This is a genomic window from Cupriavidus sp. FW306-01-F10A, assembly GCF_058782785.1.
In genome coordinates, this window is record NZ_JBYSYA010000006.1 from 283,506 (window position 1) to 339,121 (window position 55,616).

At 67.4% G+C, this 55,616-nt stretch carries 44 protein-coding genes and 1 pseudogene (1 of these 45 only partly in view); 27 read left to right on the plus strand and 18 right to left on the minus strand.

What is annotated here, in order from left to right; translation table 11 throughout:
* The 8 genes from AC3WLF_RS11865 to mobB form a co-directional block, all read left to right on the plus strand.
* A protein-coding gene (locus tag AC3WLF_RS11865; RefSeq protein WP_492358248.1) for a NarK family nitrate/nitrite MFS transporter crosses the window boundary here: on the plus strand, positions 1-401 show its 3' portion. The gene continues 985 nt to the left of window position 1, outside the view; only the last 401 of its 1,386 coding nucleotides appear in the window; its start codon lies off the left edge, out of view; it ends in the stop codon at positions 399-401.
* Positions 402-598: 197 nt separating this feature from the next.
* The gene (locus tag AC3WLF_RS11870) at positions 599-4,339 is read left to right on the plus strand and encodes a nitrate reductase subunit alpha (protein ID WP_492318398.1); all 3,741 of its coding nucleotides are present in this window, start codon (positions 599-601) and stop codon (positions 4,337-4,339) included.
* Complete coding sequence (gene narH / locus AC3WLF_RS11875) at positions 4,336-5,886, plus strand: nitrate reductase subunit beta (RefSeq protein WP_010810870.1); 1,551 nt, start codon at positions 4,336-4,338, stop codon at positions 5,884-5,886. Before AC3WLF_RS11870 ends, narH begins: the two co-directional genes overlap by 4 nt.
* Positions 5,887-5,915: 29 nt before the next feature.
* Positions 5,916-6,581 (plus strand): nitrate reductase molybdenum cofactor assembly chaperone, encoded by a 666-nt coding sequence (gene narJ, locus AC3WLF_RS11880; RefSeq protein WP_492358249.1) that lies wholly within the window; start codon positions 5,916-5,918, stop codon positions 6,579-6,581.
* 121 nt (positions 6,582-6,702) lie between these two features.
* Positions 6,703-7,386, plus strand: coding sequence for a respiratory nitrate reductase subunit gamma (narI, locus tag AC3WLF_RS11885; RefSeq protein WP_492318396.1), 684 nt, complete (start codon positions 6,703-6,705; stop codon positions 7,384-7,386).
* Between the two features lie 28 nt (positions 7,387-7,414).
* Positions 7,415-8,167: a peptidylprolyl isomerase gene (locus AC3WLF_RS11890; RefSeq protein WP_492318395.1), complete on the plus strand. Its 753-nt coding sequence runs from the start codon at positions 7,415-7,417 to the stop codon at positions 8,165-8,167.
* A 15-nt stretch (positions 8,168-8,182) separates the two neighbouring features.
* Positions 8,183-8,890, plus strand: a complete 708-nt coding sequence (locus AC3WLF_RS11895) for a carbonic anhydrase (RefSeq protein ID WP_492358250.1) — start codon at positions 8,183-8,185, stop codon at positions 8,888-8,890.
* Between the two features lie 4 nt (positions 8,891-8,894).
* Positions 8,895-9,452: a molybdopterin-guanine dinucleotide biosynthesis protein B gene (gene mobB / locus AC3WLF_RS11900; protein WP_492318393.1), complete on the plus strand. Its 558-nt coding sequence runs from the start codon at positions 8,895-8,897 to the stop codon at positions 9,450-9,452.
* On the opposite strand, the gene AC3WLF_RS11905 is transcribed toward mobB, so the two are convergent.
* Both AC3WLF_RS11905 and AC3WLF_RS11910 read right to left on the minus strand, forming a co-directional pair.
* Positions 9,418-9,990 (minus strand): DUF2889 domain-containing protein, encoded by a 573-nt coding sequence (locus AC3WLF_RS11905; protein WP_492358251.1) that lies wholly within the window; start codon positions 9,988-9,990, stop codon positions 9,418-9,420. The two genes, mobB and AC3WLF_RS11905, sit on opposite strands and share 35 nt — an antisense overlap.
* A 117-nt stretch (positions 9,991-10,107) precedes the next feature.
* Positions 10,108-11,034, minus strand: a complete 927-nt coding sequence (locus AC3WLF_RS11910; RefSeq protein ID WP_492358252.1) for a LysR family transcriptional regulator — start codon at positions 11,032-11,034, stop codon at positions 10,108-10,110.
* 102 nt (positions 11,035-11,136) lie between these two features.
* Between AC3WLF_RS11910 and AC3WLF_RS11915 the strand changes: the two genes are divergently transcribed.
* The 12 genes from AC3WLF_RS11915 (at position 11,137) to cobA (ending at position 23,063) form a co-directional block, all read left to right on the plus strand.
* Entirely contained in the window at positions 11,137-12,099 is a 963-nt protein-coding gene (locus AC3WLF_RS11915) for a tripartite tricarboxylate transporter substrate binding protein (protein WP_492352212.1), read from the plus strand.
* Between the two features lie 20 nt (positions 12,100-12,119).
* Complete coding sequence (leuC, locus tag AC3WLF_RS11920; protein ID WP_492356718.1) at positions 12,120-13,538, plus strand: 3-isopropylmalate dehydratase large subunit; 1,419 nt, start codon at positions 12,120-12,122, stop codon at positions 13,536-13,538.
* On the plus strand, positions 13,531-14,175 hold the full coding sequence (gene leuD, locus AC3WLF_RS11925) for a 3-isopropylmalate dehydratase small subunit (protein WP_492318388.1): 645 nt from the start codon (positions 13,531-13,533) through the stop codon (positions 14,173-14,175). The genes leuC and leuD overlap by 8 nt, the downstream gene beginning before the upstream one ends.
* Positions 14,176-14,396: 221 nt before the next feature.
* Positions 14,397-16,061, plus strand: coding sequence for a cytochrome D1 domain-containing protein (locus tag AC3WLF_RS11930; RefSeq protein ID WP_492358253.1), 1,665 nt, complete (start codon positions 14,397-14,399; stop codon positions 16,059-16,061).
* Between the two features lie 12 nt (positions 16,062-16,073).
* Positions 16,074-16,436, plus strand: a complete 363-nt coding sequence (locus tag AC3WLF_RS11935; RefSeq protein ID WP_492318386.1) for a c-type cytochrome — start codon at positions 16,074-16,076, stop codon at positions 16,434-16,436.
* Complete coding sequence (locus tag AC3WLF_RS11940) at positions 16,376-17,611, plus strand: cytochrome D1 domain-containing protein (protein ID WP_492358254.1); 1,236 nt, start codon at positions 16,376-16,378, stop codon at positions 17,609-17,611. Before AC3WLF_RS11935 ends, AC3WLF_RS11940 begins: the two co-directional genes overlap by 61 nt.
* Positions 17,612-17,620: 9 nt before the next feature.
* A complete protein-coding gene (gene ahbB / locus AC3WLF_RS11945) occupies positions 17,621-18,619 on the plus strand; it encodes a siroheme decarboxylase subunit beta (protein WP_492352216.1) in 999 nt (332 codons plus the stop codon).
* Entirely contained in the window at positions 18,616-19,080 is a 465-nt protein-coding gene (locus AC3WLF_RS11950; RefSeq protein ID WP_492318383.1) for an Lrp/AsnC family transcriptional regulator, read from the plus strand. Before ahbB (AC3WLF_RS11945) ends, AC3WLF_RS11950 begins: the two co-directional genes overlap by 4 nt.
* A complete protein-coding gene (gene ahbB, locus AC3WLF_RS11955) occupies positions 19,080-19,580 on the plus strand; it encodes a siroheme decarboxylase subunit beta (protein ID WP_492318382.1) in 501 nt (166 codons plus the stop codon). Before AC3WLF_RS11950 ends, ahbB (AC3WLF_RS11955) begins: the two co-directional genes overlap by 1 nt.
* Positions 19,581-19,592: 12 nt before the next feature.
* Positions 19,593-20,756 (plus strand): heme d1 biosynthesis radical SAM protein NirJ, encoded by a 1,164-nt coding sequence (gene nirJ / locus AC3WLF_RS11960; protein ID WP_492358255.1) that lies wholly within the window; start codon positions 19,593-19,595, stop codon positions 20,754-20,756.
* Complete coding sequence (locus tag AC3WLF_RS11965; RefSeq protein ID WP_492358256.1) at positions 20,753-22,252, plus strand: cytochrome D1 domain-containing protein; 1,500 nt, start codon at positions 20,753-20,755, stop codon at positions 22,250-22,252. Before nirJ ends, AC3WLF_RS11965 begins: the two co-directional genes overlap by 4 nt.
* A 37-nt stretch (positions 22,253-22,289) precedes the next feature.
* Complete coding sequence (gene cobA, locus AC3WLF_RS11970; RefSeq protein ID WP_492356720.1) at positions 22,290-23,063, plus strand: uroporphyrinogen-III C-methyltransferase; 774 nt, start codon at positions 22,290-22,292, stop codon at positions 23,061-23,063.
* Positions 23,064-23,190: 127 nt separating this feature from the next.
* Here the strand turns inward: cobA and pobA are convergent, their stop codons facing one another.
* Positions 23,191-24,360 carry a 4-hydroxybenzoate 3-monooxygenase gene (gene pobA / locus AC3WLF_RS11975; protein WP_492318378.1) on the minus strand — a complete coding sequence of 390 codons (1,170 nt, stop codon included), beginning with the start codon at positions 24,358-24,360 and terminating at the stop codon, positions 23,191-23,193.
* Between the two features lie 126 nt (positions 24,361-24,486).
* Between pobA and AC3WLF_RS11980 the strand changes: the two genes are divergently transcribed.
* Positions 24,487-25,395, plus strand: coding sequence for a helix-turn-helix domain-containing protein (locus tag AC3WLF_RS11980; RefSeq protein ID WP_492356721.1), 909 nt, complete (start codon positions 24,487-24,489; stop codon positions 25,393-25,395).
* 4 nt (positions 25,396-25,399) lie between these two features.
* Here the strand turns inward: AC3WLF_RS11980 and pcaDC are convergent, their stop codons facing one another.
* The 4 genes from pcaDC to pcaH form a co-directional block, all read right to left on the minus strand.
* Positions 25,400-26,575 carry a bifunctional 3-oxoadipate enol-lactonase/4-carboxymuconolactone decarboxylase PcaDC gene (gene pcaDC / locus AC3WLF_RS11985; RefSeq protein ID WP_492318376.1) on the minus strand — a complete coding sequence of 392 codons (1,176 nt, stop codon included), beginning with the start codon at positions 26,573-26,575 and terminating at the stop codon, positions 25,400-25,402.
* Positions 26,576-26,645: 70 nt separating this feature from the next.
* The gene (locus tag AC3WLF_RS11990) at positions 26,646-28,031 is read right to left on the minus strand and encodes a 3-carboxy-cis,cis-muconate cycloisomerase (RefSeq protein ID WP_492358257.1); all 1,386 of its coding nucleotides are present in this window, start codon (positions 28,029-28,031) and stop codon (positions 26,646-26,648) included.
* A 77-nt stretch (positions 28,032-28,108) separates the two neighbouring features.
* A complete protein-coding gene (gene pcaG, locus AC3WLF_RS11995; protein WP_492318374.1) occupies positions 28,109-28,678 on the minus strand; it encodes a protocatechuate 3,4-dioxygenase subunit alpha in 570 nt (189 codons plus the stop codon).
* Positions 28,679-28,682: 4 nt separating this feature from the next.
* On the minus strand, positions 28,683-29,384 hold the full coding sequence (pcaH, locus tag AC3WLF_RS12000; protein ID WP_492318373.1) for a protocatechuate 3,4-dioxygenase subunit beta: 702 nt from the start codon (positions 29,382-29,384) through the stop codon (positions 28,683-28,685).
* 94 nt (positions 29,385-29,478) lie between these two features.
* Between pcaH and AC3WLF_RS12005 the strand changes: the two genes are divergently transcribed.
* A complete protein-coding gene (locus AC3WLF_RS12005; protein WP_492358258.1) occupies positions 29,479-30,432 on the plus strand; it encodes a LysR substrate-binding domain-containing protein in 954 nt (317 codons plus the stop codon).
* Here AC3WLF_RS12005 and AC3WLF_RS12010 read toward each other — a convergent pair.
* On the minus strand, positions 30,426-31,814 hold the full coding sequence (locus tag AC3WLF_RS12010) for an MFS transporter (RefSeq protein ID WP_492358259.1): 1,389 nt from the start codon (positions 31,812-31,814) through the stop codon (positions 30,426-30,428). The two genes, AC3WLF_RS12005 and AC3WLF_RS12010, sit on opposite strands and share 7 nt — an antisense overlap.
* 469 nt (positions 31,815-32,283) lie before the next feature.
* Between AC3WLF_RS12010 and AC3WLF_RS12015 the strand changes: the two genes are divergently transcribed.
* Entirely contained in the window at positions 32,284-32,484 is a 201-nt protein-coding gene (locus AC3WLF_RS12015; RefSeq protein WP_492356726.1) for a DUF2905 domain-containing protein, read from the plus strand.
* Positions 32,485-32,499: 15 nt separating this feature from the next.
* Here AC3WLF_RS12015 and AC3WLF_RS12020 read toward each other — a convergent pair whose 3' ends face one another.
* The 4 genes and pseudogenes from AC3WLF_RS12020 to AC3WLF_RS12035 all read right to left on the minus strand — a co-directional run bounded on the left by AC3WLF_RS12020 (position 32,500) and on the right by AC3WLF_RS12035 (position 37,852).
* Positions 32,500-34,449, minus strand: a complete 1,950-nt coding sequence (locus AC3WLF_RS12020) for a methyl-accepting chemotaxis protein (RefSeq protein WP_492358260.1) — start codon at positions 34,447-34,449, stop codon at positions 32,500-32,502.
* A gap of 200 nt (positions 34,450-34,649) precedes the next feature.
* Positions 34,650-35,249: pseudogene (locus tag AC3WLF_RS12025) on the minus strand (LysR family transcriptional regulator); the annotation flags it as partial.
* Between the two features lie 35 nt (positions 35,250-35,284).
* A complete protein-coding gene (locus AC3WLF_RS12030) occupies positions 35,285-37,171 on the minus strand; it encodes a sensor histidine kinase (RefSeq protein WP_492318369.1) in 1,887 nt (628 codons plus the stop codon).
* A gap of 6 nt (positions 37,172-37,177) precedes the next feature.
* Positions 37,178-37,852: a response regulator gene (locus AC3WLF_RS12035; RefSeq protein WP_492318368.1), complete on the minus strand. Its 675-nt coding sequence runs from the start codon at positions 37,850-37,852 to the stop codon at positions 37,178-37,180.
* 408 nt (positions 37,853-38,260) lie between these two features.
* Between AC3WLF_RS12035 and AC3WLF_RS12040 the strand changes: the two genes are divergently transcribed.
* Positions 38,261-38,881 carry an OB-fold protein gene (locus AC3WLF_RS12040; protein WP_492358261.1) on the plus strand — a complete coding sequence of 207 codons (621 nt, stop codon included), beginning with the start codon at positions 38,261-38,263 and terminating at the stop codon, positions 38,879-38,881.
* Positions 38,882-39,178: 297 nt separating this feature from the next.
* Positions 39,179-40,114, plus strand: a complete 936-nt coding sequence (locus AC3WLF_RS12045; protein WP_492318366.1) for a BON domain-containing protein — start codon at positions 39,179-39,181, stop codon at positions 40,112-40,114.
* A 36-nt stretch (positions 40,115-40,150) separates the two neighbouring features.
* Here the strand turns inward: AC3WLF_RS12045 and AC3WLF_RS12050 are convergent, their stop codons facing one another.
* Positions 40,151-41,077, minus strand: coding sequence for a LysR substrate-binding domain-containing protein (locus tag AC3WLF_RS12050; protein WP_492352225.1), 927 nt, complete (start codon positions 41,075-41,077; stop codon positions 40,151-40,153).
* Between the two features lie 117 nt (positions 41,078-41,194).
* Between AC3WLF_RS12050 and AC3WLF_RS12055 the strand changes: the two genes are divergently transcribed.
* Together AC3WLF_RS12055 and AC3WLF_RS12060 are read left to right on the plus strand one after the other, a co-directional pair.
* Positions 41,195-42,649, plus strand: coding sequence for an amidase (locus tag AC3WLF_RS12055; protein WP_492358262.1), 1,455 nt, complete (start codon positions 41,195-41,197; stop codon positions 42,647-42,649).
* A 79-nt stretch (positions 42,650-42,728) separates the two neighbouring features.
* Positions 42,729-43,718: a Bug family tripartite tricarboxylate transporter substrate binding protein gene (locus tag AC3WLF_RS12060; protein WP_492358263.1), complete on the plus strand. Its 990-nt coding sequence runs from the start codon at positions 42,729-42,731 to the stop codon at positions 43,716-43,718.
* Positions 43,719-43,752: 34 nt separating this feature from the next.
* Here AC3WLF_RS12060 and AC3WLF_RS12065 read toward each other — a convergent pair whose 3' ends face one another.
* From AC3WLF_RS12065 to AC3WLF_RS12085, 5 genes are all read right to left on the minus strand, one after another.
* The gene (locus tag AC3WLF_RS12065) at positions 43,753-44,208 is read right to left on the minus strand and encodes a toxin-activating lysine-acyltransferase (RefSeq protein ID WP_492318362.1); all 456 of its coding nucleotides are present in this window, start codon (positions 44,206-44,208) and stop codon (positions 43,753-43,755) included.
* Positions 44,205-45,623: a TolC family outer membrane protein gene (locus tag AC3WLF_RS12070; protein WP_492358264.1), complete on the minus strand. Its 1,419-nt coding sequence runs from the start codon at positions 45,621-45,623 to the stop codon at positions 44,205-44,207. The genes AC3WLF_RS12065 and AC3WLF_RS12070 overlap by 4 nt, the downstream gene beginning before the upstream one ends.
* 8 nt (positions 45,624-45,631) lie before the next feature.
* Positions 45,632-46,969 (minus strand): HlyD family type I secretion periplasmic adaptor subunit, encoded by a 1,338-nt coding sequence (locus AC3WLF_RS12075; RefSeq protein WP_492358265.1) that lies wholly within the window; start codon positions 46,967-46,969, stop codon positions 45,632-45,634.
* Complete coding sequence (locus AC3WLF_RS12080; protein WP_492358266.1) at positions 46,962-49,157, minus strand: peptidase domain-containing ABC transporter; 2,196 nt, start codon at positions 49,155-49,157, stop codon at positions 46,962-46,964. Before AC3WLF_RS12080 ends, AC3WLF_RS12075 begins: the two co-directional genes overlap by 8 nt.
* Positions 49,158-49,325: 168 nt before the next feature.
* Positions 49,326-55,382 carry a tandem-95 repeat protein gene (locus AC3WLF_RS12085; RefSeq protein ID WP_492358267.1) on the minus strand — a complete coding sequence of 2,019 codons (6,057 nt, stop codon included), beginning with the start codon at positions 55,380-55,382 and terminating at the stop codon, positions 49,326-49,328.
* Positions 55,383-55,616 lie beyond the last annotated feature (234 nt).

Sequence of the window (55,616 nt, forward strand, 5' to 3'; positions counted from 1 at the left end):
TGCTGGCGGCGCTGCCGCATGACGGCGCCGGCGGCAACTTCACATTCTTCCTGGCCGCCTTCATCGCCTTGTTCGCGCTGACCGGCATCGGCAACGGCTCGACCTTCCGCATGATTCCGGTGATCTTCCTGACCGAGCGCCAGCGCGCTGCCGCGGGCAAGGGCGACGCGGCACAGAAGCAGGCATTGCAGGACGCCGGCAAGGAATCCGCCGCGGTGCTGGGCTTCTCCGGTGCGATCGGCGCCTACGGCGGCTTCTTTATCCCCAAGAGCTTCGGCACCTCGCTGGAGCTGACCGGCGCCGCCGACGCCGCGCTGTATTGCTTTATCGCCTTCTACCTCAGCTGCGTGCTGGTGACGTGGTGGCACTACGCGCGCCGCCACGCGCCCATGCCCTGCTGACCCTGTCACCAGTACCGCCGGCCGGGCTAGTTCTTCCGAACTAGTCCCGCGCCCGGCGCCTAGCCCGATCGCCATGCGGCGGCTGTTCCACCAGCGAATTGGCTGCCGCCCGCCTCCCCCATAAGCTGAGAGTGTCCCTGCAAAGCTCCTGAAACCACCGGAGCGCCCGCAGCAAAGCACTCGCGGAGAACAAAGCAATGAGTCATTTCCTGGATCGACTGAAGTTCATGTCGCGCGTCAAGTCCACCTATGCGGACGGCCACGGCGCGGTGGTGAACGAAGACCGCAAGTGGGAAGACGGCTATCGCAGCCGCTGGCAGCACGACAAGATCGTGCGCTCGACCCACGGCGTGAACTGCACCGGCTCCTGCTCGTGGAAGGTCTACGTGAAGAACGGCCTGATCACGTGGGAGACCCAGCAGACCGACTATCCGCGCACGCGCCCGGACCTGCCTAACCATGAGCCGCGCGGCTGCCCGCGCGGCGCCTCGTACAGCTGGTACGTCTACTCCGCGCAACGCGTCAAGTACCCGATGATCCGCGGCCGCCTGATGGAGATGTGGCGCGAGGCCCGCAAGACCATGGATCCGATCGCCGCGTGGGAATCGATCAGCCAGGATCCGAAGAAGGCCGCGCGCTACAAGAGCGTGCGCGGGCAGGGCGGCTTCGTGCGCGCCGACTGGAACACCGCCACCGAGATCATTGCCGCGGCCAATGCCTTTACCGTGAAGAAGTTCGGTCCGGACCGCGTGATCGGCTTCTCGCCGATCCCGGCCATGTCGATGGTGTCGTATGCCGCCGGCGCACGCTACCTGAGCCTGCTCGGCGGCGCCTGCCTGTCGTTCTACGACTGGTACTGCGACCTGCCGCCGGCCAGCCCGCAAGTGTGGGGGGAACAGACCGACGTGCCGGAATCGGCCGACTGGTACAACTCCACCTACCTGATGGTGTGGGGCTCGAACGTGCCGCAGACCCGCACGCCCGACGCGCACTTCTACACCGAGGTCCGCTACAAGGGCACCAAGACCGTCGCGGTGTCATCTGACTTCGGCGAGATGGTCAAGTTCGGCGACATCTGGCTGGCGCCGAAGCAAGGCACCGACGCCGCGCTGGCGATGGCCATGGGCCACGTGGTGCTGAAGGAATTCCACGCCAGCGGCAAGTCCGCCTACTTCCGCGACTACGTGAAGCAGTACACCGACATGCCGATGCTGGTGCTGCTGCGTGACAACCAGGGCACGCTGGTGCCCGACCACTTCCTGCGCGCGTCGCACCTGGCCGACAACCTCGGCGAAGCCAACCATCCCGAGTGGAAGACCCTGCTGGTCGACGACGCCACCGGCGAGATCGTCGCGCCCAACGGCTCGATCGGCTTCCGCTGGGGCGAAGGCGCCCACAACGGCGGCGAGAAGGTCGGCCGCTGGAACCTGGAGATGAAGGACGGCGGCAGCGGCCGCCCGGTCGAGCCGCGCCTGTCGCTGCTCGGCAATGAAGACGAGGTGGTGGAAGTGGGCTTCCCCTACTTCGGCGGCGAACACGATGAACTGCTGCGCCGCCGCGTGCCGGCACGCCGGCTGATGCTGGCCGATGGCAGCACTGCGCTGGTGGCGACCGTGTATGACCTGCAGATGGCCAACTACGGCGTGGATCAGGGACTCGGCGGCCCGAACGTCGCCGCCTCGTACGACGATGACGTGCCCTACACCCCCGCCTGGCAGGAAAAGCACACCTCAGTCCCGGCCCGCCTGGTGACGCAGGTTGCGCGCGAATTCGCCGACAACGCCGACCGCACGCAGGGCAAGAGCATGGTCATCGTCGGTGCCGCGCTCAACCACTGGTACCACAACGACATGATCTACCGCGGCATCATCAACCTGCTGATGATGTGCGGCTGCATCGGCAAGAGCGGCGGCGGCTGGGCCCACTACGTCGGCCAGGAAAAGCTGCGCCCGCAGTTCGGCTGGGCACCGCTCGCCTTCGGCCTGGACTGGTCGCGCCCGCCGCGCCAGATGAACGGCACTTCGTTCTTCTACAACCACACCAGCCAGTGGCGCCACGAGAAGCTGGCCGTCGACGAGATCCTGTCGCCGACCGCCGACCGCAAGCGCTATGACGGCCTGTCGCTGCTGGACCTGAACGCGCGCTCCGAACGCATGGGATGGCTGCCGTCGGCACCGCAGCTCGGCACCAATCCGCTCGACGTGGTCGATGCGGCCGAGCGCGCCGGGCAGGACCCGGTCGCCTACACGGTCGAGCAACTGAAGTCCGGCAAGCTCCAGTTCGCCTGCGACGATCCCGACAACCCGGCCAACTTCCCGCGCAATATGTTCGTGTGGCGCTCCAACATCCTGGGCAGCTCGGGCAAGGGGCATGAGTACTTCCTGAAGTACCTGCTGGGCACGCAGAACGCCGTGTTCGGCGACGAGAACGACGCCATCAAGCCGAGCGAAGTCAACGTGCGCCCGGCCGCCGAAGGCAAGCTGGACCTGCTGACCGTGCTGGATTTCCGCATGAGCACCACCTGCCTGTACGGCGACATCGTGCTGCCCACCGCCACCTGGTACGAGAAGGACGACCTCAACACGTCCGACATGCACCCGTTCATCCACCCGCTGTCCGAAGCCGTGCAGCCGCTGTGGGAAAGCAAGACCGACTGGGAGATCTACAAGGCCATCGCGAAGAAGTTCAGCGAGATCGCCGGGCCCTACCTCGGCACGCGCAAGGACCTGGTGTGCACGCCGCTGCTGCACGACACCCCGGGCGAACTGGGCCAGCCGTTCGAGCCGAAGGACTGGAAGGCCGGCGAGTGCGACCTGATCCCCGGCAAGACCGCGCCGTCGATGACCGTGGTCGAACGCAACTACGCCGACATCTACAAGAAATTCACCTCGATCGGGCCGCTGCTGGACAAGCTCGGCAATGGCGGCAAGGGCATCAACTGGAACACCCAGCATGAAGTGAAGGAGATCGGCCACCTCAGCCACACGGTGAAGGAGCCCGGCGTCAGCCAGGGCCGCCCGCGGCTGGAGAGCGCGATCGATGCCGCCGAGATGATCCTGACCTTCGCGCCCGAGACCAACGGCCATGTCGCCGTCAAGGCGTGGGAAGCGCTGTCGAAGATCACCGGCCGCGACCACACGCACCTGGCCGAAGGCCGCGAGCACGACAAGATCCGCTTCCGCGACGTGCAGGCGCAGCCGCGCAAGATCATCTCCGCGCCGACCTGGTCGGGCCTGGAATCGGAAGAGGTCAGCTACAACGCCGGCTACACCAACGTGCACGAGCTGATCCCCTGGCGCACGCTGACCGGCCGCCAGCAGTTCTGGCAGGACCACCGCTGGATGCTGGACTTCGGCGAAGGCGCGTGCGTGTACAAGCCGGCCATCGACACCAAGACCGTGGCGCCGATGCTGGGCAAGAGGCCCAACGGCAACCCGGAGCTGGTGCTGAACTGGATCACGCCGCACCAGAAGTGGGGCATCCACTCCACCTACTCGGACAACCTGCGCATGCTGACGCTGTCGCGCGGCGGCCCGCACGTGTGGATCTCGGAGACCGAGGCCAAGGCCAACGGCATCCGCGACAACGACTGGGTCGAGGTCTTCAACGTCAACGGCACGCTGACGGCGCGCGTGGTGGTGTCGCAGCGCGTGCCCAAGGGCATGTGCCTGATGTACCACGCCCAGGAAAAGATCGTGAACGTGCCCGGCGCCGAGACCAGCGGCATGCGCGGCGGCATCCATAACTCGGTCACGCGCGCCGTGACCAAGCCCACCCACATGATCGGCGGCTACGCGCAGCTGGCCTACGGCTTCAACTACTACGGCACCGTGGGCAGCAACCGCGACGAGTTCGTGATCCTGCGCAAGATGAAGAAGGTCGACTGGCTGGAAGGGCCGCTCGTGGAAAAGACTGAGAAGGAAGGAGCCTCGCAATGAAGATCCGTGCCCAGGTGGCCATGGTGCTGAACCTCGACAAGTGCATCGGCTGCCATACCTGCTCCGTGACCTGCAAGAACGTCTGGACCAGCCGCGACGGCGTCGAGTACGCCTGGTTCAACAACGTCGAGACCAAGCCCGGCATCGGCTACCCCAAGGAATGGGAGAACCAGGACAAGTGGCAGGGCGGCTGGAAGCGCAACGCCGACGGCACGCTGGAGCCGCGCCAGGGCGGCAAGCTGAAGATCCTGGCGAACCTGTTCGCCAACCCCAACCTGCCGCAGATCGACGAGTACTACGAGCCCTTCACCTACGACTACGAGCACCTGCAGAAGGCGCCGCTGGTGCAGACCCCGCCCACCGCGCGTCCGGTCTCGGTGCTGACGGGCCGCAAGATGGAAAAGATCGAGTGGGGCCCGAACTGGGAAGACGACCTCGGCGGCGAATTCAGCTCGCGCGGCCGTGACAAGCTCTTCGACGACGTGCAGAAGGAGATGTACTCGACCTTCGAGAACACCTTCATGATGTACCTGCCGCGCCTGTGCGAGCATTGCCTGAACCCGGCCTGCGTGGCCTCGTGCCCGTCGGGCTCGATCTACAAGCGCGAGGACGACGGCATCGTGCTGGTCGACCAGGACAAGTGCCGCGGCTGGCGCATGTGCATCTCGGGCTGCCCGTACAAGAAGATCTACTTCAACTGGCAGAGCGGCAAGGCCGAGAAATGCCTGTTCTGCTATCCGCGCATCGAGGCCGGCCAGCCCACGGTCTGCTCCGAGACCTGCGTCGGCCGCATCCGCTACCTCGGCGTGATGCTGTACGACGCCGACCGCATCGAGCAGGCGGCATCGGTGGCCGATGAGCGCGACCTGTACCAGTCGCAGCTCGACGTCTTCCTCGATCCGCACGACCCGGCGGTGCAGGCCGAGGCGCTGCGCCAGGGCATCCCGCAAACCTGGCTCGATGCCGCGCGCAAGTCGCCGGTCTACAAGATGGCGTGCGAGTGGAAGATCGCCTTCCCGTTGCACCCGGAGTACCGCACCCTGCCGATGGTCTGGTATGTCCCGCCGCTGTCGCCGATCCAATCCGCGGCCGAGGCTGGCCACATGGGCATGAACGGCGTGATCCCGGACGTCAAGAGCCTGCGCATCCCGGTCAAGTACCTGGCCAACCTGCTGACCGCGGGCGACGTGATGCCGGTACTGTCCGCACTGGACCGCATGCTGGCGATGCGCGCGTACAAGCGCTCGCAGGTGGTGGACGGCGTGCAGGACCTGGGCGTGCTGGAGCAGGTGGGCCTGACGCCCGCGCAGGTCGAGGACATGTACCAGACCATGGCCATCGCCAACTACGAGGACCGCTTCGTGATCCCGTCCTCGCACAAGGAGATGGTCGAGGACAGCTTCAACGACAAGGCCAGCTGCGGCTTCACCTTCGGCAACGGCTGCTCGGGCGGCGCCTCGGACGGCTCGCTGTTCGGCAAGAAGCCACAGGGCAGCGTCCACTTCGCCGACATGCCCAAGTCGCGCAAGAAGGCAGTGATGAGCTGATGCCTGCCACGAACCGCACGGAGAACAACATGCCCCTCTATCCCATCCTCAGCGCCCTGCTCGGCTATCCCGAGCAGGAACTGTTCGACGCCCTGCCCGAGATCGACGCCGCGCTGGCCGAATGGCCGCAGGCGCGCGAGCTGCTGGCCCCCGTGACCGGCCTGCTGCGCAGCGAGTCGCTGATCGCGCTGCAGGAGAACTACGTCGCCACCTTCGACCGCAACCCGGCGCACTCGCTGCACCTGTTCGAGCACGTGCACGGCGAAAGCCGCGACCGCGGCCAGGCCATGGTCGACCTGATCGACGAGTACCGGCGCGAAGGCTTTGAACCCGCCGCGTCCGAGCTGCCCGACTACGTGCCGCTGTTCCTGGAGTTCCTCGGCGCGCTGGTGGCCGACGGCAAGGAAGCGCGCGCCGAGCAATTGCTGGGCGACGCGATCCACGTGCTGGCCGCGATCGGCGAGCGCCTGGCGCGCAACGAAAGCCCGTACGCCGGCGTGTTCGCGGTGCTGCGCACGCTGACCGACGTGCAGCCGCAACCGCAGCAGGAGCCGCCGGTGCGGGATATGGATGAAGCGCTGGAGACCTTCGGGCCGGGGGCTGATGGCGTGGAGCCGTTGCTGGCGCCGCAAGGCGGGCCGCAGGCGGTGAAGTTCTATCCGCGTGGCACGGCGCCGGTGCCATTGCCTTGCTGAAATGCTTACGCGAGCCGACTGTTTGCTCCCCTCCCCCCTGAGGGGAAGAGGGAACACAGTCGGCAACAGCTAAGACACAGGCAAGCCAAACACACGATCGATCCTAGCGAGCTAACACACCATGGCAACCCTCCACCAATTCCTCTACGGCATCTACCCGTACATCGCTGCCGCCATCTTCCTGTTCGGCAGCCTGGCCCGCTTCGAGCGCGAGCAATACACCTGGAAGACCGACAGCTCGCAGGTGCTGTACCGCGGCAACCTGCGCACCGGTAACATCCTGTTCCACGTCGGCATCCTCGGCCTGTTCTTCGGCCACCTGGTCGGCCTGCTGACGCCGGTGGCGGTGTGGGATGCGCTGGGTGTCTCGCACGGCTTCAAGCAGGCCGTGGCAATGGCCGCCGGCGGCGTGATGGGCACCATGTGCCTGGCCGGCCTGCTGATCCTGCTGCACCGCCGCCTGACCAACGCCCGCGTGTCGGCCGTGACCCGCACCGGCGACAAGGTGCTGCTGCTGTGGCTGCTGGTGACGCTGCTGCTGGGCCTGTCCACCATCTTCGAATCCGCCAGCCACATGGACGGCCACATGATGGTGCAGCTGATGACCTGGGCACAGCACATCGTCACGCTGCGCGGCGATGCCGCCAGCTATATCGCCGATGCGCCGCTGCTGTTCAAGGCGCACCTGTTCATGGGCATCACGCTGTTCGCGATCTTCCCGTTCACGCGGCTGGTGCATGTGTGGAGCGGCTTCGCCTCGGTCGGCTATCTCGGCCGCGCCTGGCAACTGGTGCGCAGCCGCTGAGCGCCGCCACCCGACAAGGAGAAACAGCATGCCTGTCACCGTCAACGGCGTGGAACTCCGCGACGCCGATATCGAACGCGAGCTGGACCACCATCACGATGCCGCCAACCCGGCGCGGCTGGCCACCATCTCGGCCATCCTGCGCCAACTGGTGCGCACCGAAGCCGACCGCATCGGCCTTGCCGCCGAAGGACTGGACGACGACGCCCTGGCGCTGGCCCTGCTGGAACGCGAGGCCGGCATCCCCGAGCCCGACGAAGCCAGCTGCCGCCGCCACTACGACAGCCGCCCCGAGCGCTTTCGCGACGGCGAATGGGTCGAGGCCGACCATATCCTGTTCCAGGTCACGCCGCGCGTGCCGCTGGACGCGCTGCGCGAGATTGCCGCGCAGACGCTGGCACTGGTGCGCGGCGATCCTTCCACCTTTCCCGAGCACGCCCGCGCGCTGTCCAACTGCCCGAGCGGCGCCAACGGCGGCCGCCTTGGCCGCGTGTTCCGCGGCGAGACCGCGCCGGAATTCGAGCGCGCGCTGTTCGCCGGACAGCAGGACGGCGTGCTGCCGCATTTGCTTGAGACCCGTTATGGCCTGCATATCCTGCGCATCCTGGAACGCTGCCCCGGCACGCGCCTGCCCTTCGATGCGGTGCGCGGCGACATTGCCCGCGCCCTGGCCAGCGCCGCGCGCGACCGTGCCTGGAAGCAGTATGCCAGCCTGCTGATCGGGCGCGCGCGCATCGAAGGCATCGAGCTGGAGGGCGCCGACAGCCCGCTGGTGCAGTAGCGCCCGGACGCCGCCATGCATCACATCGAACAACTGCTCAAAGGTTTCGAACGCTTCCAGCAACGCTATTTCGACGACGAGCCCGGGCTGTTCGACACGCTGCGCACGGGCCAGCGGCCGCCCACGCTGCTGATCGGCTGCAGCGATTCACGCGTCGATCCTGGCCTGCTGCTGGGCTGCGATCCGGGCGAGCTCTTTACCGTGCGCAATATCGGCAACCTGGTGCCGCCCTGCACCGGCCGCCATGAAGGCAGCCTGCACGGCGTATCCGCGGCGATCCAGTTTGCCGTGCAGCAGCTGCGCGTGGCGCGCATCATCGTGATGGGCCACGGCGGCTGCGGCGGCATCCGTGCCTTGCTGGCGCAGCCGGCCGACGCCGGCGACCATCCGCCCGACGAAAGCGAAGACCCCGACTACATCGGCGCCTGGGTGCGCATCGCGGCACCAGCGCGCAGGCAGCTGGAGGAAACCCTGGCCGCGGCCAGCGCCGCCGAGCGCCAGCGCGCCTGCGAACAGGCGGCGATCCTGGTGTCGCTGCGCAACCTGCAGACTTTCCCGTTCGTGCGGCGCGCACTGGAGGCCGGCACGCTGACGCTGCACGGCTGGTATTTCGACTTGCAGGCCGGCGCGCTGCTGGCCTATTCGCAGCGTGCCGACAGCTTCCTGCCGCTGGTGTGCCCGCTGCCCGCCCAAACTGAACTCCGCGAACCCTGCGAACCCTGACCCCATGCATCCCTTCATCCTTGGCATTACCGGCACCTCCGGCAGCGGCAAGACCACGCTGATCACGGCACTGCTGCCGTGGTTCCGCGCGCAGGGCCTGACCGTCAACGTGATCAAGCACAGCCATCATCCGCTGGAACTGGAGCCGCCGGGCAAGGACAGCGCGCGCTTTCGCGCCGCCGGCGCGGCCGAGGTGATGGTGGCATCGCCCTATCGCTTCGCCATCGTGCGCGAACTGGCCGACGAGGCCGAGCCGACGCTGGCCGAGCAGGTGGCGCGCCTGCGGCCGGCCGATATCACGCTGGTGGAAGGCTTCCGGCGCGAGGCGATTCCGCGCATCGAGGTCTACCGGCCGGCGCACGGGCGCGCGCCCTACTACCCGGGCGACCCTTCGATCGTCGCGCTGGCCAGCGATGCGCGCATGGACACGGTACTGCCTTGCATGGCCCTTGACGACATTGCACAGGTGGGGGGCTTCATCCTCGCCATGAAGGACGAGGCGGGGGCGGCGAGCGCGGCCGCCGCGTTCAGTCGCTCGCGCGACGGTGCAACGGCCAGATGACATTCACGGCCTCGCCGTCGTTGCGGTAGGCGTGGCAGGTGTCCAGTATCCAGGGCCGGGGTACGGGCTCGTCTCCCGCCAGCTTGGCATGCCACGGCGACTGTTCGCGCTGGACCGACATGATGGCCTGCATCGCGGTGGTGGCCAGCGGCCCCAGCAGCTCGGTCAGGTGGGTACAGCCCTTGGCGCCCCCCAGGCGCGCCCTGGCCTGCTGCCGGAAGCCGCCGCCGATGCGCAGGCCCTCGAGCTGCCGATAGGCGGCGTTGATCTCCGCGCAGTATGGCGTCGGGCCGGTCTCGGTGCGGGCCTCGAAGCGCCGGATCACCAGGTCCGCGTCGATCGTCATGCACAGGCGCATCTGGTGAATGAAGCCCCCGTCGGGCACGCTGACAAAGGGCAGTTCGGTGGCGTCGGCGGAAATATCATCCATATCGGCCTCGATGTCATAGAGGCCATCGTCGCGCAGATAGCCGCGGCATTGGATCTGGCGGGTGTGACGCAGCGTGCGTCCGGGTTGGGGCGTGGGGGCTGTTTCCATGCGTGTTTCCGTCGGGCTTCTGGTATTGCCGGTCATGATGGACGCTAGCGGCGCCGGAATCGCCCCCCAGTATCGGGTGGCGCGGCTCCAGTGCCGCGCAGGATCGCCGCCAGATGGCTACCAGCTGCTGTCCGGGCTGCCCGCGCCGGAGGCACGGTGGCTGGCAAAGTGCTCCAGCAGGAAATCCACCAGCGCCCGCACCTTGTCCGGACGATGGTTGCGCGCCGGGAACACCAGGTGGATATCCGCGGGCGCGAACTGCCATTGCGGCAGCACCCGGCGCAGGGCGCCGCTGCGCAGGGGCTCCGCAACATCCCACTCGGAGCGCACGATCAGGCCCTGGCCATCGAGCGCCCAGGCCAGCGCCGACTCGCCGTCATTGGTGCTCATGGTGCCGCGGACCTTGACGGTCTCCTGCTGCGCGCCATGGCGCAGGTGCCAGGTGCCGAAGGTCTCGTCGGCTTCGCGGATGAAGATGCAGTTGTGCCGCGCCAGCTCGCGCGGGCTTGACGGCTCGCCCCGCGCTTCCAGGTAGGACGGCGCGGCACAGAGCAGGCGGCGGTTGTTGGCCAGCAGGCGCGCCGTCAGCCTCACGTCCGGCATCTCGCCAAAGTGGATCATGGCGTCCAGGCCCTGCTCGACCAGGTTCAGGGGCCGGTCGGTCAGGTAGAGCTGGACTTCGATGTTCGGAAAGCGGCGCGAGAACCCCGACAGCGCCGGCGCGATATGCCGCCGTCCGAAGCCGAGCGTTGCGCCGATCTTCAGCAAGCCGTGCGGGGTGCTGCCGGTACCCGCGATCGATCGCTCCAGTGCCTCCATCTCCGCAAGGATCCGCGCGCCCTCCACCAGATAGCTTTCCCCTTCCGGCGTCAGGCTGATGCGGCGCGTGGTCCGGTGCAGCAACCGGACGCGCAGCCGCGCCTCCAGCCCCGCCAGCCGCTTGCTGACCGCGGGCGGCGTCACGCCAAGCTCCTGCGCCGCGCCGGCCAGGCTGCCGTGCTTGTTGATGCACGCAAAGAACGCGACGTCCGAGAGGTTATCCATTAGTGAATACCAGGAAACAAAGAAGTAACTGAGTTTGAATTATGTGCCTCTGGGTGAATGATACGATGGTTTCCATAACGATTCCTAAACCAGGAGACACCCATGAAAGTTGCCCACCTCACGGCCTTGCTGCTGTGTGCCGCGTCGATCGGCACGGCCGCGGCCCAGTCCTATCCCCAGCGCCCGGTACGCCTGATCGTGCCGTACGCCCCGGGCGGCAGCGCAGACATCGCCGCCCGCCTGGTCTCGGATGCCTGGTCGAAGAGCCTGGGCGGCACCATCGTGGTCGAGAACCGTGCCGGCGCCGGCGGCAATATCGGCGTCGATGCCGTGGCCAAGGCCGCCGCCGACGGCTACACCATCGGCCTGCAGACGGTGTCCCTGGCCATCAACCCGGGCCTGTTCCCGCGCATGCCGTATGACACGCTGAAGGACCTGGCCCCGATCGGCATGGTCGCCAGTTCGCAGCATGTGCTGGTGGTCAACAACAACGTGCCCGCCAGGAACCTGCAGGAACTGATCGCCGCTGCCAGGGCCACGCCGGGCAAGCTGACCTACGGGTCCGCGGGCAACGGCAGCACCTTCCATATGTCGGCCGAGCTGTTCAAGTCGGTGGCCAACGTCTCCATCGTCCACGTGCCGTACCGCGGCGGCGGCCCTGCCCTGGTCGACACCATTGCGGGCCAGGTCGACATGAGCTTCCCGGTGATCTCGGCCGCGCAGCAGCATGTGCAGGGCGGCAAGCTCAAGGCGCTCGCCGTCACCGGCAGCAAGCGCGCGCCGCAGTTGCCCAATGTGCCGACCGCGGCCGAGGCGGGCCTGCCCGGCTATGCCTTCGAGACCTGGTTCATGGTGTTTGCCCCGGCCGGCACGCCCAGGCCCGTGATCGACAAGCTGAACGCGACGCTGAACACCGCGCTGGCCGCCCAGGCAACCCGTGAGCGCATGCTCAAGGAAGGCTTCGAGCCCACCCCGACCACGCCCGAGGCCGCCCGCCAGCGCCTGGAAAAGGAGATGCCCGTGTGGGCCAACCTGATCAGGCAGCGCGGCATCACCGCGGAATAACGACAGACAAGGCAGTTGCCATGACCCCCAAGACGCTATACCAGAAGCTGGTCGACTCCCATACCGTGGCCAGGATCGACGACGACAATGTGCTGTTGTACTGCGACCTGCACCTGATGAACGAGTACACCAGCCCGCAGGCTTTCGCCGGGCTGCGTGAACAGGACCGCGGCGTGCTGGTGCCCGGCCAGAACGTCTCGGTGGTCAGCCATATCATCCCGACGCACCCCAGCGCAATCCGCGTGATCGCGGACCCGGCCTCGGCGCTGCAGGCCACCAACCTGCGTGCCAATTGCGAGCGGCACGCGATCCCGCTGTTCGACACCAACGACACGCTGCAGGGCATCGAGCATGTGATCGCGCCCGAGCACGGCATGATCCGGCCGGGCATGGTGGTGATCTGCGGCGACAGCCATACCACCACCTATGGCGCGCTCGGCGCGCTGGGCTTCGGCATCGGCACCTCCGAGGTCGAGCATGTGCTGGCCACCCAGACGCTGGTCTACCGGATGGCCAGGACCATGCGCATCCGCGTGGACGGCAAGCTGCCCGCCGGCACCACCGCCAAGGACCTGATCCTCAGGATCATCGGCGCGATCGGCGCGCAGGGTGCGCGCGGCTATGTGGTGGAGTACTGCGGATCGGCGATCCGCGACCTGAGCGTCGAGGCACGCTTCACGCTGTGCAACATGACCGTGGAGGCCGCGGCGCGCGGCGCGCTGATCGCGCCGGACGCGGTCGCCACCGACTATGTGCTGCGCCGCGCCGTCGATATCGAAGGCCCGCAGCGCGACGCCGCGCTCGGCTACTGGGCGACTCTCCAAAGCGATGCTGACGCCGTGTTCGACATGGACTTCGTGTTCGACGCAAGCGAGATCGAGCCCTACGTGACCTGGGGCACCAGCCCGGACCAGGTGCTGCCGGTGTCCGGCCAGATCCCGTTCCCGGAAGACCAGCTCGACGAGGCCGAGCAGCGCTCGGTCGAGCGCGCGCTGGCGTACACGCACCTGCAGCCGGGCGCCGCGCTGGCAGGCACGCCGATCCAGCACGTCTTCATCGGCTCCTGCACCAACGGCCGTATCGAGGACCTGCGCGCGGTGGCCAGCGTGGTGCGCGGCCGCAAGGTGGCCGCCGGGGTCCGGGCCATGGTGGTGCCCGGATCGGGCGCGGTCAAGGCCCAGGCCGAGCGCGAGGGCCTGGCCGAAGTCCTCACCGCCGCCGGCTTTGAATGGCGGCAACCGGGCTGCTCGATGTGCCTGGCCATGAACGACGACGTGCTCGCCGACGGCGTACGCTGCGCTTCCACCACCAACCGCAATTTCGAGGGCCGGCAGGGACGCGGTGCCATCACCCACCTGATGAGCCCGGCCATGGCCGCCGCGGCCGCCGTCACCGGCGTCATCACCGACGTCCGCAAGCTGGAGATCACCCATGCCTGAACCCACCTGCATCGCCGGCAAAGGCGCCGCCATCCGCTTCGAGAACCTCGATACCGACCAGATCATCCCCAAGCAGTTCCTGCGCGGGATCGACAAGGCCGGGCTGGCCGAGGGCATCCTCTACGACCACCGCTTCGATGCCAGCGGCGCGCCGCGCCCTGGCTTCGTGCTGAACCGGCCCGAGTACGCCGGCACCAGCATCTTGGTAAGCGGCGCCAACTTCGGCTGCGGCTCCAGCCGCGAGCACGCCGTCTGGGGCCTGCAGCAATTCGGCATCCGCGCCGTGATTGCGCCGAGCTTCGGCGAGATCTTCTATTCGAACGCGATGAACAACCGGCTGCTGCTGGTGATGCTGCCGCGCGAGGTGATCGAGCAGTTGATGAACGACGTGGACGCGGACGCGGGCAACACCATCAGCATCGATGTCGGGGCGATGCGCGTGCGCACCCCCTCCGGCAACTACGCCTTCGAGCTGTCGGCACGGCACCGCCGCATGTTTATCGAAGGGCTGGACATGATCGGCCTGTCGCTGCGGCAGCGCGGCGAGATCGAGCAGTTCATCCAGCAGTACCAGAGCGCGTTCCCGTGGACAACGAACGTGGCCAGGCGCACGCGCGACCGCCTGGGCGCGACCTGAAGCATGCCCTTGCAAGCGCATCGCCTTCACGGTGCGCTTGCACCATAGCAACCACAAGCATCAACCACCCCACACTTCGTTCCCGCACCACCGCCGTCGTTTGATGCCAGTCAATTCCATGTCGTCAGTGTGTCCGCATGATTTCCACATGACGACAGGTGCCCGCCACGCAGGCATGGGCACCGCGAAACCGCTTTCCTCACCGCTGATCCACGGCACCCATGAAAGCAAAAAACTGGCTGTACCCGGCAATCGCGGCATTGCCGCTCTCACTCTGGCTCGGGCTGCCACATGCAGCCACCAAGGCAGAACCGAAAGCGGAACAGAAGGCCGCCATCCCCACCCTAACTGCCGCTGAGTTCGACCACGCCCGGCAGATCTACTTCGAGCGCTGCGCCGGCTGCCACGGCGTGCTGCGCAAGGGCGCGACCGGCAAGGCGCTGACGCCTGACATCACCCGCGCACGCGGCACCGAGTACCTGAAGACCTTCATCAAGTACGGCAGCCCCGCCGGCATGCCCAACTGGGGCACCTCGGGCGACCTCTCCGACAAGGAAGTCGACCTGATGGCGCGCTATATCCAGCTCGACCCGCCGACCCCGCCCGAGTACTCGCTGGCCGATATCGAAAAAAGCCGCAAGGACATCCTGCCGGTGGCCCAGCGCCCGACCAGGAAGATGAACCAGTACAACCTGGACAATCTCTTCTCGGTCACGCTGCGCGACGCCGGCGAAGTGGCGCTGATCGACGGCGACAGCAAGCAGATCATCAATATCGTCAAGACCGGCTACGCGGTGCATATCTCGCGCATGTCGGCGTCCGGGCGCTACCTGTACGTGATCGGCCGCGACGCGCGGCTGGACCTGATCGATCTGTGGCTGCCCAAGCCCGATATCGTCGCCGAAGTGAAGATCGGCATGGAGGCACGCTCGGTCGAGACCTCCAAGTACAAGGGCTATGAAGACAAGTATGCCGTGGCTGGCTCCTACTGGCCGCCGCAGTACGTGATCATGGAAGGCGACACGCTCAAGCCGCTCAAGGTGGTCTCCACGCGCGGCATGACCGTGGACAACGAATACCACCCCGAGCCGCGCGTGGCGGCCATCGTCGCCAGCCATTTCCATCCGGAGTTCGTGATCAATGCCAAGGAGACCGGCAAGATCCTGATGGTCGACTACTCGGACCTGCCCAACCTGAAGACCACCACGATTGATTCAGCCAAGTTCCTGCATGACGGCGGCTTCGACGCCACCGGCCGCTACTTCCTGGTGGCCGCCAATGCGTCCGACAAGATCGCCGTGGTCGACACCAAGGAGAACAAGCTGGCCGCGCTGATCGACGTGGGCAAGACCCCGCATCCGGGGCGCGGCGCCAACTTCACGCATCCGAAGTTCGGCCCGGTCTGGACCACCAGCCACCTTGGCGACGAGACCATCAGCCTGATCGGCACCGATCCGGCCGGACACCCCGCGCAGGCGTGGAAGGTGGTGCAGACCATCAAGGGCCAGGGCGGGGGCTCGCTCTTCATCAAGACCCACCCGAAGTCGTCCAACCTGTGGGTCGACACGCCGCTGAACCCTGACGCCAAGCTCAACCAGTCGGTGGCGGTGTTCGACACGCGCAACCTGGAAGCCGGCTACAAGGTGCTGCCGATCGCCGACTGGGCCGACCTCAAGGGCGCGGGCGCCAGGCGCGTGGTGCAGGCCGAGTACAACAAGGCCGGCGACGAGGTCTGGTTCTCGGTCTGGGGCACCAAGGACGGCGAGTCCGCGCTGGTGGTGGTCGACGACAAGACCCGCACGCTCAAGACCGTGATCAAGGACAAGCGCCTGATCACCCCGACCGGCAAGTTCAACGCCTACAACACGCAGCACGACGTGTACTGAGCCGGCGCCACCATGCGTAATCACATCGCCTGGCGGCGCGCTGCACTGGCGGGGCTGGCAACAGCCCTGCTGGGTGCAGCGCCCGGCGCGGCGGCCCAGCCCAATCCTGCCCGGCAGGCGCAGCTTGCGCACTGGCTGCGCGATGACTGCGGCGCCTGCCACGGCATGACGCTGCGCGGCGGGCTGGGCCCGCCGCTGACGCGCGAGGCACTGTCCGGCAAGCCGCCCGAGGGCCTGGTGGCCACCGTGCTGTACGGCCGCCCCGGCACCGCGATGCCGCCCTGGCAACCTTTCATGACGCAGGATGAAGCCCAATGGCTGATCGATCGACTGCAGGCCGGCAAGCCACCGGCCGCCTCGCCGCAAGGCAACTGATCCGCGGCCTGGCCGCGGCCTTGTGCGCCACCGTTGCCGCCGCGCTGGTGGCCGGTTGTGCCAGCGCCGTGCGCGGCACCGGCGACCTGGGCGTGGTGGTGGAGCGCGCCGCCGGACGGCTGCAGATCGTCGAGACCACCGGCATGACCCGGCTGGCAACCGTGGAAGGACTGGGCGATTTGTCCCACGCCAGCGTGGTGTTCTCGCGCGATGCACGCTACGCCTATGTCTTCGGCCGCGACGGCGGCCTGACGCGCGTGGACCTGCTCGGCGCCCGCATCACCCACCGCGTGCTGCAGGCGGGCAACAGCATCGGCGGCGCGATCTCGCAGGATGGCCGCGTGGTGGCCGCGCAGAACTACGCGCCCGGCGGCATCCGCCTGTTCGACGCCCAGACGCTTGAGCCGCTGGCGGAGCTGCCGGCCATCGGCAATGACGGCCACCGCTCCAAGGTGGTGGGCCTGGTCGACCTGCCCGGCCGCCGCTTTGCCGCCAGCCTGTTCGAATCCGGCGAGGTCTGGATCATCGACGCCAGCGATCCGCGCCAGCCGCAGGTGACACGCCTGCCCGCCGGCCGCGAGCCGTACGACGGACTGGCCACGCCCGACGGCCGCTGGTACCTGGCCGGGCTGTTCGGTGAGGACGGCCTGGCGCTGGTCGACCTGTGGCAGGCGCCACTGCAGTCGCGCCGCGTGCTCTCCGGCTACGGCCGCGGCAGCGCGCCGCTGCCGGTCTACAAGATGCCGCACCTGCGCGGCTGGGCCATGGCCCAGGGCATGGCCTGGCTGCCGGCGATCGGCCGTCATGAGGTGCTGGTGGCCGATCCCGCCAACGGCTGGCAGCAGGCCGCGCGCGTGGCCCTGGCCGGCCAGCCGGTCTTTGTGATGGCACGACCCGACGGGCGCCAGGTCTGGGTCAACTTCGCCTTCCCCCACAACGACACGGTGCAGGTGATCGACACCGCCACGCGCCAGGTGGTGCGCACGCTGCATCCCTGCCGCGGCGTGCTGCACATGGAGTTCACGCCCAAGGGCGAGGCGCTGTGGCTGTCCTGCCGCGACGACGACCGTGTCGAGGTCTACGACACCGCCAGCCTGGCGCGAATTGCCACGCTGCCCGCCGACAACCCCAGCGGCATCTTCTTCACCGTGCGCGCGCAACGGTTCGGCATGTAAAGGGGCACCATGTACGATGAACTGAGCGTCTACGACACCCTGCAGCGCGATTTCCCGCTGCAGCCGCGGCCCTACCAGGCGCTGGCCGGCAAGCTCGGCCTGTGCGAGCACACGCTGCTGAGCCTGCTGGCGCGCGACCTGGGCAGCGGGCGCATCAGCCGCGTCGGCGCCGTGTTCGCGCCCAACGTGATCGGCGTCAGCACGCTGGCGGCGCTGTCCGTGCCGCCGGCCCAGCTGGACCGCGTGGCGGCGCGCGTCAGCGCCTGCGCGGCGGTCAGCCACAACTATGCGCGCAGCGGCCACCCGTACAACCTGTGGTTCGTCGCGGGTGCGCGCGAGCGTCGCATGCTCGATGTCACGCTGGCATCGATCGGGGACATGACCGGCCTGGCGCCGCTGGACCTGCCGATGGCCCGCGAGTATCACATCGACCTCGGCTTCCCGCTCGCGCGCCCGGGCAGCGCACGCGCCCGCCGCGCTGCCAGCGCGGCCGCTCCCGCCGCTCCCGCCGCGCCTGTCGCCCTGGACGATGACGACTGGCGCCTGGTGGCCGCACTGGAAGCCGGCCTGCCGCTGACGCCGCGCCCGTTCCACGCACTGGCAGCGCAAGCGCGGATGGCGATGCCTCAGGTCCTGGAGCGGCTGACGCGCTGGTCCGCGCAGGGCGTGATCCGGCGCCTGGGCGTGGTGCTGCAGCATGGGCGCTTCGGCTTCGGCCACAACGCCATGTGCGTGTGGGATGTGCCCGACGCACACGTGGACGCCATCGGCATGCGGCTGGCCCGGCAGGCGCGCGTGACCCTGTGCTACCGCCGCGCGCGCCGGCTGCCCGACTGGCCCTACAACCTGTTTGCGATGGTCCATGCGCGCAATGCGCAGGACTTGCAGCCCGCGCTGGCGCGCATCCATGCCACCGCCGGGCTGGAACATGCGCCCGGGACCGTGCTGGTCGGCACGCGCTGCTACAAGCAGCGCGGCACACGCTATGCCATGCAGGTGTCGGCATGACCGGTGCAATCGCCGCACTCGACCCGCTCGACCGCCGCATCATCAACGCGCTGCAGCGCGGGCTGCCGCTGGTGCCGCATCCGTATGCCGAAGCCGCGTCGGCCCTCGGCATCACCGAGACCGAACTGCTGGAGCGGCTGCGCGCACTGCTTGCCGCGGGCGTGCTGACGCGCTTCGGCCCGCTCTACCAGATCGAGCGCGCAGGCGGAAGCTTCGTGCTGTGCGCCTGCCATGCGCCCGCCGCACGGATGGACGCCGTGATCGCCGCCATCAACGCGCACCCCGAGGTCGCCCACCACTACGCGCGCACCCATCACCTGAACCTGTGGTTCGTGCTGGCGGTGGCGAGGCGGGGAGATGTCGCGCCGGTACTCGCGCGCATTGCGGCGGCGGCCGGCGTCGAGATCCTGCCGTTCCCCAAGGAACGCGAGTTCTTCGTCAACCTCTACCTGCCCGCCTGATGCCCGAGCCTGTCGATCCCGTCGACCTGGCGCTGATCCGCGCCACGCAAGCAGGACTGCCGCTGGTGCCGGCGCCCTACGCGGCAGTGGCCGGCGCACTCGGCCTGACCGAGCAGGAAGTGATTGCGCGGCTCGCCGCGATGCAGGCGCGCGGCGTGCTGCGCCGTATCGGCGCCGTTCCCAACCACTACCGGCTGGGCTGGCGCGCCAACGGCATGACCGTGTGGGACGTGGACGATGCGTGCATCGACACGCTGGGCCAGCGCATCGGCGCCCTGCCCTTCGTCAGCCATTGCTATTGCCGTCCGCGCCACTTGCCGCATTGGCCCTACAACCTGTTCGCGATGGTCCATGCGCGCTCCCGCGAAGACGCCGCGCCGCAGGTTGCCGTGATCGCGGCACTGCTTGGCGACGCCTGCCGCGCGCACGACGTGCTGTGGTCCACCCGCATCCTCAAGAAAACCGGGCTGCGCCTGCCGCCGCCCGGCCCAGACCAATAGGAAACCCCGCCCATGTTCCGCCTGTCCCGCTTCATGGAAGCCCTGCGCGATGCCGGCCCGGTGCCGCCGCCGCGCAAGCCCGCCGGCCCGGTGGTGATCTGGAACCTGATCCGCCGCTGCAACCTCAACTGCCGGCACTGCTATGCCACCTCCGCCGACACGGACTTCAAGGGCGAGCTGGATACCGCCGAGGCGCTGCGCGTGCTCGATCAGTTGCGCGATGCGCGCGTACCCGCGCTGATCCTGTCCGGGGGCGAACCGCTGCTGCGGCCGGACCTCTACGAGATTGCCGCACGGGCGCGCGCGCTCGGCTTCCACCTGTCGCTGTCGTCCAACGGCACGCTGCTTGATGCAGCGCATGCCGCGCGGCTAGCGGCGGCGGGCTTCGACTACGTCGGCGTCAGCCTGGACGGCCTGCCCGCCACGCACGACCGCTTCCGCCGCAGCGACGGCGCCTTTGTGCAGGCGCTGACGGGCCTGCGCATTGCGCGCGCGGCCGGTCTGCGCGTGGGCGTGCGCATGACGCTGACCGAAGCCAACGCGGCACAACTGCCCGACCTGGTGGCGCTGAGCGAGCGCGAGGGCATCGACAAGTTCTACCTGTCGCACTTCAACTATGCTGGCCGTGCACGCAGCCATCGCGCCGAAGACGCGCACCATGCGCGCACCCGCGCCGCGCTCGACTGGCTGTTCGACCACGTCTGGCAGCGCACGCAGCAGGGCCATGCGGGCGACTTCGTCACCGGCAACAACGATGCGGATGGCGTGTACCTGCTGTACTGGATCGCCAGGCACTTGCCGCACCGCCTGGCGGATATGCGCCAGCGGCTGGAACACTGGGGCGGCAACGCCACCGGGGTCGGCGTGGCCAATATCGACAACCTCGGCAATGTCCATCCCGACACGATGTGGTGGCAGGTGACCGTGGGCAATGTGCGCGAGCGGCCGTTCGGCGAGATCTGGGCCAGCCGCGCCGATCCGCTGATGGCGGGCCTGGCCAGCAAGCCGCGTCCGCTGCAGGGGCGTTGCTCAGGCTGCGCATATCGCGCCATCTGCAACGGCAATACCCGGGTGCGCGCCTTTGCGCTGACAGGCAACGCCTGGGCGGAAGACCCGGGCTGCTACCTGAGCGATGCCGAGATCGCGCATGCGCCGGGCACGGAGGTCGCGGCATGAAGACTGTGCTCCGATGGCTGGTCACCCTGGCCCTTGCCGGCGCCGCGCAGGCCGCCATGGCCGCCGACCCCGCGGCGCTCTACAGCCAGCACTGCGCCGCCTGCCATGGCGCCGACCGCCTCGGCGCCATGGGCCCCGCGCTGCTGCCGGAAAGCCTGGAGCGCTTGCGCGCCGGCGAACTTGACCAGGTGCTGCATGATGGGCGCGCCGCCACGCAGATGCCGGAATTCGCCGCCACGCTGGCCGAGCCTGACTTGCAGGCCCTGGCGCGCTGGCTGCGCACGGCACCCGCAGCCACGCCGCAATGGAGCGCGGAGGCCATCCGCGCCAGCCATATCGTCCACCACGCCCCCGGCAGCCTGCCGGCGCGGCCGGTGTTCAGCGCCGATCCGCACAACCTGTTCGTGGTAGTGGAGGCCGGCAGCCATCATATGACCGTGCTCGACGGGGACCGGCTGGCACCGGTCCATCGCTTTGCCACCCGTTTTGCGCTGCACGGCGGCCCCAAGTTCAGCCGCGACGGCCGCTATGTCTACCTGGCCAGCCGCGATGGCTGGGTCAGCAAGTACGACCTGTGGAACCTGGCCTATGTGGCGGAGATCCGGGTCGGCGTGAACACGCGCAACGTCGCCGTCAGCGATGATGGCCGCTGGGTGCTGGCCGGCAATACGCTGCCGCGCACGCTGGTGCTGCTCAATGCCGACGACCTGTCGCTGGCGCGGGTGATCGAGGTGAAGGGGCGCAATGGCGAGGCCTCGCGCGTCTCCGCCGTCTACGACGCCGCGCCGCGCCACAGCTTTATTGCCGCGCTGAAGGATATCGCCGAGGTCTGGGAGATTCCGTATGCCGATGCGGCCGGTGCGCCGCTGCCGGCGCTGGCCCCGCGCGTGGTGGTGCTGGACGACGTGCTCGACGACTTCTTCTTCGATCAGTCCTATCGCCATATCCTGGGCGCTTCGCGCAAGGGTGGCGGCCAGGTGATCGACCTGCTGCAGGGCCGCAAGGTCGCGGCGCTTGCGCTTGGCGGCATGCCGCACCTGGGCAGCGGCATCACCTGGCAGCGCGATGGCCGTGAAGTGATGGCCTCGCCCGACCTCGGGCAAGGCCGCATCACGGTGATCGACATGCAGGACTGGCACACGGTCTCCACCATACCGACCAACGGTCCGGGCTTCTTCCTGCGCAGCCATGAAAACACCCCCTACGCCTGGGCCGACGCCATGATGAGCCCGAAGCGCGACACGCTGCAGGTGATCGACAAGCAAGGCCTGCGGGTGGTCGGCAGCGTCACGCCGAGCCCGGGGCGCACCGCTGCCCACGTCGAATTCACGCGCGACGGGCGCTACGCGCTGGTCAGCCTGATGGAGCGCGACGGCGCCATCGTGGTCTACGACGCGGCCACCTTGCAGGAGGTCAGGCGCCTGCCGATGGACAAGCCCATCGGCAAGTACAACGTCTTCAACAAGACCACGCGCTCGGCCGGCACCAGCCACTGAGCCGGCGTGGTGATGCCCCCCATTGCAGGAGCCCGAGATGAACCCCCCCCTGAAACCCGGCAAGGTCTGGCTGGTCGGCGTCGGCCCCGGCAGCCCGGACCTGGTCACGGTACGCGCCATGCGCGCGCTGGCCGCGGCCGAGGTCTGGCTGGTCGATGACCTGGTCGCGCCGGAGATGTCCTGCTATGCCAGTCCCGGCACCCATGTTGAGTGGGTCGGCAAGCGCGGCGGGCGCTGCTCGGTCAGCCAGGAACGCATCCAGCAGCTGACGCTGCAGCATGCGCTGGACGGGCGCAGCGTGGCGCGCGTCAAGGGCGGCGATCCGCTGCTGTTCGGGCGCGGCGGCGAAGAGGCCGCCTTCCTGCGCGGCCACGGCGTGGCCGTCGAGATCGTCAATGGCATCAGCAGCGGCATGGCCGCCGCGCAGGCACTGGGGATTGCGCTGACGCACCGCGCGCACTGCCACGGCGTGACCTTCGTAACCGGCCATACCAGCGCGCACGGCTCGCCCGACTGGCAGGCGCTGGTGCGTGGCGGCACCACGCTGGTGATCTATATGGGCATGAGCCGGCTCGCGGCGATCCGCGACGGCTTGCTGGCGGCGGGGATGCGCAGCGACATGCCGGCGGCGGTGGTGATGCATGCCGGCAGCGAGCAGGCACGCAGCTGGGCCGGCTCGCTCGGCACGCTCGCCGAAGCGCTCGCGGAGGGGCTGGCCAGCCCGGCCGTGGTACTGGTGGGTGAGGTGGTTGGAGACACGCTGCAAGCGGTGCAAGCGGTGGTGTCGGACGCCGGCTCGCTGGCCGCGTAGCGTCGGCTTCCGGCAAGTTCTACCGAGTTCTGGGGACCCGATTGTGTGCTCCCTTCTCCCGCTTGCGGGAGAGGGGAGCACACCCACAGCATGCGAATGCTGTCAGCAATCGCGCAGTGCACTCAGCTCAATACGGCAACCCCACATAGTTCTCCGCCAACACCCGCGACGCAGCCTCCGACCCCACCAAATAGTCCAGCTCCGCCTGCTGCATCCGCAACGAGAACGCATCCGCATCCGGAAACCGGTGCAACAGCGAAGTCATCCACCACGAGAAACGCTCAGCCTTCCACACACGCTGCAGGCAACGCGCGGAATAGCCATCGAGGCCGCTGGCATCGGCATGGCGGTAACGGGCTTCAAAGCCTTCGGACAACGCCAGCACATCACTGGCCGCCAGGTTCAACCCCTTGGCCCCGGTAGGCGGCACGATATGCGCCGCGTCGCCCGCCAGGAACAGCCGGCCAAAACGCATCGGCTCGCACACAAAGCTGCGCAGCGGCGCAATGCTTTTCTCGATGCTGGGCCCGGTCACCAGCGCGCTTGCCGTCTGCGGATCGAGCCGGCTGCGCAGCTCCTGCCAGAAGCGCTCGTCTGACCAGTCTTCCACGCGCTCGCTAGCCGCCACCTGCACGTAGTAGCGGCTGCGGTGGCGCGAACGCATGCTGCACAGCGCGAAGCCGCGCTCATGGCTGGCATAGACCAGCTCATCGGCAACGGGGGGCGTCTCCGACAACAGCCCCAGCCAGCCAAACGGATAGACCCGCTCGAACACCTGCCGCGCCGCCGCCGGCACGCTCTCGCGGCAGATGCCGTGAAAACCGTCGCAGCCGGCGATGTAGTCGCAGGCCACCTCGTGCATGGCGCCATCCTTGCGATAGCGCACCGACGGCGTGCTGCCGTCGAAACCGTGCACGCTCACCTCCTGCGCTTCATAGACGGTGGGGGTGTCATCGGCGCGGCGCGCATCCATCAGGTCGCGCGTGACCTCGGTCTGCCCGTACACCGTGACGCTGCGCCCGATCAGCGCATGCAGGTCGATATGATGGCGCTGCCCGCCGTACGACAGGGCGATGCCGTGGTGGACCAGGCCTTCCGCATGCAGCCGCCCGGCCACGCCGGCGCGTTCCAGCGCGTCGACGGTGACGCTCTCCAGGATGCCCGCGCGGATGCGGCCAAGCACGTATTCGGGACTGCGTTGTTCGATGATGATGTTGTCGATGCCGGCGCGTGTCAGCAACTGGCCGAGCAGCAGGCCGGCCGGGCCGGCGCCGATGATGGCAACCTGGGTGCGCATGTCTTGTCTCCTTGTGGGTATCGGTCTTCTGCCGCTAAAGATAGTCGGCGCAGACCCGCCAAGGAATGGACAGATCGAACCAATGACAGGACAATCGGAACATCGATGGTAAACACCTAAGCCACCGTGAAACCTGTCCCGACGTACTCGCTGTATGGCATCAATCCCTCAGAACTGCTGGAAAACCAGCTTCATTTCGAATCCATTGCCGCACGCAGCCGCCTGCACGGATGGGAGATCAAGCCCCATCGGCATGATCGATTCCTGCAAATTCTGTACATTCACTCAGGCGCCGGCGAAGCCCTGCTGGAGGAGCGGCGCGAACGGCTGCGCAGCGGTTCGCTGGTAACGATGCCGCCACGGCACATCCACGGCTTTGTCTTCACGCCGGACACCGACGGCATGGTCGTGACCATGACCGACAGCCACCTGCGCACACTGCTGGCGGGTGTGCCGGATGCGCTACCGCTGTTCGCCGATCCGCGCCACGACCGCGTGCGCCGGGGCCACGCGCTGGCCGATACGCTGGCACTGGTTCGTGGCGAGATGGAAGCTGTGTCCGCCTGGCGCGGGGCGTCGCTGTCGGCATTGCTGACGCTGCTGCTGATCGGCATCGCGCGGCTGGCCAATGCCGCCGCGCCGGCCGCGGCGCGCAGCGACAGCCGGCCCGCGCGGCATTTCCGGCTGTTCCAGCAGCTGCTCGAATCCGACTATCGTGAGCACAAGGACATCACGCACTATGCAGGCGCCATCGGCATCACACCCACGCAGCTCAACCGCGTGTGCCGCCAGGCTTGCGGGCAGTCGGCCCTGCAGATGATCCACGCGCGCGTGCTGGCCGAGGCGCAGCGCGACCTGCTGTTCAGCGACCTGGAGGTCAAGCACATCGCACTGTCGCTCGGGTTCGCTGACGCGGCCTACTTCTCGCGCTTCTTTGCGCGGCTGGTAGGGCAGGCGCCGACTGAGTTCCGGCAGTCGGGGCGTGCGCGGCTGCCGGCATTTGCGATGCCACCGCCCGCGGATGCGGCGGGCTGACCGCTCAGCCTGCCTGGTCGATTTCGGCGAACACCTCCTCGGCCAGGTGAAATGCCGAGTTCGCCGCCGGCACGCCGCAATAGATCGCGGCCTGCAGCAGCACCTCCTTGATCTCGTCGCGCGTCACGCCGTTGTTGGCGGCGGCGCGCAGATGCAGCTTAAGCTCCTCCGCGCGGTTCAGCGCCACCATCATGGCGATCGTCAGCAGGCTGCGCGTATGCCGCGGCAGGCCTTCGCGCGTCCAGATCTCACCCCAGGCATAGCGCGTGATTAGGCTCTGGAACTCCTCGTTGAGCGGTGTCAGCCGCGCGAGCGACCGGTCCACGTGCGCACTGCCCAGCACCTCGCGCCGCACGGCAAGGCCAGCGTCGTAGCGCGCATGATCATCGGTCACCGGCAGCCGGCCGCGCACGAAATCGAGCAGCGCTGCCGTGAAGCGGCCGGGCTGCTCGAAGCTGGAAATATGCGCGGCGGGCAGTTCGACAAAGCGGGCGCCGGGAATCGCGTCGGCCAGCGCGCGGCCTTCCTGCGCGCTGGTTGACGGGTCCTGGCTGCCGGCGATAACCAGCACGGGCACCGTTATCGACGCCACCGACTCGCGGAAATCGGCGTCGCGCACGGCCGCGCAACTGGCCGCATAGCCGCGCGGATCGAGCCCGGCGAGCACATCGCGCAGGCCGTCCAGCGCGCGCTCCGCCGTGGCGGCAAACCCCGGCGTGAACCAGCGCTCGACCGAAGGCGCGACCATCACGGCCATGCCTTCGCGCAGCACGGTGTCGATGCGGGAATTCCAGCCGTCGGCATTGCCGATCTTCGCGGCGGTATTGGCCAGCACGATATGCGAGAACCGCTGCGGCGCATGGATGCCCAGCCACATCCCGGTGAGCCCGCCCATCGACAGGCCACAGAACACCGCCTGCCCGATCCCCAGCGCATCCAGGATGGCGATGACGTCCTGCCCGAGCTGCGCCACGGTAAAGGCATCGCCCGGTGCGGTCGAGCGGCCGTGGCCGCGGGTGTCGTAGCGCACCACGCGAAAGCGCCCTGCCAGCGCGGCGGCCTGCGGCTCCCACATGGTGTGGTCGGTGCCGAGCGAGTTCGAGAACAGGATGGCCGGCGCGGACTCAGGGCCGTCAACGGTGTAGAAGAGCCGGGCACCGGCGTGGTCGAGGTAGGGCAATGCAGTCTCCTTGGGGGCGCGGCCGGCGGCGTGACCGGCGCGTCGTGATAGTTCCGGGCTCAGGGCAGTTTCAGGACTGGCGCGCCACCAGTGCGGATTGCCAGGCCTGCACGGCAGCGTCCGCAAAGGCCGCGGACTGGCCCGCGTAGTTGGCGGGGTCGGCAAGGCGATCCAGCGCGGCGTCATCGAGCAGGCCGGCATGGGCCGGGTCGGATTGCAGCGTACTGGCCAGCGCGTCACGCAGGCTGGTGCCGTCGGCCACCGCACGTTGCGAGGCGCGTTCCACCAGATGGTGCGCCGGCAGCCGGCCGATCCTGCTGCCAAGTTCAAGCATCGCCGCCTCGCCGAGGATCAGGCCATGGGTGAGGCCGAGGTTGGCGCGCATGCGCGCCGCATCGACCTGCAGCCCCGCCACGACCTCACCCATCTGGCGCAGCGCGCCGGCGGCCAGCGTCACGATCTGCGGCAGTGTGTCCCACTCGGCCTGCCAGCCCCCCAGGGCACGCTCATGTTCCTGCACCATGCCCGCCAGCATCGTCGCCACCAGCGGCGGCACGCGCACCGCGGCCGTCAGCACCGCCGCGCAGCCGACCGGGTTGCGCTTGTGCGGCATGGTGCTGGAGCCGCCGCGGCCGGGGCCGGCAGGCTCGGCCACTTCCGCCACTTCGGTCTGCATCATCAGCGAGATATCGCGCGCCATCTTGCCGAGCGTGCCGGTCATCATGCCCAGTGTGGTGGCGATCTCGACCATGCGGTCGCGATGCGCGTGCCACGGCAGCACGGGCGCGGCCAGGTCCAGTTCGCGGGCCAGCGCGGCGGTCACCGCGGGTGCCGCATTGCCAAGGCTGGCGAGCGTGCCGGCGGCGCCGCCGAACTGCAGCACGCGGGCCTGGACACGGGTGGTATCGAGACGGCCGAGATCGCGGCGCAGCGCATCGAGCCAGCCCGCGGCCTTGAGGCCGAAGCTGGCCGGCAATGCATGCTGCAGCCAGGTGCGCGCGACCATCGGCGTGGCCCGATGCGCAGAAGCCAGCGCGGCGCAGGCTGCGCCCAGGCGCACCAGGTCGGCATCCAGCGCGCGCAGCGCGTCGCCGGCCTGGAGCACCAGTGCGGTGTCGATGATGTCCTGGCTGGTGGCGCCCCAGTGGACAAAGCGCGCCGCCTCGGCATCGCGCGCGGCCACGGCGGCGGTCAGTTGCCTGACGAAGGGAATGGCGAGATTGCCGGCGGCGACCGCGGCTTGCGCAAGCGCGTCGCGGTCAATGATGCCGGGGTCGCGGCAGACGTCGGAGATCACGGCAGCGGCCGCGGCAGGGATCACGCCGCTGTCGGCTTCGGCGCGCGCGAGCGCGGCCTCCACGGCAAGCATGCGCTGCACCGTGCCGGCGTCGGAGAAAATGTCCAGCACGGCCGGGCTGCCGGACATGGGATCGGTGAGACGCGAAGCGGTTGGCATTGGGGGCGATGGGTAGCGTGAGTGGCCGTGACATCGACGGCCACCCGATTATGCGTCTGTTGCCGGCAGCGGGGTCTTCAGATGTCGAAGAACACTGTCTCGGCCTGCCCCTGCAGCGCCACGTCCCAGCGCAGCGTACCGTTGCCGGCATCGCTGGCAACCAGCGTGCCGCGGCGCTCGGCGGGGACCAGCGCCAACACGGCATCGGCGGCATTGGCCGCCGCTTCGTCCGGGAAGTACATGCGCGTGGCCACATGCCTGACCAGGCCGCGCATGAACACCGACACCATGATGTGCGGCGCCTGCGGCCGTCCGTCCGGGCCCGGCACGGCGCCCGGCTTGACGGTGACAAAGCGGAACGAGCCGTCGGCCTCGGTCGGCACACGGCCGAAGCCGGTGAAGCCGGGCACCAGCGGCAGTTCGCGGGTGTCTTCAGGATGGCGGTAGCGGCCGGCAGGGTTGGCCTGCCAGATCTCGACCATGCCGTCCGGCACGGGCTCGCCGTCGCCGTCGGTCACGCGGCCTTCGATCACGATGCGCTGGCCGGCCAGTTCCGGGGCGCTGGCGGTCAGGTCGGCGCAGTTCAGGCCGCTCAGGCCGATATGGAGATAAGGGCCGACGGTCTGGGATGCGGTGGCGTAAAGCATGGTCTTACTCCATCGGCGTGGCATCGCGGCCACGCAGCACGATATCGAAACGGTAGCCGAGCGCGTATTCGGGCTGGGTGGTCTCCCAGTCGAAGGCGGCGATCAGGCGGTTGCGCGCTTTCTCGTCCGGCACGCAGTTGAAGATCGGGTCGAACGGCAGCAGGGGATCGCCGGGGAAGTACATCTGCGTCACCAGGCGCGTGGCGTAGGCATTGCCGAACAGCGAGAAGTGGATGTGCTGCGGCCGCCAGGCGTTGTGGTGGTTGCGCCAGGGATAGGCGCCGGGCTTGATGGTCTTGAACTGGTAGTGCCCGTTGGCGTCGGTCACGGCGCGGCCCTCGCCCGAGAAATGCGGGTCGAGCGGGGCGTCGTGCTGGTCGCGCTTGTGCAGGTAGCGGCCGGCGGCGTTGGCCTGCCAGACCTCGACCAGCGCATTCGGCACCGGCCGGCCGTTCTCGTCGAGCACGCGGCCGGTCACGAGGATGCGCTCGCCGATGGGCTCGCCGCCGTTGCCGGCGGTGAGGTCGTTGTCACCTTCGCGGACGAACTCGGCGCCGAAGGTCGGACCGGTCACTTCAGACAGCGACTGCGGCAGCGCAACCAGCGGTTGGCCCGGCGAGCGCTTCTGCGTCGAGGCATAGGGATCGAAGCGGTATTCGGGCTGGGTGTCCCAGTAGGGACGGCGGTACTGGGCAAGACGGGTCATCGCGCAGTCTCCTTGTCATTGGAATGGCTTGACTTTAAACAGCACATAAAGTCATGTAAATTAAGATTACATCGAAATACGATAACTTTTAGGCATGAAACCACAGGCACCTCCCGCGCTCGAAATCTTCCGCAATCGCGTGCGGCTGCGGCACCTCTATTGCTTCGTGGCGGTATCGCAGACCCAGCACCTGGGCCGCGCCGCCGAACGCCTGGGCCTGACCCAGCCGGCCGTCTCCAAGACACTGAGCGAGCTCGAGGAACTGGCCGGCAGCCGTTTGCTGGTGCGGCAGCGGGCCGGCACCGAACTGACCACCGCCGGCACGCGCTTCCTGCGCCACGCGCTGCGCATCCTCGCGGATATCGATGCCGCGGCGGACAGCATGGCCGGCGCGGATGCACTGCCGCAAGAGCGCATCCGGCTGGGTGCGCTGCCGAGCGTGGTGCCGGCCGTGCTGACCGACGCCCTGCTGCGTTTTCGCGCCGCGCATCCCGAAGTCGGCCTTGCCGTGCAGACCGGCATGAACCGCAACCTTATCGACCAGCTCAAGGCGGATGTGGTCGACCTGGTCATTGGCCGGATGGATGACCCGGTGGCCATGGAGAGCCTGTGGTTCGAGGCCCTGGGCCCGGACTCGCTGGCACTGGCGGTTCGTCCCGGGCATCCCCTCGCCGCCGTATCGCGGCCAACCCTGGTTGACGCACTGGCGTGGCCGCTGGTGATTCCGGCCGCGGGCTCGATTCCCCGCCACAACACGGAAAGCCTGCTCGCCCGGCACGGCCTGCCCCTGCCGGGCGGATGCGTGGAAACCTCGGACGCCTATCTCGGACGGCTGCTGGCCCGGCAGAGCGACAGCGTGTGGGCCGCGCCGCTCTCCGCAACCCGGCGCGCGGTATCCGAGGGGGAGCTGGCGCTGCTGCCGATCGATACGCAGGGCACCGAGGAACCGATCGGCCTGCTGCGGCACGGCGACCGCACGCTCACACCGATGGCCGAGGCGCTGGCGAACTGCATTCGCGCCGCGGCCCAGCCTGATGCCGCTCAGTGACTTGCCACGCTTGCGCTGCCATTGACCGAGTCCGAGTCGGCGGCAGCCGCGGTGCGGCTGCTGAAATGCTTCACCAGCAGTGCACCGGCGGCCAGGAACGCCGGCACGGTGAGCAGCGTAAAGATCGTGTCGAAGCCAAGGTGCAGGCGCAGCAGTTCGGCACCGAGCAGCGCACCGGTGATGCCGCCGAAGCGGCCGATGCCAAGCATCCAGGCAACGCCGGTAGCGCGGCCCTGCGTCGGGTAAAAGGCCGCGGCCAGCGAAGGCATCGAAGACTGGGCACCGTTCATGGCCGTACCGGCGAGGAAGATCAGCACGCCCAGCAGCACCTGGCTGCCGGTGCCGTGGCCTACTGCGTAGATCAGCACGCCGGTTGCGGCGTAGGTGATGGCGATGACCTTGTTCGGATTGAAGCGGTCCATGAACCAGCCGGCCGCGATGGTGCCGATGCCGCCACCGAGCGGAAACAGCGCCGTCAGGAATGACGCGTGCTGGATCGAAAAACCGGCGTCCTTCATCAGCGTCGGCATCCAGCTCGTCAGCAGGTAGAAGATGACGAGGCCCATGAAGTAAGTGGACCACAGCATCGCCGAGCCCAGGCGATAGCCGGGGGCCAGCACGGTGCCGATCGCGGATCGGGTCGCAGGGGCCTGCTCGCCGATGATGAAGGTGCTGGCTTCGGGCAGGTCTGCGCCGGTCACGCGCCGCAGCACCTTGCAAATCTGGTCGGCCGGATACTTGCGCAGGACCATGTAGCGCACGGACTCGGGCAACAGCACCACCAGCAACAGCGCGAGCGCAAGTGGCACAATGCCGCCAAGCAGCAGCACGCTATGCCAGCCGAAGTGCGGAATCATCGCGGCGGCGACAAAGCCTCCGGCCGCGGAACCCAGCGGAAAGCCGCAGAACATGGTGTTCACCAGCACCGCACGGCGGCGTTGCGGCGCGAACTCCGATGTCAGCGTCACGGCATTGGGCATGGCGGCGCCCAGGCCAAGGCCGGTCAGGAAGCGCCAGACCGTGAGCCAGCCCAGCGTGGGCGCAAACGCGGTGGCGAGACTGCAGGCGCCAAAGAACAAGACTGACAGCACCAGCACCTTCTTGCGGCCGACCCGATCAGCCAGCGGACCGGCGAAGATCGCACCGAAGGCAAGACCGAACAGGGCCGCGCTCATGACGGGCCCGAGGGCTGCTTTCTCGATCCCCCAGTCCTGCACCAGCGCCGGCGCGATATAGCCCATTGCCGCGGTATCGAAGCCGTCAACGGCCACAATCAGGAAGCACAGGCCAAGAATGAGCCACTGGTAACCAGTGAACCGCTGGCCGTCGATCAAGGCCTGGACGTCTGCGACGCCGCCTTTGGTTTGGGTGGGATGTTGCACTGCTGTCTCCGTTTGCCTGGAAATCGCACTAGCCGTCCTGCAGGCCGGACATGCGATTTTGTTCTAATTGCGAACTGATGTTCTCCAATTGAACGAAATCTTAGGCAGCAGGCATTGCGACCCAGAATTAGCGTTAACCCGGCGGGAAATTGGCCGTCCAGCGTGGGGGCTTTCACCGGAACGAGCCATTTTTGTGGAACCAGATTGAACATCTGGGTAAGCGGAGAGTGCTTTCTATCAGGAAACCGGCTGGTCGTGAAATTTACTAGCAGACTAGCCGTGCGGCATTTCGGCGGCATAACGAAATTTCATGTAAAGAGCGCCAACTCTCAATTTACATTCCGAAACCCACGACCTATAGTCTCGCCCCCGGCGTGCCGAGCCGATGCAATCCTGCGGCGACGTGCCTGTCCAACGTCTCAGGACACGCGGCGCGGCAAGCCGCCGGCCCAACCGAATCCATCCGATCATGCAACGCGTGCTTCTCATCCTTGGCTGCCTGCTGATCGCAGCCGCCGCTGCCTGGCCCTGGCTGTCGAAGCTGCCGTTCGGGCGGCTGCCCGGCGATATCCATATCGTCCGGGACGGGTTCAGCTTCTACTTTCCGATCACGACCTGCATCCTGGTGTCGGTGCTGGTGTCGGTCGTGATCTGGATCTTCCGGCGCTGAGCACCGCGAGGCGGACTAGGCTTGCGCTTCGGTCCGGAATACCGCCACCGCCCGCTGCATATGCAGCGCCTGCTCCTGCAGCGACTGCGCCGCGGCGGCGGCCTCCTCCACCAGCGCGGCGTTCTGCTGCGTGACCTGGTCCATCTGCGTCACCGCCTGGTTGACCTGGGCGATGCCGCTGCTCTGCTCGCGCGACGCATGGCTGATCTCATCCATCATCGCTGTCACGCGGCCGATGGCGGCAACGGTGTTCTCCATGGTTGCGGCAACGTCCAGCGCCAGCGTGTTGCCCGACGCCACGCGCTGCGCCGATTGCGAGATCAGCGTGCGGATCTCCTTGGCCGAGCTGCCGGCGCGCTGCGCCAGCCCGCGCACTTCGGTCGCCACCACCGCGAAGCCGCGGCCGGCCTCGCCCGCGCGCGCGGCCTCCACCGCCGCGTTCAGCGCCAGGATATTGGTCTGGAAGGCGATGCCGTCGATCACCGCGATGATGTCGACGATGCGCCGCGAATCGGCCTCGATCTCCTGCATGGTCTGCTGCATCCGCCCGACCGCGTCGCCGCCGGCGCGCGCCACGTCAGACGCCTCGCGCGCCAGCTCGCTGGCCTGGCCGGCATTGCTGGCGTTCTGCTGCACGGTGGCCGTCAGCTGCTCCATGCTGGCCGCGGTCTGCTCCAGCGACGAGGCCTGCTCCTCGGTGCGCTGCGACAGGTCGATATTGCCCTGCGCGATATCGCCCGCCGCCGCCAGCACGTTGTGCGCGCCGGCCTTGGTGTCGCCGATCAGCGCGCGCCAGCTGTCCACCAGCGACAGCAGGTGCCGCTTGATCTCGCTCAGTTCGTCGCGCCCGCGCACCGCGATGCGCAGGGTCAGGTCACCCGCGTTGATGCGCTCGACCATCTCAGCGACCTGCCGCACGTCGCCGCGCATGCCGCGGCTGAAGCCGATGAACAGGTAGAACGCGGCGGCCACGGTCACCAGCGCAATGCCCGCCAGCAACACGAACTGCCTTTCCTGCACCGCGACACGCTGTGCCAGCATGGCGCCCGCGACCTCGGCAAACGCCTTGTTGGCGGCAGCCACGCCTTCGATGGCCGCGGTGGCCTCGTCGAAATATGTCCTGGCATCGATGTCGATGCCGGTCGCGCCCAGCATCCGGACCTTGAGCGTGCGATGGAAGTTGTCCATCGCGGCGAGCCGCGCCAGCGCGGCGTCGATGCGCGGCCGGTACGCCGGTGCCGCGTTCCCGACGCGCGCGATGTCGCGCCGCACCGTTTCCAGCCCGTCGTGGATCTGCTCGGCGAGCGCGCCCAGGCCCGCCTGCTGCGCGGCATCGGCATAGCCGCCCTGAGCGATGATGCCGGCCCCGCGGCCGCGCGCCAGCGCGCTCAGCTCAGCCAGGCGCGGCATCGGTCCCACCAGCAGGTTGATCAGGTAGTACGAGCCCGCTTCACTGTCCAGTGCGAGTTGCGAGCGCTCGGCCACGTCGCCGATAAACACCTGCGTCTGCCGCACCAGCGCGCTGTGGCGCTCGAACAGCGGCCCGGCCGTGGTGTCCAGGCCCAGCCCGCGCAGATGCTGCCAGTCCTGCTCCAGCTTGCGCGCCCCCGCTGCCAGTTCGAAGGCAGGATTTTCCGCGATGCTGCGCGTCAGCCCCGCCAGGCCGGCCGCGGCCTTGTTGTCGGCCGCATCGAAGGTGGCACGAAAGGCTGTATTGCCCGACAACACCGCATTGGCAGCGCCGCGCCGGACCTGGGTCTCGCGCATGAAGTCGAGCGCATGCCCGACCACGGCGAGCCCCCGCGCTTCATCGCCGGTGGTGCGGATCAATCGCGCCGCATCGCTCAGCACCACGTACATGGCGCCGCATAGCGGCACCAGGAACAGCACGGCTATGAGCGCGAGCTTGCGGTTGATATTCAGGCGCGCCATCAGGCGCTCGGCGGGAAGGAAAATGGGAGTCATGGCGGTCGCGGAACTTGGCTTGGTTTTCCTCCTATCGGCCTTGATTTGCAGGCCTGAAGCACGGATTGCGAAGGTCTTGATAATGCGCAAATCCAGTGCAGAAAACGCGCTGAAGTGGGGCAGAAGGCACGGGTTACGGGCAGTGTCGGCACCGCTGCCTACCCGCGTGCACCGAAGACGTGTGGGGTATCGGGCAGGGGCGTCTGCGTGTTCTGCAGCACGACCTCGTTGCGATAGAAGGTGCGCAGCGCCAGCCATGGCAGGCCCTCAAGGTCTTCCGGCCGGCGTGGCAGCGGCTTGCCCTCAAACAGCGACGGTGCGGCAAAGACCGCGCGCGGCACGTCGGCGAGCCGCACCGCCACCACGCCGGGTTCATGCTCCTCGCCCACATGGATCGCGCAATCGATAGCCTCGGCGATGAAATCCGGGGTGCGGTCATGCAGCAGCCATTCCACCGAGACGTCGGTGTACTGCTGCAGGAAGCCGGCCAGCGGGCCGACCAGCAGCTCCTGCCCGAAAGCGTGCGGCACCACCACCCGCAGCGTGCCTGCCGGCGCATGCCCGACCCCGCGCACGTCGGCCTCGAACATGGTCCAGTCGGCCACCAGTTCCTTGGCACGCTCATAGCAGCGCTCGCCGTCCTCGGTCAGCTTCATCGCATGCGTGGAGCGCTGCAGCAGGCGCACGCCGAGCAGCCGCTCCAGCGTCTGCAGGCGCCGGCTGACGGTGCGCTGGGTCGTCTGCAGCTGCGCTGCCGCGATCGACAGGCTGCCGGCCTCGACGATGCGCACAAAGGTCTGCGTGGCACGCGCTGAGGGCCACGCCGCCCGGCCCTCTACGCGACGGGCGCGAGCCCCTCCCCGTCCGTGCCGGCCTCCTCGCCGTCTCCCGGCGCCAGCGGAACCTCCACCGTCAGTGCCGTACTGCCCGGCGCCGACCGGATCTGCAACCGGCCGCCGATGGCCGCCGCGCGCACGTGCATATTGCGCAGCCCGCGCCCGCCGCGCGTGGCCCCGGTGTCGAAGCCGCGGCCGTTGTCGGCCAGCGTAATCCGGATCACTTGCGCGTCCATGTCCGCGTGGGCGGTCACGGTAAGGGCCGTTGCCCGCGCGTGCTGCAGCACGTTGGTGATGCCTTCGAGCAGCAGGTATTGCAGCTCCTGCACCTTGCGCGCGGTGAAATGCGCCAGCGCGGGCAGGCGCTCGACCTCCCAGTGGATATCGAGGCCGCCATCGGCGATGCGCGGACCCAGGCGGTAGCGCAGGTTGCCCAGCACCGCCGCCAGGTCGCCGCCGGTGTCCTGCATGGCGTCGATGGAAAGCTTCAGCGAATCCAGGGCGTGCCGGACCTGCACGGCGATTTCCGGCGAGCTGGCCTTGCCGGATTCCAGCATCGAGATCGTGGTGACAAGCTGGCTGCCCAGGCCATCGTGCATGTCGCGCAGGATGCGGCCGCGCTCGCGCAGCGCGGTCTCCTCCGCGGCGATCTTCTGCGTGCGCGCGAAGGCCGCGCGCAGCTGCGCCTCGCGCTGCGCGACGCGCTCGGTCAGCACCTGGTTGGCGTCCTGCAGGCTCTGCACCGCGCTGGTGTAGCGCTCCACCAGCATCCACGCCATCACCACGCTGAACGGCACCGACACATAGCGGGTCATGGAATGGACCCAGTAGTAGTCGCCGGTCAGCCAGACCTTGATCCAGTCCGCCAGGAACAGCACCGCCGACACGCCCACGGTGGCGGCCAGCAGCGTTGCCTCGCGGCTGGGCCGGCGCAATGCGCCCCATACCATCGCGCCGGCCACGGTCAGGATGATGCCCACCTTGACCAGCCAGCTCAGCGGAAAGACCATCGGGTGGCTTGACATGGCGGCCAGCGGCGCGATCACCGGCAGCGCCAGCCACAGGTAGGCGTTGAGGGTGCGATGCAGCCAGCGCCACGGCACGCGGATCACCAGCAGGCAGAACCTGGCGATGGCGCCCAGGAATACCTCGCGCGCGGCGGCGACGACATAGCTGCGCAACTCCGCGGGAATCGCCAGGTCATCGACAAAGTAGTCGAGCAGGCGCACGCTCCAGGCGACCTCGGCCAGCCCGTACAGGCCGAACAGCGGATCGCGCTGGCGCCACCAGATCAGCAGCGCGAGGCCGCCCAGCACGACACTGAGCACCGCCGCAATCAGCGGGCCGACCACGCGCAGGCGGAAGGCCTGGTCGAACTGCGCGCGCACTTCAGCGGCCGGGCCCACCGTCACCGGCAGCAGGCCCGAGCGCGCATAGGCGCGCGCCGCCACGGTGATGCGCAGCAGATTGCCGTGCGCGCGCGCCAGTTCGGGCGGCACGGCCGCGTAGTAGGGGCGCTTGGCCAGCGCCGACGAGGGGGCGTCCAGGCGCCCGCCGGCGGCGATCAGCACGCCATTGAGGCGCACCTCGTAGCTGCCGCCGGCCCATGGCACGAACAGCCCCCCGGGGTCAGCCGCGGGCCAGTTGCGGTCAAAGCGCAGTTCGTAGACCAGCGTGCCGGACTTGCCCGGCTGCTCCCGATCCCAGTAGTCAGGCAGCGTCAGCGGGAGCGCCGGCAGCGCCGTGCCGTCGGTCAGCGTGGCCGAGCGCGTGGCCGCGGCCAGTTCCATCGTGCCCGCGGCTGCCGCCATGCCGGGCAACATCAGGCAGGCCCATGCCAGCAGCACGGCAAGCACGGTCCGGAGGTGGCGCGGCCGATGCAGCATGGGGGGTCACAAGGACTTGAGCAGGCCCAGCTTGGCCGCCTCGAACACGGCCTCGCCGCGCGAGCGCACCGCCAGCTTGCCGTAGATGTTCTTGATGTGCGATTGCACGGTATGCACGCTCAGACCCAGGTAGCGGGCAGTCTCGGCATAGGTATAGCCGCGCGAGATCAGGTCCAGGATCTCGTTCTCGCGCACCGACAGCACCACCGCGCCGGTGGCCGCGGCATCGCGCGCAACCGCCTCGGCCGGCGCGCCGCGCAGCCGGTTCACCACCTGCCGCGCGATCAGCGGGCTCATCGGCGATCCGCCCGCGCGCAGTTCGCCGATGGAGGCGGCGATGCGGTCCGTGGTTTCGTCCTTGAGCAGGTAGCCGATGGCGCCCGCCTCGATGCTGGCCAGCACGTGCTGGTCGTCGCCGAACACCGTGACCACCATGCAGTCGCAGGCGGGATAGCGCTCGCGCGCGGCGCGGATCACGTCAATGCCGCTGCCGTCCGGCAGGCCGAGGTCGCACAGCAGCACGTCGGGCTGGTGCTGCGCCAGCCAGGCCAGCGCTTCCGCCGCGCTGGCGGTGCAGCCTGCCACCACGGTGGCCGGCGCATGCATCTCGACGGCCTGCACCAGCCGGCTCAGTGCCGCGGGATCGTCCTCGACGATCAGGACTCTTGTTGTGCTTGCCATGCCTGTGTTCCCGAGCCGTGCCGTTGTGCCGCCCGCTGTGCTGCTGGTTGTCCGGCCAGTCTCGCTGCCCGTCCTGCCGCATGCTGTGCCGCGTACGACGGCGGATTCTGACATATCCGCCCGCGCATGGGACGGCCGGGCGGCTCTCTTCAGGGTAAACGCCGCCGCGCTTGTCAGCCGCCCCTGACTCATCGCATGGCCGCGCGCCGTTGCCCATCCCATATTCTGGGGAGGCGCCGAACCGGCCGGCTCCTGAGCCCGTGGCCGGATAGCCCCGTTCGGGGGATACCACCCCCATTTTTTCCGGAAATAGAGCGTTTTTGCCAGTTCTGTTGGATTTTGCAGGCTGTACGAATACAATGCCCCGGCGTCAGCCGAGGGTGCTGGCGGACCTGGAGAAAAAAAGAAATGAAGACGGGAAAACTGGTGGTAGGGCTGGCGCTGGCCGGGTTGCTGGCGGGGTGTGAATCGATGGACGGCGCAATGTCCTCCATCAGCGGCGTGCTCGACGGCACCGGCGACGTGCTGAGCGGCGACTTCCGCATGCTGGCGGATCCGAAGCCGGCTTCGCTGGGCGATATCTGGTCGGACTGGAAGAAGAACGAAATCACCGCGAAGAAGAAGTGGGATTCGCAGGCAATCCTGGTATCGGGTACGGTGTCCCGCATCACCAAGGTGGATGGCCTGGGCAAGTCGGACGACACCATCGCCGTCTACTTCAAGGACTCGGTCAATCCGCAGTGCACCGGCAAGGCGCTGATGCGCGACGCGCTGATGGTCAACCAGAAGAAGATCAGCAACCTGCAGACCGGGGACAAGGTCAACGTCACCGGCGTGCTGGCCACGCGCGATTCGGAAATGGCCAACAGCAGCAATACCGAATGCTATTTCGCGTTCAGCAAGTCGAAGATCGAACCAGCGGCCAATACCACGGCAGCTGCCGGCAGCGCAGCCGCTCCCGCCAAGGCAGCCACGACCACCAAGTCGACCAAATCGACAAAGTCGACCAAGACCAGCAGCACGAAGTAAACCAGCCAAAGGCGGCGACGGGCGGCGGAATGGCCGCCTCGCCCCAGGCTATGCGTTTGGCGTCCCCCTGCCCGCACCATGTGGATCCTGCGGCACGGCACGCCCGTCCTGCCCTGCATCCCTTACAAGCTCTGAAACCGTTGCACGGTAGTGCACGCCAAAGTGCCGCAAACCCCCGTCCGCGGGGCACCCCTCCACACGGTACGAATCTTGCCCCTTCCTGATTACCCGCCAGCGGTTCGCGCACGGCATGTGCGCCCGCACATGGCGCCACACGCACACTGTCAGGAAAACAGCATGGGCTACTACTACGATGAGCGCAATGCGCGCAACGCGCGCCAACGCCGCCAGGCATGGCAGGACGATGACTGGCAACCTGAATCCGAACAGGAGCGCTGGCAAGCGCGGCGTCGGCGCCAGCAAATGGCCCCGGGCCAGACCAGCTACGGCGACCCTGCCCGCCCGGACCGGGATTTCAACGAAGTGTACGGCGCCCGCAGGTACCCGGAACACCCGTCCAGCGAGCGTTACGGCAGCAACCTGCGCTACGGCCTGAACGGCGGCTATGGCTGGGAGCGTGCCAGCGAATGGCGCGACCCGCAGGCGTGGCAACGCGACGACGACAACGCCGAGCGCCAGTGGCGCCGCAGCGCCGAACGCGCACGGGATCCGCGTGAATCGCCGCGCACGCGCGGCCATGACACCCACTTCAGCGACCTGCGCAGCGACACCCGCTACTGGGTCGACCCGCACGAGGACTGGGAAGAGAAGCAGCGCTATGAAATCCGGCGCCACAGCCCGGGCTACCGGGAATATGCGCAGCGCCGCGGCTGGGAAACCGACAGCCCCGATGACGAGCGCGAAGGCTCGCATGGCGTGCTCTACAACCTGGGCCGCCGCATCGGCGAAGCCGTGGGCGACTGGTTCGGCAGCTCCGAACGCCGCACCGGCCCGCGCGGCTACCAGCGCAGCGACGAGCGCATCCGCGACCAGATCTGCGAGCAGCTCAGCTACGCGCGCGGCGTTGACGTCAGCGACGTCAGCGTCGACGTCAGCGAAGGCGTGGTGTCACTGACCGGCACCGTGCGCGACCGCGGCCAGAAGTTCTATATCGAAGACCTGGCCGACGGCACCTACGGCGTCAAGGAAGTCAACAACGACATCCGCGTGCGCCGCGAGGCCCCCGAAGCCCGCAGCACCAGCGATGTGACCGGCAGCACCTGGCGCGGATAACGCCAACGGTGGCGGGCGCTCCAGGCCGAGAACGGCCTAGGCGCCCGCCACGCCAACCTCTGCCGCCAGCCGTTCGCGGATAAACCCCAGGAACGCACGCACACCCTCAGGCAATGTGCGGCCGGCCAGCGTCTGCAGCTCGACCGCGCGGCTGCGCATGCCGCGCTCCCGGATCGAGGCGGCATGCAGTTCACCGCGGCGCAACCTGTCGCCCACGGTGACGGCGCCGGAGATCGACAGCCCGCCACCATGCAGCACGAAGCTGGTCAGGGTCTCGAAGTGGTTGGTCACCAGCACCGGCTCGAACACCACCCCGCGTTCGCCGCAAGCGATGTCGAACAGCTGGCGCACGGTGTTGTCGCCCTCCGGCAGCGCCAGGGGATAAGGCTGCATCTGGGCCAGCGTGACGCTGCGAAAGCGCGCCAGCGGATGGTCCGGCCGCATGATGGCGATCACCGGCGCGGGCTGCCGGTGCTCCACGCGGATGCCCTGCTCCGCGGCGCGGCTGTAGGTGATGCCAATGTCCGCCTCGCCATGCAGCACGATGCCGGTGACCTCCGCCGGCGGCGCCACGCGCACATGAAACTGCAGGCCCGGATAGCGCTGGCGGAATTCGGCAATGATGCGCGGCAGGAACTCGATCGCAAACCCCGCCGAGCTGGCCACCCGCACCCGGCCCCGGCGCAGGCCCTGCAGCGCGGCAATCTCTGACACCACCCGATCGGCTTCCAGCGCGCCGCGCAGGGCATAGGCTGCCAGCAACTCCCCGGCGGCGCTCGCCACCATGCCACGCGGCCGGCGGTCGAACAGCGGCACGCCGAGCAACGCTTCGAGCGCGGCGACCTGGCGGCTCACGGCCGACACGGTGACATTCAGCCGCTGCGCCGCCTCGGTCAGCGAGCCGCTGCGTATCACCTCCAGGAAATAGCGCAGCGAGGTTTCCTGCAGGCGATGCGACAGCATGGGCGGCTCCGGGGCTGGTTTGCGTTTTACGCAAGGATATTTGAAAAAATCATCGATTGCGGGAAACCGTGCGTCGCCCGTATGCTTTTTCCCGACACCACAGGAGACACCCGAGCCATGGCGCCCACCCAGACCCCCGATCCCATCACCGAACTCGATGCCGTCGCCCTGTCGCGCGCCATCCATGCGCGCGAGGTCTCGTGCGTGGAAGTGCTCGATGCCTTCCTTGGCCAGATCGACCGCCATAACCCGCGCGTCAATGCCATCGTGGCGCCGGTGGAGCGCGACACCTTGCGCGCGCAGGCCGCCGGGCTCGACGCCGAACTGGCACGCGGCGCCAGCCGCGGTCCGCTGCACGGCTTCCCGCAGGCGCCCAAGGACATCAGCCCGGCCGCGGGCATGGTCACCACCAAGGGCTCGCCGATCTTCGCCGGGCAGGTCAGCGAGTCCGACGCCGTGATCTTCGAGCGCATGCGCGCCGGCGGCGCGGTCTTCGTCGGGCGCACCAACTCGCCGGAGTTTGGCCTGGGCGGCCATACCTACAATCCGGTCTACGGCACCACCCGCAACGCCTTCGACCCGGCGCGCTCCGCCGGCGGCAGCAGCGGCGGCGCCGCGGTGGCCGTGGCGCTGCACATGCTGCCGGTGGCGGATGGCTCTGACATGATGGGGTCGCTGCGCACGCCCGCGGCGTTCAACCACGTGTATGGCCTGCGCACCTCGGTCGGCTGCGTGCCGCACGGCCCGGGCGACGAGGTCTTCTTCCAGCAGTTCAGCGTGGCCGGCCCGATGGCGCGCAACGTGCCGGACCTGGCCCTGCTGCTGTCGGTGCAGGCCGGCTTCGATGCGCGCCTGCCGCTGACGCACCGCACAGAGGCGCCCGGCACCTTCACGCTGCCGCCCGAACGCGACTGGGCCGGTGTGCGCATCGGCTGGCTGGGCAACCTGGGCGGCCACCTGCCGACCGAAGCCGGCGTGCTCGATACCTGCGAACAGGCGCTCACGCACCTGCGCACGCTCGGCTGCACCGTCGACACCGCGCTGCCCGAGTTCGACCTGGAGCGACTGTGGCACGCGTGGATCGACCTGCGCAGCTTCTCGGTGGCTGGCGCCAACGCGGCGCTGTACCACGACCCGGCCAAGCGCGCGCTGCTCAAGCCTGAGGCCGCATGGGAGATCGAGCGCGGCCTGGCCCTGCCGGGCACGCGCGTGTACGAAGCCCTGTGCGAGCGCAGCGCGTGGTACCAGGCACTGCGCTCGCTGTTCGAGCGCTTCGACTACCTGGTGCTGCCGGCCGCGCAGGTGTTTCCGTTCGATGCCGACTGGGACTGGCCGCACGCCATCGACGGCCGCGACATGGACACCTACCACCGCTGGATGCAGGTCGTGGTGCCGGCCACCATGGCCGGGCTGCCCGCCCTGGCCGCACCCGCCGGCTTCGGCCCCCAGGGCCTGCCGGCCGGCATCCAGATCATCGGCCCGGCGCAGGCCGACGCCGCGGTGCTGCAGCTCGGCCATGCCTATGACCAGGCCGGCGGCTTCTCGCGCGTGCGCAGCCCCTGGCTCGATTGAGCCTTCGGCTGGTCCCGGCCCGTTTCGTATTGCTTCCGATTGCCTTCTATTCCTACAACTGCCGGCAGGAGTGCCAACGATGACCGCAATGCCCCTGAAGCCGTTTCTCGCCTGCGCCGCCGCCCTGACCGCGGTGCTGTCCGCAACGCCCGCCGCCGCGCAGGCCCAATCCTGGCCGGACCGCCCGATCCGGCTGGTGGTGCCCTTCGCCGCGGGCGGCGCCACTGACGTGCTGGGCCGCCTGCTGGCAGTCGGCCTCGGCGAAAAGCTCGGCCAGCCGGTGGTGGTCGAGAACAAGCCCGGCGCCAGCACCGTGATCGGCGCCACCCAGGTATCCAAGGCCGCGCCCGACGGCTACACGCTGCTGCTGGCGGCCAGCACCACGCTGACGCTGAACCCGGCCATCCGCCAACACCTGGGCTACGACCCCATCAAGAGCTTCACCCCGCTGGGCCTGGTCGCCGACATGAGCCTGGTGCTGGTAGCCAATCCGGACACGCAGATCACCTCGCTCAAGGATCTGGTGACGCAGGCCAAGGCCCACCCCGACAAGTTCTCCTACGGCTCGTTCGGCGCCGGCTCCTCGGTGCATTTCGGCGCGGAGATGCTCAAGTCCGCCACCGGCATCCGCATGGTCCACGTGCCCTTCAACGGCAGCGCCCCCAGCCTGACCGCGCTGGCCGGCGGCCAGGTGCAGGTCGCCGTCGATACCGTCGTGGCCACCCTGCCGCTGATCAAGGGCGGCAAGATCCGGCCGGTGGCGGTGCTGTCGCCGCAGCGACTGCCGGCGTTGCCGCAAGTGCCGACTGTCGCGGAGAGCGGGTATCCCGGCTTCCAGATGGGCACGTGGTTCGCGCTGCTGGCACCCGCGGGCCTGCCCGCGCCAGTACAGCAGAAACTGGAGAAGGCCCTGGCCGACGTCGCCAACGCGCCGGCTACCAAGGCACGCATGGTCGAACTGGCGCTGACGCCGGCTTATGGCAATGGCGCGGCGGTGAAGGCGCGGGTGGAGAAGGAATTGCCGGAGATGCGGGCGGTGGCGGCGCGGGCGGATATTCGGGCGGAATAGTGACGCGGTAGGCGGGCCACCGGCCCGCTGCGGCTTACTCCTCCAGCACGCGCATCGTTCGCTCGCCCTCCGGTGCTAATTGATGTAGCACCTTGCCCTTGAATACCGTCGCCCTCAGATCAGCCAGCACGTCCTTGGCCCCGCCGTAGGGGGCGAACACGTCGATCAGGAACGGCTTGTCGCCCGACTTCCAATCTCCGGGCGCCAATTGGTATGGCGGCTTGGCAAACCGCTCGACCACAGCGTCGGAGAGATAGGCCCAGGTCACGAAGGCCGTGGGCATTTCGCCCCGCATATACAGCTTGGCCTGCTCCAGGATCAGCGGCGGCATCACGCGCCATTCCAGGTCAGCGAAGAAATTGTGGCGCGTGGTTGGGTTGTTCATCATCAGCCACGACACCGGCCCCAGCAGCGGGATCTTCTTGATGACGCGCTGCGCTTGCTCGGCAGCAAACTTCATCAGCTGTTCGTTGTCGGTCGGGATAGTCATTGGATACTCGTCCTGGATTGTTTCATGCTGGCAGCAGCTGGCATGGCGGGCACTGCCGGCGTTTCCTGCTGTGCGTTATTGGTCAGCAGCGCATTCACGCTCTGCACATCCACCTCAGTCAGCGTGCCCGCCGCCGCCTTCAGCCGCATGCCTTGCAGGATGGTGTCGTAGCGTGCCTTCGCGAGATCACGCTGGGCCGCAAAGAGTTGTTGCTCGGCATTGAGCACGTCGATGTTCACGCGCGTGCCGATCCGGTAGCCGATCTTGTTCGCGTTGACCGAATCCAGGCTCGACGTGACCGCAGAAGTCAGCGCCTCGACCTGGGACAGGCCGCTCGTCACACCACCGTAAGCTTGCCGCGCCTGCGTCGCCGCCTGGCGCCGCGCCGCTTCCAGCTCTGCGCGCGACTTGTATCGATTGGCGATCGCCTCGGTCACGCGCGAGTTGACGGCGCCGCCCTGGTAGATCGGGATTGTCAGCTGCAGCCCGATGGTGCCGGACTTGACCCGGTTCTCGATGTCCGCGGGCGAGGTCATCGAACCCGAGGTGTAGTTGTTGCCATAGCCAGCCGTGAAATCCAGCGTCGGCAAGTGCGCCGCGCGGTTCCGGGACAGCTCTTTCTCGGCAACTTCGACCGCTGCCAACTGCGTGCGGACTACCGGGTTGTTCTCCCGCGCATGCCCCATCCAGGCATTGACATCCTTCGGCTCGGGACCCGGCAGGGTCACGTCAGCCTTCAGGCCCGCTACAGGCTCGGACAATGGCCCGACCAGCCGTTCGAGTTCCGCCTGCTTCGCTTCCTGGTCGTTGAGCGCCTGCACCAGCTGCGAGCGGCCCAGGTCGTGGCGGGACTGCGACTCGTACACATCGGTAATGGTTGCCTCGCCCACGTCGTAGCGGCGCTGGGCAAGCACGCGCTGCTGCTCCACGGCCCGCAATTGCGCCCGGGCAACTGTCACGCTGTCGCGCGCGGTCAGCAGATCGAAGTAGGCCTGCGAGGTGCGCAGGATCAGGTCGCTCTCGGCCTGCGCGAACTGTGCCTCGGCCTGCTCGACCTGTGCACCCGCTTGTGCCACGCCGATCCAGTTGGCGACACGCACCACCGGCTGCGACAGCTGCAAGTTCCACGCCCAGCTATTCACGCTGCGGTCCGTGAACGGACTGCCCGCGAAGCTCGATTGCCCGTCCTGGCGATTGCCGTTGCCATTCAGGTTGATCGAGGGCAGCACGCCGGCGCGAGCCTGTGGCAGCTTCTCGCGTCCGGCCTCCAGCGCGTAGCGTGATGCCTCGAAGGTGGGGTCGCTCCCCTGTGCCATGCGGTAGACCGACAGCAGGTCGATGGCGCTGGCCTGGCTCGGGACAAGCGCGCCGACCGCGGCCAGCGCAGCCACAGCAGCGCTGCTCAAAACATGCATGCGTGCCATCACCGCTCCCGCAAGGCTTCATCCTTGTAGCGCATCAGCGGCGACAGGAAGTAGGAAATCATGCGACGCTCGTCCACGCGGATATCGGCGGTCACGCTCATCCCGGGGGTAAGCGCGCCCCTGCGCCCATTGACCGAGTTCGGCGTGGCCATCGTGTCGAGTTTGATGCGCACTGGATAAATAGGGCCCAGCTTCTGATCATTGATGGCGTCGGTACCCACCCACTGCACTTCACCCTCGATATAGCCGAAGCGGGTGAAGTCAAAGGTCTCCACCTTGGTTATGACGCGCTGGCCGGGCTTCACGTAGCCGATGTCCTTGTTCTGCACCTGAGCATCCACTTCCAGCGCAGTGTTCTCGGGCACCACGATCGCCACCGGCTGCGCCTGGGTCACCACGCCGCCAACGGTGGTCACCGCCAGTTGCTGGACGATGCCGTCGATCGGTGCGCGCAGGGTCTGCAGGTCACGCCGCTGCGTGGCCTTGACCAGTTCCAGCTCGGCCGTGGCAGCCTTGCGGCTTTCCTCGGCCAGTTCCGCCGCATGCCGCGCACTGAACTCGGCCACCGCCTGCGCGCGCTGTTGCTGTGCGGCGTTCAGGCCCGCGCCGGCCTCGGCCAGCCGGTTGGTCTGCAACGCCAGATCCTTCCTGAGGTTGATCAGCTCCAGCCGCGTCTCGATCAGGCCGGTCTCGGCGATATGCCCGGTCTTGACCAGTTCCTCGCGCATGTCGTTCTTCCTCGTGACAAGCGGCAGGCTGGCACGGATCTGCTCCAGGCTGGCGGCGGCCCCGTCCCGATCGGCACGCTTGCGGGCGATCTCGGCGTCGAGCGCCGCCAGCCTGGCGCGTTGCTCGGCCAGCGCGCTGGTGAGCAGCGCTTGCTGCGTCCGGGCAATATCCGCAGGCAAGCCTTCGACGGCCGGCATGGTGGGCTTGCCGTCGAGAAGCGCTGTCAGCCGCTGCACCCCGGCTACGGCCTCCCATTGGTCGCGCTGCAGCCGGTCACGGTCTGCTGCAGTGGTGGTCGGGTCGAGTTCGACCAGGACGGCGCCAGCCTTGACCTTCTCACCGTCGCGCACATGGATCTCGCGCACGATGCCGGCTTCGAGCGGCTGCACCACCTTGGACTTGCCCGACGGAATCACCTTGCCCTGCGCGGAGACCACCACGTCCATTTTCGCCATCGTGGCGTAGACCAGTGCAAGGACAGCCATGCTGCAGATGCTGCCAGCGACGATCCGTGCCATGCGCGCCGGACGGCGGTTGGCGATGCCCATGGCGGCAGTGGCAAAAGCATCCGCTGCCGCTTGCTGGTCAGGCTTCATCGGTTCAGACATGGGCGGCTCCCGGCAACGGTTGTACCGGGGCCTTGTGCTTGATAGTGAGGGTTTCCAGCACACGCGACGCCTCGAACAACGCGCGATACTTGCCCGCACCAGTGATCAGTTCAGTGTGATGGCCTTGCTCGACAAGCTGCCCGCCATCGAGCACCAGGATGCGGTCGGCCAGGCGCAGCGTGGAGAGGCGGTGTGCGACGATGAAGACGGTGCGGCCCGCGCAGATCTTCTCCAGGTTGTCGTGGATGACCCGCTCGGACTCGTAGTCCAGGCTGGCGGTGGCCTCATCGAGCAACAGCAGGCGCGGGTTGGTTGCAAGCGCCCGCGCGATGGCGATACGGGCTCGCTGGCCGCCCGACAGCAGGCTGCCGCGCTCACCGATCACGGTGCCGTAGCCTTGGGGCAAGGCGTTGATGAAATCGTGCGCTCCGGCCAGCTCGGCAGCTGCCATCACGGCCTCAAGCGACAGGCCCGGATCGGAGATGGCGATGTTGTCGCGCACCGACATGTTCATCAGCGCGACATCCTGCGACACCACGCCTACCTGGCTACGCAGCCAGGCCGTGTCCACTGTCGCCAGGTCGATTCCGTCAATCGTGATCCTGCCACCGGTGGGTGAGTAGAGGCGCTGCAACTGGCGAATCAGCGTCGTCTTTCCGGCACCAGATACGCCAACCACACCCACGACTTCCCCAGCGGGAACAGAGAACGAGACATCCGACAGCACTTCAGCGCCGTCGGCCTGATAGGCAAAGCTGACGCGGTCGAAGCGGACAAAGCCCTGGATCGCTGCCCGTTGAGTCTGGTCCGAGAACTGGCCCGCCTCGGTCGGCGTATCCATGATGGCGCCCAGGCGCTTGACCGCCACGCGCATCTGCTGGAACTCCTGCCACAGCGACGAGAGCTTGATGATCGGTGCATTGACCCGGCCCGACAGCATATTGAAAGCGATCAACCCGCCCACGGTGAGGTTGCCGTCGATCACCTGCATGGCACCGACGCCCAGCAGCACCACGGTCAATACCTTGCTGGTCAGATTGATGACCTGATTGGTCCAGTTGCCGGTATGGCCCGATTCGAATGCGGCCACCGCGTAGCGCACCAGCCGGCTTTCCCAGCGGCGCTGCCAGCTGGCTTCAACCGCCTGACCCTTCAGGGTCTCCATCGCGCCAATGGTCTCCACCAGGAACGCCTGGTTGTCGGCGCCCAGCGCGAACTTGTCTTCCAGCTTCTTGCGCAGCATCGGGCTGACGACATACGACGCGCCAAAGAAGATCGGCAGGAAGCAGATCACGATGATGGTCAGGAGCGGGCTGTAGTAGAACATGACCGCCAGGAACACCATCGCGAAGAACAGGTCCAGCCAGGCGGTCAGCGCCTGCCCGGTCAGGAAGTTGCGCGCCGTCTCCAGTTCGCGCATCGACGCAATCACGTCACCGGCGCGGCGCGAGTTGAAGTACGACATCGGCAGGCGCATCAGGTGCCGGAACAGGCGTGCGCCAAGTTCGACATCGACGCGATTGGTCGTATGCGAGAGCAGGTACTGACGCAGGCCAGTCAACATCGCCTCGAACAGCGCCACGCCAGCCAGCGCCACCAGCATCACGACCAGCGTCGCCTGCGAGCGGTGGGTCAGCACCTTGTCGATCACGACCTGAAAGGCAAGCGGCGTCACCAGTGCAAAAATCTGCACGACGAACGAGGCCAGCAACACTTGCGTGAGTTCGGCCTTGTATTTCTTGATGGCCTGCCAGAACCAGCCAAAGCCGAACGCCGAGACACCGGCATTGGCCGTGCCATCGGTCAGGGATGCCACGCTGCGGCTGGCTTCGATCCAGGTATTGGCGAACTCGCCCGCGAAGGCCGCCGCGGGCACTGCCTGCGGCGGCTGGTCCGGGTCCCGCTGCACGTGGAGGGCATCGGCATCCACCTTGCCGAGCAGCACAACCCGGCCGCTGCGGGTCAGGGCCAGCGCAGGTAGTGCTGCGCGGCGCAGCTTGTCCACGCCGCCCTCGACCAACCTGGCGTCGAAGCCAAGGTCGTCCAGGCCCCACAACAGCCGGCTGGCGTCAAAGTCTTCACGCACGTCCCAGCGGCGCGCGAGGCCCTCCGGATCGGCCTTGACCTCATGCAGGCGTGCGAATACGGCAAGCATGCCAAGATTGGGCAGGGTTGGCTTCGAGCTCATGGCCGCCCCCATGCCAGGGCCATCACAGCCCAAAGCAATGCATTCATCGTTCTATCCCATCAAAAAATCAAGCGTTCCCGGCGGGTGGCGCGTTTCTCCCCCGCGGGATAGTTTTTTTCTTACTTCCAGGCTCAGTGACTGCGAGCCTTTATATGTCGAATATCAAGGTCATGATGGTTGGCCCATGCCCAAGTCCACCGCGCTGGCCTGTGCGGCGCGATCCATCATTTCGGCAAGGGTGTCCTCGCGCGGTGGGACAAAGCCGCCGGGGGCCTGGGACCCATCGGCCGTCGTCAGCAGCTTGTTCCACTGGAGGCAACTCCATTGCACGGCTTCCGCGCTGTGCGGCGGATAGGGACAAGCTGAAGATGGTGTCTCGGCGGTGGCGAGCAGTTGTGCCACGGCATCGGCGGCAAAGGCAGCATCGATCGGCTCGTTCGGCGCAATTCCCTGCTGGACCTCTTCCAGGTACAGGGCGAAGCCGGGCAGCGGCACGTCCTTGCCGGCAAACATCACGTCGGCAGCCTCGCTCTTGCTGCCATCGGTGTGCGTGACCTCCACCGTGCCAAACACAACGTTGCCATGATCGAGGTGGGCCTCCCCCTGACGCTGGAGTGCGATGGAGGCGATGCCAGCCTCATCCAGCGTCTTGTGCTCGGCCTCGCTGAACTCACCATTGGCATTGACGTCCTGCACCACCTTGAACTGGCTCCAGGCAGCGTCTTCCTTGCTGATCCTGCCGTCGCCATTGGTGTCGAAGGTGGCCAGCGCCTCAAGGTCAGTCTGCGTGCCGGGTGCGAAATTGGTCAGGCGCGTCTCTTCCACGGTGACCTTGCCATCACCGTCGGCATCGAACCCTATTACGCCATCGGTCGCGGCGGCCCATCCGATCTGTTCGGCCTGGCCGTCGTGATTCACGTCTGCCTTGACGTTGGATTGATCCGCCGCGAGCAACTCCACGCCATTGCCATTCAGGTCCATCACGAGAGGCGTGTAGCCCCCGCTAGCGTTGGTGCCCTTGTGGGTAGCGTTGATCACCACGTCCATGGATGCCCCTTGTGCATCGGTAATGCGGATGGTGAAGGGGTCAGCACCGGTGTAAGGGTCTCCCGCATGGCTCTCGTACTGCCAGTTGGCATAGCGGCTGACTAGCTCACCTACGTGGTCAAAGCCATGTTCGGTTTCCCGATAGGTGTTGGCGTAGGCGTAACCGTGTTGGGGCGTTTGAACAATCGATATGACAATGGCCGCTGTATCGCCGTCCGGATCGTAGGCAATGACCCGGCCCATTTCTCTTCGGGGATCGTTACCGGGGACAAGAACGCGATCTGAGTCATAATTCGCTCCCATCGCTACAAAGCCGTCGCCATCCATCTGGTCTAGTGCCAGTGGCCTGAGCATGCCATTCTGATAATGCGATGGTGCATAAGGCTGCCGGCCAGCATCAAACAGCCGGCCTTGCAAGGCCAGCGACAAGGCCAGTGCTTCGTCATAGACTGGCTGGAAGACAGGGCCATCACTGTATATGTACTGCCCGGCGGAGCCGGCACCTGCACCCGGACCAGCCTTGCCCACCACGACAGGGGGGCCGTCGTAATATCCAAAGATGGCGCGACCATACTCGACGGCCTCGATGATCGGCGCCTTGTTCACATGCTCAACATGCAGGAAGGCCGTGGCCCAGGTCTGCCCTCCGTAGGGATCGGACACCAGGTACTGAAAGGACGCTTGCCCATAGAAGTCGCGGTCAGGCGTGAACCGGACCTGGCCGTCGGCCTGAATCTCGACCGTACCGTGCTGCGCATTGGCAACCTGGGTGACCGTGATCGCGTCGCCGTCCGGATCCGCGTCATTGGCCAGGAACTGCGCCGTATTGATGACGAACGGCGTGTTCTCGTAGCCCGAGAAACCGTCATCAACCGCCACCGGCGTCGTGTTGATCTTCTCCAGGTTGATGGTCGTGGTCGCCGTGGCAAAGCCGCCAACGCCATCGGAGATGGTATAGGTGAAGTGGCCTTGCGCACCCGGGTAGCCGCCAAAGCCAGGCTCCGGCAGGAAGGTCACCGAGCCGTCCGCATTCAGTCGCACAGTGCCGTGCTCGGCACCGGACACGCCCACAATGCGCAGAGCGCCGTGCGGGTTGTCGATGTCGAAGTCGTCCGCCAGCAGCGCCGCCGCGGTCAGCGTAATGGCCACCCCCCGGCGTCCGTCCACGATATTGTCGTTGGCGATCGGCGCATCGTTGACTGGAGCCACATGAATAGTCGCCATGGCGGTCGAGACGCCTCCAACACCGTCGCTCACTTCATACGTGAAACTGGCATCGCCAAAGAAATTTGGATCGGGTACGAAACGGATGGTCCCATCCGGGTTCAGCGACACGGTACCGTGCGTGGCGCCGTTGACGCGGGTGATAGAAAGCGCCTCGGGCGGGTTGTCCACATCCGCATCATTGGCAATCAGTGCGGCAGCGTCAATCGTCAGCGCGGTGTCCTCGTTGCTCGCAATCACATCGTCGCGCAGCCGCGGAGCGTCATTGACGGGGGCCAAGTCAATGTCCACCCGCCCGGTGGTGATGGCGCCGAGCGGGTCCGACACGGTGTACTCAAAGCTTGCGGCGCCAAAGTAGTCCGCGTCCGGGATGAAGTTGACGGTTCCGTCGGCGTTCAGACGCACTTCGCCGTGCTGGGCGTTGCCGACCGCTACCAGCGTAAGAGTGGCTTGTGCATCGTCCACATCCCGGTCGTTGGCAAGCAAGCTGGCCGCAGTGAAGGTCGCTACCTCATCCTCATTGCCACGGAAGTCCTCGCCAGTCACGATCGGCGCGTCATTGACCGGCGCCAGATCGACTGTGGCCATCGCCTCCGTATAGCCGCCCGCGCCGTCGTGGACGGTGTAGAAGAAGGTCGCGATCCCAAAGAAGTCCTGCTCAGGCATGAAGCGGATCTGGCCTTCGGGGGTCAGCTCGACCGTGCCGTGCTGGCCGTTGCGCACCGAGAACACGGTCAGGTCTGAGCGGGGGTTATCCACGTCCCAGTCGTTGGCCAGCAGCGTCGCCTGCTCGATCAGCAGTACGGTGTCCTCGTCGGTGGCGACTGTTTCACCCGCCACCACCGGCGCGTCATTGACGGGGCGGATGTCGAGATTGACCGTGGCGGGCGTCAGTCCACCGTGACCATCCGACACCCAGTAGACAAAGCTGGCCGGCCCGAAATAATCCTGGTCGGGCAGGAACCGCACGTTGCCGTGGCCATCGAGGGCCACAAGGCCGTGCGTGGCGTCCGAAACACGCAGGATGCTCAGCACGTCGCCGATGGTGGGCGTATCCACATCGAAATCGTTGGCAAGCAGTTGCGCCGAGGTGAACAGCACGCCGGTATCCTCATCGATAGCAGCCGTTTCGCCAGCGGTGACCGGCGCGTCATTGACCGGCGCAATGTCCAGATAGACGCGGCCGGTCGCCTGCAGGCCATACTCATCCTCGACGGTGTAGCGGAAACGCGCCGGCCCCCAATAGTCGGGGTCAGGGGTGAACACAATGCGCTGGCTGCCGTCGGGCAGCAGTGTCAGGGTCACCGTGCCATTCTCGCCGCCGTAGACGTTGATCAGGCGCAGTGGCTGGGTCAGGACGTTGCGCGAGGTATCGTTGGCCAGCAGCACTGCCGCATCGATGGCATAGCGAGTGTCCTCGATGCCTGCGACCTGCTCATCGGCTACGTCCGGCGCGATGATCTGGATATCCTCGCCGTTCGGCCCGGTTGCCACGCGGTCGGGCGTTGTGATCAGGATCGTATCGTCACTTGCGGCATCGCAATTGACACCAGCCGCCGGCACTGATCCGATCAGATCCAAAGTGACTTCGACCGGCGACCCGAGCGTTGCCTCGCTGCCAAGTGGGCGCATCGCCGCTGGCAAGGCGTTGACTGTCGCCTCTACAAAGGGCGGCTGAGCCACAGTCGGTTGCGGCTGGCCCGGCGAATCAGCCGTCGTTGCAAGTTCTGACGGCAGGCGGCTGATGGTGTTGTTGCCGGATGTATCGATAGTGGGGGCTGGCGCATCGGGCTGTCCGCCACCTTCTGCCGCGTTGGCAACGCCGGCCACTGCACCCGCCGCGACACCCAGCAGCGCACCGGTGCCCGCAAGCAGGCTGTCGCTAGTCTTGATCCACTGATCGCGGATGGCAGCGAAGGCGTCAGTTGGGCTAGCTGGTGGAGCGCTGGTAACACGGCCATCGGCCAGGCGCACCGTATCGGTACGCTGCGCAGGCCTGACGGGATTCGGGTCGTCCTTCGAGCTCAGGCGGCTGTCATCTCGCTCGACACGGGTGGCAGTCTGCCCAACCGGGGTCGTGCCCTCGCCATCGGCCACGCGGTCATCGCCAGCGACGATCGCGTCTTCCGCAAGCGTCTGCTCGTGCTGCTTGTCGCTGGCAGTTCTGATGCGACTGTCGCCTTCGGCAACTTGCATCTCAGCGCTGGCGTTTTCCAAGGCTACGCCACCATGGGTATGGCCAGCTTCGCCCGTGTAATCATGGGTGACGACGGCATTCAGGATCGTCTCGCCGCCTTCCTTCGCGTGCAGCATGCCGGCAAAGGCGTCAAGCCGGCCATCGCCGTCCGTGTCCACAAAAGCCGCCTGATAGGCGTCGCCACGCACGTCCGCCGTCAGGTGGTGCTCGGTGACCGTCATGACACTTCCATCGGCGGCACGCAGGACTGGTGGCGCGCTGGTGAAGTCCAGGCTGGCGATACCCCGGTCGAGGAATGATGCGAACTCGCCCTGATCGGTCTGGCCGTTGCGGTTAACGTCCAGCCAGATGCCCAGGGCGGCAAACGCCGGGTCGGAGGCGTCCAGCTTGCCGTCGTGGTTGACGTCGAGCCATTGCAGGCTGTTGCGGGCATGGGCGGCGGAGGCATCCAGGTCGTTGGTCAGGATCTCGTTCTGCCCGATCCCGCCATCGCCGTTCACATCGATGGAGAGGATGCCCTGGTTGGCGTTCACCCAGTCCGTCTGCTCGATGTAGCCATCCAGATCGACGTTCTTGCCGATGCGGCCAGGGTTCACACCTGCAGGCAGTGCCGGCTTCTCGTCGACCGTCAGCGCAGTAAAATGCTGGTGGATGCCGTCAGCGTCTGTCTCAGGCATGCCTGCGTCGGCCTTTGCCTCACGCCAGTCCGAGCTGTGCAGTTGCTGGCCAACTCGGGACCGGTTCTCTTCAATGCTGCCGGTCACAGGAGCGGTGACGACGCCAGATTCGCGCATGTGGGCAAGCACCGATTCCGCTTCCCATGCCGGGGCAATGGCAGCGAACGCCTGCTGCATGAACTGCTGCGCAATGGTCGCCTGGCTGGTGTCATAGCGCAAACCGGCGCCGTCATAGTAGCGTCTCTGCTCCTGGCCGTTGTCGTCGATCCACTTGAGATACAACTGACCGCCATTGTCGTTCAGGCGCGCCCCATCAGGATCGAAGATATAGCCGATGGTCGGCAGGCGCTGTGGAATGATGGCGTAAAGTGGGTTGCCGTTGGCATCCACCAGCTGGGCAAGCGACACCTGCAGGGCATCGACCAGGCTTTGCAGGATGTTGGCAGGCGTCGCGCCGCCATCCTCGGCATCGGTGGTCTTGAGCACGTGAATGCTGCCGTCCGGATTCCACACAGCGGTGGCTTCACCTTCTAGCGTCGGAAGATCCTTTGCGGACAGCATTGAGCCGATCATTGTCACGGCGATAGCCGCGAAGGCAACAGGTGGGCAATAGGACGTATAGCCTGCCACCGCCATGCCCGCAGCGATGGTACTCAGGGCCGCCCCGGCAACCTGATACTCATTGCCATCCTCGATGGCCATTACCAGCGTGACAATGCTTGCGACCAACGCCAGCCCACCAGCAATTTGCCCCGTCGTTGCAGCGCTGTCCAGCAGACTGCCCGCGGATGCCGACTCGGCCTGGAATGCAACAATTCCTTGTTCCTTGAGCGCGTTGGCGTAAATGGCTGCCGCCTGGCTGCCGAGGTTGGCACCGGCAGCAGCGATGCCCAGTCCGTTGCCGTCTTGGATGGCGTTGAACAGGTTCAGGCCGGCAGCGAGGGCGTTCAGTCCGACGCCGACGCCATCTGGCAAGAGTTTGCCGCTACCGAGGCGATCCAGATTGATCAGCATCGCTGCGCTGGCGGCCACAATCGCCTTCGTGTCGCCGGATTCGATTGCCTGGATCAGGGACAGCATGCTCTGAATACTGCCTAGAGCGTCTACCGCGACTTGACCATTGGCACGCCCAGGCGACGTGCCCTGCGAAGGCTCCGACTGCCCTTCCGATGTGCCAGCAGCAGAGTCGGCGCTATTTCTGTCCGGGATACTAGCAACAATGTTGCCCGCTGCATCTACGGTTTGCGAAACTTCCCGACCATCCGCATAGTGGGTCGTCTGGCGATAGCTTCCGTCGTCAAACGTGGTCCGCTC

Coding starts and splice junctions, on each gene's coding strand:
- ahbB (WP_492352216.1), top strand. CDS start 17,621: ATGTACGATGAACTGAGCGTCTACGACACCCTGCAGCGCGATTTCCCG.
- leuD (WP_492318388.1), top strand. CDS start 13,531: ATGCCTGAACCCACCTGCATCGCCGGCAAAGGCGCCGCCATCCGCTTC.
- narI (WP_492318396.1), top strand. CDS start 6,703: ATGGCAACCCTCCACCAATTCCTCTACGGCATCTACCCGTACATCGCT.
- AC3WLF_RS12060 (WP_492358263.1), top strand. CDS start 42,729: ATGACCGCAATGCCCCTGAAGCCGTTTCTCGCCTGCGCCGCCGCCCTG.
- AC3WLF_RS12075 (WP_492358265.1), bottom strand. CDS start 46,969: ATGTCTGAACCGATGAAGCCTGACCAGCAAGCGGCAGCGGATGCTTTT.
- narJ (WP_492358249.1), top strand. CDS start 5,916: ATGCCCCTCTATCCCATCCTCAGCGCCCTGCTCGGCTATCCCGAGCAG.
- AC3WLF_RS11965 (WP_492358256.1), top strand. CDS start 20,753: ATGAAGACTGTGCTCCGATGGCTGGTCACCCTGGCCCTTGCCGGCGCC.
- AC3WLF_RS12030 (WP_492318369.1), bottom strand. CDS start 37,171: ATGCTGCATCGGCCGCGCCACCTCCGGACCGTGCTTGCCGTGCTGCTG.
- AC3WLF_RS11990 (WP_492358257.1), bottom strand. CDS start 28,031: ATGCCAACCGCTTCGCGTCTCACCGATCCCATGTCCGGCAGCCCGGCC.
- AC3WLF_RS12045 (WP_492318366.1), top strand. CDS start 39,179: ATGGGCTACTACTACGATGAGCGCAATGCGCGCAACGCGCGCCAACGC.
- leuC (WP_492356718.1), top strand. CDS start 12,120: ATGACCCCCAAGACGCTATACCAGAAGCTGGTCGACTCCCATACCGTG.
- cobA (WP_492356720.1), top strand. CDS start 22,290: ATGAACCCCCCCCTGAAACCCGGCAAGGTCTGGCTGGTCGGCGTCGGC.
- pcaG (WP_492318374.1), bottom strand. CDS start 28,678: ATGCTTTACGCCACCGCATCCCAGACCGTCGGCCCTTATCTCCATATC.
- narH (WP_010810870.1), top strand. CDS start 4,336: ATGAAGATCCGTGCCCAGGTGGCCATGGTGCTGAACCTCGACAAGTGC.
- ahbB (WP_492318382.1), top strand. CDS start 19,080: ATGCCCGAGCCTGTCGATCCCGTCGACCTGGCGCTGATCCGCGCCACG.
- pobA (WP_492318378.1), bottom strand. CDS start 24,360: ATGCGCACCCAGGTTGCCATCATCGGCGCCGGCCCGGCCGGCCTGCTG.
- AC3WLF_RS12085 (WP_492358267.1), bottom strand. CDS start 55,382: ATGCTGTCCCTGATCCAGGCAATCGAATCCGGCGACACGAAGGCGATT.
- AC3WLF_RS12020 (WP_492358260.1), bottom strand. CDS start 34,449: ATGACTCCCATTTTCCTTCCCGCCGAGCGCCTGATGGCGCGCCTGAAT.
- pcaH (WP_492318373.1), bottom strand. CDS start 29,384: ATGACCCGTCTTGCCCAGTACCGCCGTCCCTACTGGGACACCCAGCCC.
- AC3WLF_RS11910 (WP_492358252.1), bottom strand. CDS start 11,034: ATGGATAACCTCTCGGACGTCGCGTTCTTTGCGTGCATCAACAAGCAC.
- AC3WLF_RS11950 (WP_492318383.1), top strand. CDS start 18,616: ATGACCGGTGCAATCGCCGCACTCGACCCGCTCGACCGCCGCATCATC.
- AC3WLF_RS11890 (WP_492318395.1), top strand. CDS start 7,415: ATGCCTGTCACCGTCAACGGCGTGGAACTCCGCGACGCCGATATCGAA.
- AC3WLF_RS12040 (WP_492358261.1), top strand. CDS start 38,261: ATGAAGACGGGAAAACTGGTGGTAGGGCTGGCGCTGGCCGGGTTGCTG.
- AC3WLF_RS11915 (WP_492352212.1), top strand. CDS start 11,137: ATGAAAGTTGCCCACCTCACGGCCTTGCTGCTGTGTGCCGCGTCGATC.
- AC3WLF_RS11930 (WP_492358253.1), top strand. CDS start 14,397: ATGAAAGCAAAAAACTGGCTGTACCCGGCAATCGCGGCATTGCCGCTC.
- nirJ (WP_492358255.1), top strand. CDS start 19,593: ATGTTCCGCCTGTCCCGCTTCATGGAAGCCCTGCGCGATGCCGGCCCG.
- AC3WLF_RS12005 (WP_492358258.1), top strand. CDS start 29,479: ATGAAACCACAGGCACCTCCCGCGCTCGAAATCTTCCGCAATCGCGTG.
- AC3WLF_RS12055 (WP_492358262.1), top strand. CDS start 41,195: ATGGCGCCCACCCAGACCCCCGATCCCATCACCGAACTCGATGCCGTC.
- AC3WLF_RS11940 (WP_492358254.1), top strand. CDS start 16,376: ATGGCTGATCGATCGACTGCAGGCCGGCAAGCCACCGGCCGCCTCGCC.
- AC3WLF_RS11870 (WP_492318398.1), top strand. CDS start 599: ATGAGTCATTTCCTGGATCGACTGAAGTTCATGTCGCGCGTCAAGTCC.
- AC3WLF_RS12035 (WP_492318368.1), bottom strand. CDS start 37,852: ATGGCAAGCACAACAAGAGTCCTGATCGTCGAGGACGATCCCGCGGCA.
- AC3WLF_RS11895 (WP_492358250.1), top strand. CDS start 8,183: ATGCATCACATCGAACAACTGCTCAAAGGTTTCGAACGCTTCCAGCAA.
- AC3WLF_RS11905 (WP_492358251.1), bottom strand. CDS start 9,990: ATGGAAACAGCCCCCACGCCCCAACCCGGACGCACGCTGCGTCACACC.
- AC3WLF_RS12065 (WP_492318362.1), bottom strand. CDS start 44,208: ATGACTATCCCGACCGACAACGAACAGCTGATGAAGTTTGCTGCCGAG.
- AC3WLF_RS12080 (WP_492358266.1), bottom strand. CDS start 49,157: ATGAGCTCGAAGCCAACCCTGCCCAATCTTGGCATGCTTGCCGTATTC.
- AC3WLF_RS12050 (WP_492352225.1), bottom strand. CDS start 41,077: ATGCTGTCGCATCGCCTGCAGGAAACCTCGCTGCGCTATTTCCTGGAG.
- AC3WLF_RS12070 (WP_492358264.1), bottom strand. CDS start 45,623: ATGCATGTTTTGAGCAGCGCTGCTGTGGCTGCGCTGGCCGCGGTCGGC.
- AC3WLF_RS11935 (WP_492318386.1), top strand. CDS start 16,074: ATGCGTAATCACATCGCCTGGCGGCGCGCTGCACTGGCGGGGCTGGCA.
- mobB (WP_492318393.1), top strand. CDS start 8,895: ATGCATCCCTTCATCCTTGGCATTACCGGCACCTCCGGCAGCGGCAAG.
- AC3WLF_RS12015 (WP_492356726.1), top strand. CDS start 32,284: ATGCAACGCGTGCTTCTCATCCTTGGCTGCCTGCTGATCGCAGCCGCC.